We start from the raw sequence: 57,671 nt of genomic DNA on the forward strand, positions 1-57,671 counted from the left end.
GCGCAGGTCGCGGCCGCCCATCCGACGGCGTCGGTGGCCTGGGCACAACTGGCCGAGGACGCGCTCGGGCGCGCCGGAATCACCGGCGCCACCGAGGCGCCGGCCGAGGTGAGCCTCGATCTGGTCGCGGCGTACGCCTTCGCCCGCACCGGTTATCACCGCGGCCTGGACCTGCTGCGCCGCAACGGCTGGAAGGGTTTCGGGCCGGTGCCGTGGAGCCACGAACCCAATCAGGGTTTCCTGCGCAGCGTCGGCGCGCTCGCCCGGGCTGCCCAGGCGGTCGGTGAGAACGACGAATACGCCCGCTGCCTGGACCTGTTGGAGGATTGCGATCCCCGCGCGGCCGGCGAACTCGGTCTGGACTGAATCTGACCGGCTCGGAACGGCTCGCGACCGCAATCACCGTCGACGCGGTCCGCGACAGCGGTAAACAGCGGATGCGTACCGGCTGGCAGCGGTTGCGCCGGTCCGCACTCCCGATCGTGCAGTGCGCGGTGGGCGCCGCGCTGTCCTGGTTCATCGCGCATCGGCTGGTGGGTCATCCGCAGCCGTTCTTCGCGCCGATGGCCGCGGTCATCTCGATCGGCGTGTCGTTCGGTGCCCGGTTGCGCCGATCGGTGGAGCTGGTCGGCGGGGTCGCCGTCGGCATCGGAATCGGTGACTTCTTCATCAGCCGTGTCGGTACGGGACCGTGGCAGATCGCGCTGGTCGTGGGCGTGGCGATGGCGACCGCGGTCTTCCTCGACCGGGGCGCGGTCATCCCGATGCAGGCGGCCAGTTCCGCCGTACTGGTCGCGACGCTGATGCCGCCGAGTGCCGGCGGCGGCCTCAATCGCATGGTGGACGCGCTGGTGGGTGGCCTGGTCGGGGTCGTGGTGGTCGCAGCCATCCCACTGCATCCGGTGCGCCGGGCGCGCCAGCAGGCCGCCGATATCCTGACCGTGGTCGGCACGGCGCTGTCCGGATGCGCCGACGGCCTGCTCGAGCAGGATGCGGAAAAAGTGCGCGCCGCACTGGAATCCGTGCGCGGGACACAGCCGCAGATCGACGGGTTGCGCAATGCGGTGGAGGGCGGTCGCGAGGTCAGCCGGATCTCGCCGCTGTACTGGAATTCCCGCCCGCGGCTGGAGGCGCTGCGCGATGCGGTGGAGCCACTGGACAATTCCGTGCGCAATACCCGAGTTCTGTTGCGCCGGGCGCTGACCCTGGTCCGCGACGACGAGATCCTCGATCCGCGGATGATCGCGGAGGTGGAGGAACTGGGGCAGGCCGTGGATGTGGTGCGGCGCTACGTTCTCGCCGAACCCGGCCGTGAGCCCGACGCGGCCGATGCGACCCGCGTGCTGCGCCATGTCGCCAAGGGGGCGACCAAGGATCTGGTCGACGGCGCCGGTCTGTCGGCCCATGTCGTCTTCGCCCAGTTGCGTTCCATCGTGGTCGATTTGATGCAGGTCTGCGGCGTCCGGCGATTGTCCGCGATCGCCCTGCTCCCGCCCACGGTGCGCAACCCCTATGTGGCGCCACAGGATTGATCGCTGAGCCGGCGAAAATCCCTGCGGTGCAGTAGTGCTGCGGCTACTCGCGGGTGATTGGCCGCGCCCGCGTGCCGGGCCGGCGTTCGATCGGGTAGTCGACTACTCGTGTCCGGACACGGCATCGCTCGTAGCGTGGTTCCTGACCGCGTCGACGAGGGGTGGGCGCGGTCGGAGACTTCGTGACGGCAGCAGGTGCGGCCGGTCGACGGGCGGCCGCCCGCGCAGGGGGCGGGGAGCGCCGTCACGAAGAGGGCCGCCCGGTTTCTGTCCACCGGCGAATCGGACAGGAATCGGGCGGGCCCGCGCCCGGGCGGCAGACGCCTCAGGTCCAGAATCGGGTCAGGTAACTGCCGATGCTCACCCAGCTCGACGGCACGCCGGACAGTTCGAACACCCAGTAGACCGCGTTGAAGAAGATCCGGTTCAGCTCCGGTACCCACAGAATCGCGAGCAGCAGGAGCAAGCCGAAGGGCTTGATCTGCTCGAGCGACCGCCGGGTCTGATAGCTCAGCGAGGGTTCCAGGATCGAGTAACCGTCGGTGCCGGGGATCGGCAGCAGATTGAGGATGGTCGCCGTGATCTGCAGGAACGCCAGGAAACTCAGGCCGAACCAGAAGGCGGCGTGCGAATGCGCCGAGCCGGCGAACCGGACGATCACCAGCAGCACCACCGCGCACAGCGCGTTGATCGCCGGACCGGCCGCACTGATCATGCGACTGGTGCGCGGCGAGAAACTCTGCGTGTTCAGATAGACCGCGCCACCGGGCAGTGCGAAGCCGCCGAGCGCGATGAAGAAGATCGGCAGCGCGATCGACAGCAGTGGATGGCTGTATTTGACCGGATTCAGGGTCAGATATCCGCGGATCTGCACTTCCCGGTCACCGGCCCGCCACGCGGTGTAGGCGTGCCCGAATTCGTGCAGGCACACGCTCAGGATCCACCCCGCCACGACGAGGACGAAGACCCCGGCCTTGGCCCGGGTGGACAGTGGATCGGCATCCCAGGCCAGTGCTCCACCGAGCACGGTGATCACGACGATGAGCAGGAACACCGGACTGGGCCGGACAGCGTGCCGGCGATTCCAGGCGCCGATGCGATCAGTCATGACACACCCCCGTCAGCGGATCGGTACCGGGACACGCCCGGGATGAACAGCTCATCGCACCAGTAGCCAAGGCACGTGATGGCGGTAGAAACTCGACCGCGGCACCGTCCGACCGGCGGCGACACCGTCACGCGTCACCAACGCGGCTGGTGAGCCGAGCTGGACGGCCCGCCCGGTCACCCAGCGCCGCTTACCCCAGCCACGCTGCACCGTCGCGCGCACACCCGGATGTTCCAGGGTGGGCGAGACATGCAACGCGCCAACCTTTCCGGTGAACAACCGGACCTCGTCGACATAGGCCTCACCTTCGAGTTTGGCGCCGCCCGGCCCGGTGATCGTGGCGCGGCCCACCAGGACGGTGCCGGTGTCGTCTCGAATCAGCGGTGTCTCCTGCGGCCGGCCCTCGAGCGCGCGTTTGGCGGCATGTGAACCGGTGCCGGTCTGATATGCCCGGGAACCGTAGGTGCGGTCCACCGGCACGTAGCCGATCTCCACGCCCAGCCGCTCGGTTCGCAGCAGATGGGTGAGCACCGCGGCCAGCCCGGCATCCTCACCGAGCACGATCAGGCGGGGTTGATTGTCGGCGGCCAGCACGGGAAGTAATTCGTCGAGTTCGGATGTGTCGGGAATCGCCGTCGTCTGAGTGGTCGGCAGCGACGCGAGCGCGATGGGAACGGGGGCCCCGTTGCAGCGGAGAACGTGAGTACTCAACTGCCGAACACCCTCCTCGAACCTGTCACCGCGATCGCCCTCACTGCCCTACGGGCGTGCCTGTCCCGGCACACCTCCGCAGGCCACTGTAATCGGCTCCGCCGGTTGGCGCGCCTCGCGTGCCGGCGTTCCCAGGGCCGCCACGGGAGACCGGACGGCAGGTTTTCGAGGGCGAACGACCGGATCGGGACCGGGCGCCGCGATTCGAATCCAGGTGGCCTGATTCCGGCACCGTGACCGTCCACTAGACTGACCCCCCGGCCACCGCCTCGGAAACGGCAGGTAGCTGCAGTATCACCCATGCTGCGTGTCGAAACCGTAGGAGACTCCCATGCCGGCAATCGTGCTGATCGGCGCCCAGTGGGGCGACGAAGGTAAGGGTAAGGCCACCGATCTGCTCGGCGGCCGCGTGCAGTGGGTGGTCCGGTACCAAGGCGGTAACAACGCGGGGCACACCGTGGTGTTACCCAACGGCGACAACTTCGCGTTGCATCTGATCCCGTCCGGCATTCTCACCCCCGGCGTCACGAATGTGATCGGCAACGGTGTGGTCATCGATCCGGGTGTGCTGCTCGACGAACTCGCCGGACTCGAGCAGCGCTCGGTCGACACCTCCAAACTGCTGCTGTCCGCGGACGCGCATCTGATCATGCCGTACCACGTGGCCATCGATAAGGTCACCGAACGCTTTCTGGGCAACAAGAAGATCGGCACCACCGGGCGCGGAATCGGCCCCTGCTACCAGGACAAGGTGGCCCGGGTCGGGGTGCGCGTGGCCGATGTGCTGGACGAGAAGATCCTCACCCAGAAGGTCGAGGCCGCACTGGAATTCAAGAACCAGGTGCTGGTGAAGATCTACAACCGCCGCGCGCTGGAACCGCAGCAGGTGGTCGACGAGGTGCTGGCCCAGGCGGAAGGATTCAAGCACCGCATCAGCGATACCCGGTTGCTGCTCAACGAGGCGCTGGAGAGCGGTGAGACGGTGCTGCTGGAGGGTTCGCAGGGCACATTGCTCGATGTCGACCACGGCACCTATCCGTACGTGACCTCCTCCAACCCGACCTCCGGCGGTGCCGCGGTCGGTGCCGGCGTGGGGCCCAACAAGATCACGACCGTGCTCGGCATCCTCAAGGCCTACACCACCCGCGTCGGCTCGGGCCCGTTCCCGACCGAATTGTTCGACCAGTCCGGCGAATACCTAGCCAAGACCGGTGGCGAGGTCGGTGTGACCACCGGCCGCGCCCGCCGCACCGGCTGGTTCGACGCGGTGATCGGCCGCTACGCCACCCGGGTCAACGGCATCACCGACTACTTCCTCACCAAACTGGATGTGCTGTCGAGCCTGGACCGGGTGCCGATCTGTGTGGCCTACGAGATCGACGGCGAACGGGTCGAGCAGATGCCCACGACGCAGACCGAATTCCATCACGCCAAACCGATCTACGAGACGATGCCCGGTTGGTGGGAGGACATCTCCGGAGCCCGGACCTTCGAGGATCTACCGGCCAACGCGCGGGCGTATGTGGAACGGCTGGAAGAGCTTTCGGGTGCCCGGGTGTCCTGCATCGGCGTGGGGCCGGGACGAGACGAGACCATCGTCCGGCACGACATCCTGAGCTGATACCGCCTCCGCGGAACTTTTGGCCTGGTCCACGCGCGGGGCTCTTCGCGCCGGCGGCCGGCGGTTCGGTTGGCCGGTCCCGAGAGCCCGTACCCGGTGAATTACCCGTGTGCTCGCGTGACCTGTTGTCGCGCTGCGTAGTTCGCATCGGATGATCGGCTCTGCCACGGTGAGGCTCGCACGCCCGGGTGCTCGGGCAGCGACGTTGCCGCTGCCGGGAGGTGCGGGATCAGTAGCAGGTCAACGGAGCCAGCGGCTCTGTGGCATGCGGGGTCAGCGATGCGTAGGTCGCCGCGATCGACTTCACTGCCAGGCGCAGGTCGGATTCGTCGTGGGTGAACGGGATTCGGAGGAAGCGTTCGTAGGCGCCCTGGACGCCGAACCGGGGGCCGGCGGCCAGCAGGACGCCGTGGTTGGGGGCCGTGGCGGCGAGGGCCGTGGAGACGGGGCCCGGAAGTTGGACCCAGATCGACATACCGCCACGGCCGGGAGTGACCTGCCAGTCGGGTAGTTCCTCGGTGAGGGCGTTCAGCAATGCCGCACGGCGGCTGCGCAATTGCTCACGGCGCTGTTCCAGGATGATGTCGGCATGTTCCAGCAGGTAGCCGGTGGCCAGCTGATCCATGACGGGGGTGCCGAGGTCCACGGTGGAGCGGGTGCCGAGCAGTTTGGTGATCAGGGACTGATTGGCGCGAATCCAGCCGACACGCAGACCGCCCCAGAACGACTTGGATGCCGAGCCGATCGTCACGATCTCCGACCCACGCGCGAAAGCGGCTGCGGGTGGGTGGGTTTCGCCGTCCAGCTGCTGATCCACCATGGATTCGTCGACGATCACCGTCATCCGCGTCTCCCGGGCGATCGCGGCCAGTTCGGCCCTGGCCTCGGCGCTCATGAGCAAGCCGGTCGGATTGTTGAAGTCGGGTACCAGATACGCCGTGCTGGCTGCGGTTTGCCTTGCCGCACTGCGTATTCCGTCCAGATCCCAGGCGGCCTCCGGTGATTCCGGCCGCAGCGGCACCGGCACCGGCCGGGCGCCGACATCCCGGATGGCCTCGATGGCATTGGGATAGGTGGGGTGGTCGATCAACACGCGCTCGGCGGGTGCGGTCAGCACATTGAGCAGCAGCCGAAGTCCGTGCTGTGCACCGAGAGTCACCAGGATCTGATCCGGATCGGTGGGCAGCCCGCGTGCGGTGTAGCGGCGCGCGAGCATCTCACGCAGCGGGAGCACGCCCACCGGATCCATACCGTGGGTGCCGAGGTACAGCGGAAGTCCCTGTAGCGCTGCGGAATACGCATCGGTCATCTGTGGTGGCGCGGACATGGCGGCGTAGGTCAGGTCGACGGTGGGCTGCGCATTCGGCGACATCACCGCCAGGATGCTGCGGGCCGGTTTGGTCCCGTCGTGCACGACATCCGAGGGTAGTGCGACGGTACTGCGCGATCCCTGCCGGCTGATCAGATAGCCGTGTTCGCGCAGCAGGGCGTACGCCGAGGTGACGGTGGTGCGGCTGACGCTCAGCGCGGTGGCGAGATCGCGCTCGCTGGGCAGGGCGATACCCAGCGGCGCCCGGCCGTCGTGGATCAACAGGCGAATGCTCTCGGCCAGTGCCAGATATGCCGGGCGGGCGCCGCGGCGAGTACTGGCCGCGTCGTCGTGGCGCCATCGGCCCAGATCGCGGGTGAGGGTGGCCGCACTGATCACACGGATTGCCATAGAGGCCAGTATCGCGCCAGTGGCTATTTGATTCAAGTCCAGCTGCGCGCAGAGTGGATATCATGTTCGCAGGTATCGCCGCAGTTCTGATCGTCGTGGTCGTTCTCGCGGCCGCCTACCGCTATGCCGCCGGACCCGGTCGCCGCGTCGTGGATCGCTTCGACCGGTATCCGCCGCATGCGCCGATGTCGGATTGGCCGGTGCTGAACAGGCCGATGAACGGGCCGATGGACCGGGCGTCGCGGCCGCACACGATCTCGCGGCCGCGTGGTCCGTCACCCGCCTCTCGATAGGTCCAGTGTTGCGTAACTGGACCTTGGAGGGCGGACTTGTCGGTGCCAGGGGGCAGACTGGAGGCATGTCCAGCAAGATGTCCGTGGTCTCGGTGGCCGAATTCGATACCGCGATCGGCCGCTGCGCGATGGCCTGGACCGACGACAGTGTGGTGCGGTTCCAGCTGCCGGAGGTCGTGCGGGCGCAATCGGCCACCGCGGAGACATCGCGCACCGAGAATCTCGACGAACTCTCGCCGTTCACCGCGGGCATGTTGCGCCGGGGCGCCGATTCGATTCCGGCGCAGCGGGTACGGCAGGCCGAACCGGACGGCGCGATGGCCGTGGCCGTCGAAGCGATTCGCGCGCATCTGACCGGTGAACTGGACGATCTGCGCTGGATCCCACTGGATTATCGCGCTCAGCCGGAATTCCATCGCGCGGTCTACGACATCACCCGAGCCATCGACCCCGGGTCCACCCTCACCTACGGCGAAGTGGCCGCGCGGGCCGGTGCGCCCGGTGCGGCCCAGGCCGTCGGACAAGCCTTGGGCCGCAATCCGATTCCACTGATCGTGCCGTGTCATCGGGTGCTGGCGGCCGATCACGGACTGCACGGATTCTCGGCGCCGGGCGGTGTGGTGACCAAGGCCCGGTTACTCGAGATCGAACGGACCTCGGGGTTCGGAGAACCGACGTTGTTCTGAGAGTGCGGTTTTCGCTCAGATCGCGGTACCGGCGGTGAAGCCGACCATGCCGCCGACGACACCACCGACGACAGCACCGGCGGCGGCCGCCGGCAGACCTGTTGCGGCAGCACCGATCGCGGCGCCCGCGACGATTCCGGTCGGAATGGTCACACCGGCGGTCGGTACCGCGGTGACGATGCCGGTCGTACCGCCGATGACACCGCCGACGACACCACCGACCACGGCGACGGGGATACCGGCCGCGGCCGCACCGACGACGGCGCCGGTCGCCGCGCCTGCGATGGTCGCCCCGGCGATCTTGTCCGAACGGCTCGGGTTGATACCGACCGAGTTGAAGCCGGTGGCGATGGCCGCCTCGGTGTTGGCCGCGGTCGTGTTGAGGTTGCTGAGCACATCGTCGGGGACCTGCTCGGGTGCCGGGGCGTTGAAGTCACCCATGCGCAGGGTTCGCGGCGGCGGCGCGATGGGCGCCACCGGGGCGACCGGCTGCGGCGCGTGCAGGTGGTTGATCTGCACCGGCGGCGCGGGCTCGGTGTTCTTGGGGATGGCCCGGAAGTGCTCCGGCACAACATAATCCGACGCGGGCGGTGGCACGGCGGCCGGCGGCTTGGGCAGCGTCACGCCGGGCTGGGTCAGGCCGGGGCCGTGCGAGAAGAGGCGATCCGACGGATTCGACAGCACACCGGGCTGCACCGTCGACGACGTGGGCGGCGCCGGGCGCGGCGGCTTGCTCTCGGTGCTCGGCGCGGGGCCGGGCAGATGCGAGGTACTGGGCGGATTCGCCGGATTCGAGGTGGTGGGCGCCGAACTGGAGTCGGAACCCGAGGCGGTGGTGCTGTGATCCGATGAATTGGAGCACGCCGTGACGAACGCCAGCGGAATCGTTCCAATCACCAATGCGCGTCGTGCCGCACGGAACTGTTGCACACGGTGTCGACCGGCCACGTCTGACTACACCACCTTGGATAGCGCTGTAAAGCGATCCCCCGATGAACGGTGGAGATCCCCCGGCGGCCGGGCGGCCACCCTCAGGCGAAGCTTAACGGGTGCGCGCGGAATCGCAAATCGGGTTTATCCGATTCGGTATGCGCGGCGTTACATGGCATCTCGCCGACAGGCCCGATGCGATGAAGGAAATCGCATGTGGGCAGCGGAATTTCGCATCCGATCGATGCGGTGTGGGTGCGGCGTGGATTATTTGCGATCCTCGCCGGGCGTGATCGCGCCCCCGATGCCGTCGGTCGCCCGATTGACTCCGTCCACGACGGCATCGGGAACAGCTTCCGGAACCGGGGCGCTGAATTCGCCGATGCGGACCGAGCGCGGTGCCGGGGGCTGATCCTTCGGCGCCTCCGGCTTCGGGTTCGACCGCGGGGAACGTGGTGCGGGCGCCTGCTGCGGTGTGGCCGAACGCAATTCCGCGGGCTGGTCGGACGCGGGCTGGTCCGACTGGACGGGGATGTCGGGCTTCGTCACACCCGGCTGTAACGGCCCGGCCGCGGCCGAACCCGCGAATCCGAGTGCGAGTGCGAACGGCACCGCCGCGACCGCGACCCGAACCGCCGCCACCCTGTGTCGACTTCGACGCATCACGCCGAACACCATCCTCGTCAACCGCTGAACCGTCACCGCTACTGCGGTCACCACCAGCATCGTAGTCGACGCGATACCACCCGCGCAGGTCGAGATCCGGGGCCTGCCGTGGACGCATCACGCCGCATCGCCCGCTCGAGAATGACGGCGCCGCAGTGCGTTACGCACCGCGTCCCCGGCTGCTGCCCGAGTGGTCTCGCGTGGCGGGTCTTCGTCACGACAGTGAGCCGCATCGGACTGGAGCGAGCTCGTCGCGACGGGGGCTCGTCGCTGCCGCCGCACGGTATCCGGCGACGTCCGCGTCACAGCGCGGAACCCACTCCGCCACCGATCGCGGCGCCGGCCAGTTCCAGGCGGTGTTCGACATGTCCGGTCGTCGACAGGGATTCGGGGCGTCACGGCGTGCCGTGGTGTAACCATCGATGGCACATCGATAAGAGCTATCGCACGGTCAGTGTCAGCGCTGTTTGCCTTGGGGTGGCTCGCCTCGCATCAGATCGGCGAGTGCCTCGCGATCGGTCACATCGAGTTTCATGCAGGCGCGATACAGATGGCCCTCGACGGTACGGACCGACACCGTGAGCCGATCCGCGATCTGCCGGTTGCTCAGTCCAGCCGCGACCAGATTGGCGATCTCGCGTTCCCGTGCGGTCAGCGGAAGTGGCTGGGCCGACTGGCGCAGTGCGGGCGTGCCGGCCCCACCGCAGGCCGCGGCGAGCCGGTTCGCGGTGGCCGCCGACTCGAGCAGTCGTCGCCGATCTCCGCGTCGTTCGTGCACCGAGGCGGCCTGGGCGGCGGCATCGGCGGCCGACAGCAGCACGCCCATCCGCTCGAATTCGGCTGCGGCGGTATCCAATCCGGGCCCATCCTGGGAGGCGACGGCCACCGCGTGCCGGGACTGCACCTGGACCAGCGCACCGTCGATGCGGGCCGCGAGGTCGGCCAGGCGTCCCGCCACATTGCGATCGCCGAAGCGCGCCGCGGTGTGCAGCGCCAGTGCCTCGACCGCGTGCTGGTGGGAGCGGGCGGCGGCATCGGCGGCACCGATGGCCAGGCGTACCGCCGGCCCCACGGTGCCTTCGGCCGCGGCCTGCCAGGCCCGGGCGATCTCGAGTTGCGGCTCGTAGACCGCGCTGTGCCGGCCGCCGCGCTGCCGGGCCTCGGCGATGACCTCGGCCGCCTCCGCCGCGCGGCCCAGTGCCGAATAGGCCTCTGCCAGGCGAATTCTCGCCGGGAACATCCAGGCGGCCGCACCCTCGGCGGTGAGCGCCGCGAGCGCCTGCTCCAGATTCTCCACACCGTCGAGGAAGTGCCCCTGGGCCACATCGACGGTGCCCTGCAGAATCTTCGACAGCCCCCACGCCAGGTATTGACCGGGTGCGGAGAAGCCGAAATATCCGGAGGCGCAACGACGCGCGGCCTCCAGATCGCCGGTGAAGGTGAGGGCAAGGACCTCGGCGTGCGCGGACATGAATCTGGTCGGACCGTCCACCTGCTCCTCGACCTGATGGCCGCGCAGGGTGTACTCGCGGGCGGCCGCGCTGCGACCCATCAGGGCCAGTGCGAGTCCGCCGCCGAAGGAGGCCCACCACACCGCCCAGGCCGGTGCGTCGGGTGTGGACATCACCTGTTCGGCATCGATGAAGGCCTGTTCCAGGAGGTTTTCGTTCACCTCGCACGCGGAAGCCAAGCCCTGCAACGTCAATACGATCTTGGGATGGCGCACCCGGTCGCGCACCAGTGCCAGTACCTCGTCGGCCCGATCGGCGTCGCCCATGGCCCACAGCAGATTCGAGACCCGGGTGCTGCCCCAGCGGGCCAACTGCACCTCGTTCAGCTGGTCGGGGTCGAAACTGGCCAGCGTCCGCTCGGCCTCGATGCGATGGCCCTGCCACAGCAGTGCCCGCGCTAGCAGATCCGCGGACTCCACACCGCCGCGCCGCTCCACCGCGGCCCGTGCGAACCGCTCACCGAGCGGGATGTTCGCCAATCCGATGGCATCGGCCGCGGCTGCCTCGAACAATTCCAGATCGGCGGATTTATCACTGTCCAACGCCAATTCGGCCAGCCGGATGCGGTCGGACGCCGACTTGATGGGGCGCTCGCGCAACGAGGAGTACAGCCGGCCGCGTAAGCGTCGTGCCGAGGCGATCCCGAGCCGCCGCCGGATCACCTCGCCGAACAACGGGTGGTTGTAGCGCACCAGTAGCTGGTGACCGTTCTCGACAATCCGGATGACGCCACGGGTTTCGGCCTGTTCGACCGCGTCCTCGCCGGCCAGTTCGGCGAGGACGTCCAGGTCGATCGGTTCGCAGAAGGTGAGCAATTCCAGTACTCGCAACACCGATTCCGGTAGCTGCTCGACCCGATCTTCCAGTAGCGCAGCCAGTTCCGAGGTGACCGCGGCCCGTCCGCGCAACTGCCAGACCCCGTTGACCTGCCGCAACGTGCCCGCTTCCAGCGCGCCCTCCACCAGATGCCGCAGGAACAGGGCGTTACCGCCGGAGGACTCCCACATCAGATTGGCGGTGAAACCTTCGAGCTGCCCGCCGAGCATGGACTCCACGAGCTCGACGCTCTGTGTCTCGGTGAACGGGCTGAGATCGATCCGCAGCAGGTGACCGTCCTTCCACAGCGAGGTCACCGCGTCGGGCACCTGCACGCCGCTGCGGACCGTGCACACGATCCGCGCCGCTTTGTCGATGGCCAACTGCAACAACAGGGTTGCCGAGAGCTGATCGAGTAGATGCGCGTCGTCCACGCCGATGATGGTCTCGCCGTCGGCCAGCAGCGCCTCGCGGGCGGCGGCCATGAAGGTCACCGGATCGTGCGCGGTGTACACGCCGACCATATGAGCGAATACGCCGAGCGGAATACTGCGCGCGGACTCGGTACCCGCCACCCAGCGCACATTCCCGCCCACCGCCGCTGTCGCCTGCCGGGCCAAGGTCGTCTTGCCCACCCCCGCATCGCCGGTCAAGATCGCGCCGACGTAGTGGGGGCCCGTCAGAGCGGCACGAATCGACTCCAATTCGCCGCCGCGCTCGATCATCGGCCAGTTTCGAGCCATGAAAGTACTGTAATGCCTCCTATTTGCGCGTGGGCGGCGGTGAAGACCGAACGGAGGCAACCGGATCCAGCGGGTATGCCGGTTTGCTATGGGATCCCCGGATGAGAAGGGGCGTCGGATAGTGCCCGGACCTGCGGTGCGAGGCGAGTTGCGATACTCGCGAGTAGGTCGCGCCCGGGACGTGTGCGTCTCAGATTTTCAGCGTCGGCGGCTCCGGTGTGGAGGATGCGGATATCGAAACCGGCGCCGCGCGTGCCCGCCGGTTTCCGGCCTCGGGCCCGGCGAATGAGGCGGATGGCGCCGCGCCCGTCCGCGGTGTCCATCCAGGACCCGGTCGAGCTGCTTGCGGCACACCCGGATACGGATCGACCATCCGTCGAACCCCCAATGTGGAACTGCGGTCGGAACTTTCGACGCTTCGTGCCGACCTGCCACGGCACCGCGCGATCCCAGCACAGTACTACCCGGGCGCTCCCGGCGCAGGGCTACGCCGGGCCTTCATTCCGGGCGGGACGCGGATATCCGATGGTGGAACCGGGTTGTCACGGATCGGCCGGGTTCGCAGATGTCCGGACGGTGCCCCGGACCCCGCATCGGAGGAGACGCGGCGGGCGCGGACCCACCGGCCCGCGCCCGCCGGAGAACTCAGTTCGCCCAGACCTCGTCGATCGGCGTGGCGGCCGACGGCGGCGGGGTGGGGGTGCCGCCCTGGGTGCGGGAGAACCGCGGTGCCGGGGCGTGCTGGACGACGCCGTCGATCTCCACGAGGGATTCGCGGGCGACGATGTGCCCGTTCTCGGTGGCCTCGGTGAAGGTCAGCACCGGGGTGGTGCAGGCATCGGTGCCATCGAAGATCGCGGCCCACTCGTCGCGGGTCCTGGTCTTGAACTTCTCGGTGAACAGCTTGCGCAGCTGATCCTGGCCGTTGGGGTCGATCTGCGCAGGCAGGCCTTCGGGGTCGATCTCGAGGCCCTTCAGCAGTTCGGCGTAGAACTGCGGCTCGATGCAGCCCACCGCCATGTACTTGCCGTCGGAGGTCTCGTAGGTGTCGTAGAACGCCATGCCGGTGTCGAGCAGGTTGGTGCCGCGCTCGTCGGACCACAGGCCCATACCGCGCATACCCCAGATCATGTGCGACAGCGAGAGTGCGCCGTCGACCATCGCGGAATCGATGACCTGGCCCTTACCCGAGATCGAGCGCTCCACGAGCGCGGAGAGCACGCCCATCACCAGGAACATGGATCCGCCGCCGAAGTCGCCGACCATGTTCAGCGGCGGTACCGGGCGCTCACCCTTGCGGCCGATGGCATTGAGCACGCCGGTCAGCGAGATGTAGTTGATGTCGTGGCCGGCGCGATCGGCCAGCGGGCCGAACTGACCCCAGCCGGTCATCCGGCCGTAGATCAGTCGCGGGTTGCGCTCGAGCGCGGTGTCCGGGCCCAGGCCCATCCGTTCGGTGACGCCGGGCCGGAAACCCTCGAGCAGCACATCGGCCTTCTCGACCAGGCCGAGCACCTTCTCGATGTCGGCGGGGTCCTTGAGATTCGCCTCCACGATGGTGCGGCCTCGCCACTGCGGCCGTTCCATGAAGCCCGGCATCATGCCGGGCCGCTGCACGCGCACCACATCGGCGCCCAGATCCGCCAGCAGCAGTGCGGCATGCGGTCCCGGGCCGATGCCGGCGAGCTCAACAACCTTGATGCCCGCGAGCGGTCCCTGTCCGGTGTTGGTGGATGAAGTGCTCACGCCCTACCTCGGTTCGTCGTCGATACTGCGACCGGCGGCGTGCGCCGGTGTTGACACTACGACAATAAGGCTTCGATGTGACGCACGGCATCCGGGTCGTCGTTGCCGCGGGCGCGCGGGTCATTCGCCGCTGCGCAGTGGCCGGGTCCGGGGGTGTGGCAGCTCCGACCGGTGCAGGCGCAGGGTCGGCGATTCGATGCGCGGGATCGGCAGTGTGGGCGGCTGATCCTCGGCCGGGCGCGCCTTGACCGGCAGCCGGTAGCAGGCGCGCGCATTGTCCTCGAGCACCCGGTACATGTCGGGCCCGACCGCCCGGCCGATGGTCTCGACATCGGTGTCGCGGAACAGCCGGCCCGCGCGGTTACCCGGCAGATCCGATCCGAACATCAGCGCACCGGGATTGACCGCGTGCACCCGCCGCATCGCCGATTCCACATCCATCGAGATCCGGCCGAAGCCCGAGGCCTTCACCCGGGTGCCCCGATCGACCAGATTCAGCAGATACGGCAGGCATTCGTCGGACATGCCCATGTGGTCGATCGACAGCGCCGGCAGTTTGGAGATCACCGGTTCCAGCGATCCCAGCATCGAGCCGTCGATGTAGAGCTCGACATGCCAGCGTGCCAGTTCGTAGGCGCGCAGGGCCTGCATGGTCAGCGTGACGATGTCGACCGCGGCGCGCTTGAGGTTGAACCGGATGGCCCGCACCCCGGCACGATCCAGCGCGAGGATCTGCTCGTCGGTGACATCCGGGGGCAGATTGATCACCCCGACCCAGTTCGGACCGAGTTCGGCCAGTGCCGCGATCATGAAGGTGGAGTCGGCGCCCTGGAAGGACGCGCTCACCACCGCACCACCGTCGACATCGAAATTCGCCATGCGCTTGCGATAGTCGCCGATGGTGTACGGCTGCGGCAGGTAGCCCTGATTCTCGATCAGCGGATACCGCGGGTCGATGATGTGAACGTGTGAATCGAACACGTGATCAGCATGCCTCAGGTCGGTGACGAATGCGGATCGGGTGTGTGATGTTCACACCTTGTGCGGCTCGCTGGCGCGCAGCATGTCCTCGCGCTCGACGACCTTGACCCGCTCGCGGCCCTCCGGCTCGCCGAGGGCGCGCTCGTGCGCATCCAGGCGGTACCAGCCGGCCCAGGTGGTGAACGGGATGCCCTTCTCCTCCAGGAACTTCAGGATCGCCTCCGGATCGGGCTCGGCGGCGGGGGTGAAGGCGGCGGCATCGTCGAGCAGGCAGGCGATGGTCTCGTTCGCATCGCCCTTGGTGTGCCCGATCAGGCCGACCGGACCGCGCTTGATCCAGCCGGTGACATAGGTCTGCGGCAGGAAGCGCTGAGCGGGGTCCTCGGCGGAGTCGTCGGCGAGCACACGCCCGGCCTCGTTGGGGACGGTTCCGGCCTGATCGTCGAACGGCAGCGCCGGGATGTTCTGCGACAGGTAGCCCACGGCACGGTAGATCGCCTGGACGTCCCAGTCCCTGTGGGTGCCGGTGCCCTTGACGTTGCCGGTGCCGTCGAGGGTCGTGCGCTCGGTGCGCAGGCCCACCACCTTGCCGTCGGCGCCGAGCACCTCGGCGGGGGATTCGAAGAAGTGCAGGAACAGCTTGTGCGGACGGTCGCCGACATCGCGGATGGCCCACTGCTCGAGGGTGTTGCAGACCATGTCGACCTGCTTGGAGTGGCGGCGCGCGGCTTCCGACCCCTCGTCGTAGTCGATGTCCTCGGGCTCGACGATCACCTCGATGTTCGGCGAGTGATCGAGTTCGCGAAGCTCGAGCGGGGTGAACTTGGCCTGGGCGGGACCGCGGCGACCGAAGACGTGCACCTCGAGCGCCTTGTTGTTCTTCAGGCCCTCGTAGACGTTCGGCGGGATCTCGGTCGGCAGCAGCTCGTCACCGGTCTTGGCCAGCACACGGGCGACATCGAGCGCGACGTTGCCGACGCCGAGGACCGCGACCTTCTCCGCGTCCAGCGGCCAGCTGCGCGGCACATCCGGGTGACCGTCGTACCAGGACACGAAGTCCGCGGCGCCATAGCTGCCGTCGAGGTCGATACCGGGGACGCCGAGTGCGCGGTCGGCGTTCGCACCGGTGGAGAAGATCACCGCGTCATAGAAACGCCGCAGGTCCTCGAGGTCGATGTCGCTGCCGTAGTCGATGTTGCCGAGCAGGCGGACCTCAGGCTTGTCGAGCACCTTGTGCAGGGCGGTGATGATGCCCTTGATGCGGGGGTGGTCGGGGGCGACGCCGTAGCGGATCAGTCCGAAGGGCGCGGGCATCCGCTCGTAGAGATCGATGCTCGCCTCGACATCGGACTTCATCAGCGCGTCGGCGGCATAGATACCGGCCGGTCCGGCACCCACGATCGCGATGCGCAGGGGGCGGTCGATCGCGCCGCCATTCGTTCCAGCGTGTTCGGTCATTTCTACGCGCACCCTTTGGTCGAAAACACTCGTCTTTTTAATCTCAGCCGTCTTTCTTAGCTTAGGCTAAGTTGACGTGCGGGCCGGAATCTGCCCGGTTGGCTGTGGTGCCGGCGCTGCTTCGTTGCCGCGCCCGGAACCATCCGATCCGTGCACCGGATATGGCCGGAGTTCTGCCGATTCTATCGGTGGTGTACATCGCAGCTGTTCCCGGTGCCCGCCGAAAAACGCAGGCGTGATCTTCGACACTTCGGCCCGCCGGGGATGATCGACCCCATGAGCGACAGCGATCAGGAAACCCCGCGCGACGATCCGGCAATCCCGATCGATCAGCGTGAGGCCACGCGTTCGGCGATGCCGTTCCTGATCGCCGTGGTCATCGCCGGGATCGCGGTGATCGCTGTCGTCGTCCTCGCGCTCGCCCGCCCGGTCGAGAACAATGTCACAGATACCGATCGGGTCGCCGTGGCCGCGCGCAACTTCGCCACGGCCCGAAGCGATTCCGACGCCGACCGGCGCAAGACCACCGAATGCGCGAACTTCGACGAGAAGAAATCGCCGCTGGGTCCGGACTCGGTCGGCAAGAAGTACGAACTCGCCGGAGTCGATGCGGTGAAGATCGACGGCGACCACGCCACCGCCTCGGTGACCAGCCAGATCGATGGTCGCAAGAGCGTGGCGAACTGGAATTTCGTCCAGGAGAAGGGGGTCTGGCTGGTATGTGGCAATGCATGATTCCGACCGGTCGGCGTTTGACAATCTACCCTGTGACCAGGCATTCTCGGTTCAGGTCATGAGTGCCAGCGCCAAGCCCCGGCTCGCTGGCCGGCAACCCTCCTCCGCGGTGGGGTGCTCCGGGTGACGACCAGGCCGTGGTCCGACCGGACACGGCAAGTGCGGATTCCGTAGGAGGTTCGACAAGTGAGCTACGCCGGTGACATCACGCCCGGGCAGGCGTGGGAGTTGTTGCGCGACAATGCCGATGCGGTGCTGGTGGATGTGCGCACCGAGGCCGAGTGGCGATTCGTCGGTGTACCGGACACCGCCGCGATCGAACGGCCGACGGCGCTGATCGAGTGGGTCGATTTCGGTGGGTCGCCCAATCCGGATTTCGTGGCCCAGCTGCAACAGCTGCTGGCCGATCGAGGCATCGACAGCGATGCCCCGGTGATCTTCCTGTGCCGTTCGGGCCAGCGCTCGATCGGAGCGGCCACCGCCGCCACCGCGGCCGGATTCGCGCCCTCCTACAACGTGCTGGAGGGTTTCGAGGGACCGCTGGACGCCGACGGTCATCGCGGCGGTGCGGGCTGGCGCGCGCTCGGGCTGCCCTGGCGGCAGTCGTGAGCGGCGTTTCCTCAGCTGCCGGCACCGCAGGAGAAGGCCCTGTGTGGCAATTGATTTCACGTAGTCGGGCGCTGTTCCCGGCGAGCCCGGTCCGCCGGGTCGATGGGAGGCATTCATGATCACCGGCGGTGCATTCGATCGTCCGCTACCCGAGGGTGTGGGCCCCGCGACACTGGGTGTGCGCGGCGGGGTGCGGCGCTCCGGATTCGAGGAGACCTCCGAGGCGCTGTATCTGTCCTCCGGATTCGTCTATGAGAGCGCGGAGGCGGCGGAGGCGGCCTTCACCGGCGATATCGAGCATTTCGTCTATTCGCGCTACGGCAATCCGACCGTCGCCATGTTCGAGGAGCGGATGCGGCTGCTCGAAGGCGCCGAAGCCTGCTTCGCGACCGCGAGCGGTATGTCGGCGGTGTTCACCGCACTGGCCGCACTGCTCGGACAGGGCGATCGGCTGGTCGCCGCGCGCAGCCTGTTCGGCTCCTGTTTCGTGGTGTGCAACGAGATCCTGCCGCGCTGGGGTGTGGAAACCGTCTTCGTCGACGGTGAGGATCTCGAGCAGTGGGAACAGGCGCTGTCGCAGCCGACGGCCGCCGTCTTCTTCGAGACGCCCTCGAACCCGATGCAGACCCTCGTCGATGTGCGCCGGGTGAGCGAGCTGGCCCATGCCGCCGGCGCGAAAGTGGTGCTGGACAACGTCTTCGCGACGCCGCTGCTGCAGCGCAGCCTCGATCTGGGCGCCGATGTGGTGGTGTATTCGGGCACCAAGCACATCGACGGTCAGGGCCGGGTGCTCGGCGGCGCGATCCTGGGCGACAGCGAATACATCAACGGCCCCGTCAAGAACCTGATGCGGCACACCGGTCCGGCGCTGAGCCCGTTCAATGCCTGGACCCTGCTCAAGGGCCTGGAGACCATGCCGCTGCGAGTGCGGCAGTCGACGCGGTCCGCACTGGCCGTCGCGCAGTTCCTGGAGCAGCATCCGGCGGTCGCGTGGACCAAGTACCCGTTCCTCACCTCGCATCCGCAGCACGAGCTGGCCACCTCGCAGATGTCGGGCGGCGGCACCGTGGTGACCTTCGAACTGGCCGCCGGTCCCGACGAGGGCAAGAAGCGGGCCTTCGAGGTGCTGAACCGGCTGCGCATCGTGGACATCTCCAACAATCTCGGCGATGCCAAGTCGCTGATCACCCATCCGGCCACCACCACCCATCGGGCGATGGGCCCGGAAGGCCGTGCGGCCGTTGGCCTCACCGACGGCGTGTTGCGCATCTCGATCGGCCTCGAGGACGTGGAGGATCTGCTCGGCGATCTGGAGCAGGCACTGGGCTGAGGCCCGGTTTCCGCGGTGTCTCGGTTCGGCGGCCGGTCGATCAGGCTGTGAAGGGATTCTCCGTGCGGCCCACCAGATCGGCGACCGAATCGAGCACCAGGGTCGGGCGATAGGGGAACTGTTCCATCGAGGTCCGGGTGGAGATGCCCGAGGTGACCAATACGGTCCGCATCCCCGCCTCGAGTCCGGCGATGACATCGGTGTCCATCCGGTCGCCGATCATCACCGCCGACTGTGAATGCGCGCCGATCCGCCGCAGCGCCGAACGCATCATCAGCGGATTCGGTTTGCCGACGTAATAGGGGTCTCGTCCGGTCGCGCGGGTGATGAGGGCGGCCACCGAACCCGTCGCGGGCAGCAGTCCCTCGCGCGATGGCCCGGTGGCGTCCGGATTGGTGGCGATGAAACGGGCGCCGCGTTCGACGAGCCGGATCGCGGTGGTGATCGCCTCGAACGAATAGGTCCGGGTCTCGCCGAGCACGACGTAATCCGGATCGCTGTCGGTGAGCACATAGCCGATTTCGTGCAATGCCGTGGTGAGTCCGGATTCGCCCACGACATAAGCCGTCCCGCCCGGCCGCTGATCGTCGAGGAAGGTGGCGGTGGCGGTGGCCGAGGTCCAGATCGATTCGGCCGGGATATCGAGGCCGATCCGGCGTAGCCGTGCCTGCAGATCACGTGGCGTCCGGATGGAATTGTTGGTCAGCACCAGATAGGGGATGTCGCGATCGCTCAATTCCGCGAGAAATGCGTCGGCGCCAGGAATCAAATGGTCCTCGTGGACCAGCACTCCGTCCATATCGGTCAGGTAGGACAGAATCGGTTCGTCATCGGAGGTCACCAGCCAATTGTGAGCGTTCGGCCGCAACATGGGTAATGACGCGCTCGCGTGTCCGGCTGGACCGGGTGATTCGGTGAAAGTGCGATATATCACCGTCCGATAGATGTGACTGCCCACACGCTCGAAATAGGTCTGTGGCTATGGTCGAGGGGACCGCAGCATTGCCGCGCGGTGGAATGCGGACCCGTCCGTCCAGCGCTGCACTCGGTCGATGCGGTCGTCTCCGTCCGGGAGCCGGCCTCCAGGCACGCGACGGCGACAGGAGTGACGCAAGTGAGTGATCTCAAGCTCGGATACAAGGCGTCTGCGGAACAATTCGGACCACGTGAGCTCGTCGAGCTCGGCGTCCTGGTCGAAGAGCACGGGCTCGACAGCGCCACCGTCAGTGATCACTTCCAGCCGTGGCGGCATCAGGGCGGCCACGCACCCTTCTCCCTGGCCTGGATGACCGCCGTGGGTGAGCGGACCTCGCGGATCCAGCTGGGCACCTCGGTACTGACCCCCACCTTCCGATACAACCCCGCGGTGATCGCGCAGGCGTTCGCCACCATGGGCTGCCTGTATCCGGACCGGATCATGCTCGGCGTGGGCACCGGTGAGGCGCTCAACGAGATCGCCACCGGCTACCAGGGCGAATGGCCCGAGTTCAAGGAGCGTTTCGCGCGACTGCGGGAGTCGGTCGAGGTGATGCGCGCGCTGTGGACCGGTGACCGGGTCAGCTACGAGGGCCAGTACTACAACACCGTCGGCGCCTCCATCTACGACGTGCCGCCGGCCGGTATCCCCGTCTACATCGCCGCGGGCGGCCCGGTGGTGGCACGTTATGCCGGCCGCGCCGGTGACGGTTTCATCTGCACCTCGGGTAAGGGCATGGATCTCTACACCGAGAAGCTCATGCCGGCCGTCACCGAGGGCGCCGAGAAGGTGGGACGCAATCTGGGTGATATCGACCGGATGATCGAGATCAAGATCTCCTATGACACCGATCCCGAACAGGCGCTGGAGAATACGCGTTTCTGGGCGCCGCTGTCGCTGACCGCCGAGCAGAAGCACTCGATCACCGATCCGATCGAGATGGAGGCCGCCGCGGACGCCCTGCCGATCGAGCAGATCGCCAAGCGCTGGATCGTCGCCAGTGATCCCGACCAGGCCGTGGAACAGATCAAGCCGTATGTGGACGCGGGCCTCAACCACCTGGTCTTCCACGCTCCCGGCCACGATCAGCGCCGCTTCCTGGATCTGTTCGCCCGCGATCTGGCACCCCGCCTGCGCGCGCTCTGATCTCGCGGGCCGGATCGCCTCCGGTCATTTCCGAAATGCCCACATGGCTTCCGCCTGTGGGCATTTCGATTTCACCGGGGAACGGCGGCCGCCCCATAGGGTGGGGATGTGACACATCTCGACCCGGACCGCTTGCGGGAGCTGGTGGCCGCGTATGCGGCAGCGGAGCCCACACACAGTGAGTGGATGCTCCACGGTAAGACCAGAGTGCTGCTGAAGCACGTGCGAACAGCGGCTACCGATGCGGATCCGGAAATCCGGAGACAGACGTGGGATGCGCTGGATCTGCTCGTCGACGAAGCTGTCAGAGACGATCTGTACGAACTGCTGATCAACAGTCTCGACGAAACGCAATTCCGCACACTGCTCACCGACACCGACCCGGAGGTTCGAACCCGGGTGCGCTGGGCGTATACCGGGCTCTTCAATGACGGGCCGTTCGGTCCGATGGCACTGGAGCTGTTGGCGGACGATCATTTCGCCTACGCGTGGCCGGAATGCGTCGATGTATTGCGCCGTCCGGTGCAGTTCGGATTTCTCGTCGGCGCTGTGGCGGATGCGGAGAGCGAGGGGTTGCGCGAACGTCTGCTGGTCGCGCTCGGGCTGCCCGCCACGGCTCGCCTGCCCGAGGTCTCGCCGGACCGGCCCGCGGAGATCGATTGCTCGTACCGCGACCAGCATTGGCGCGGTGTGACGCGGAAGTGGTGCGACGCAGCGGTTTTCGCGGACCGGTGCCGGCACCTGCCGATCGTGGTCGCGCTCCTCGGTAGTTCGATCGAACCGGTTCGGCGAGAGGCTTTGCGCGTGCTGGCCGGTTTCGGACCGGGCACAGCCGGTCTCCTGCGGTCACTGCGGCGATCGGATCCGGCCCTGCGCCGACCTGCGCTGGTGACACTCGCCGAATTCGGCTGGAATCACATCGCCGCGGCCGATCTCGCGGTCCTGTGGCGGTTGATCCGGATGAAGCAGCGAGCGGAGGTACCCGAGCCGCTCTCCTATGACCTGCTGGACGGGGCGTGGTATGCCCTACCGACCACCGATCAGGCCGCGGTACTGGACGCGTTCGACCTCGTCGACCCCGTGCCCGCGACGATGCGGATGGGATTGGCGCGCTGGCAGGAGACATACGACGCGTATATCCCCACCGACAGATGGGCGAGCAGAGACGGCGAATTCTGGGCCGAGAACGTGCGGCTGTACCGGAGCGGCACCACTCGAGGGGTGTTCGTCACTCCGGCGCTGGACGGCTGGACCCTGGTCTTCTGCCGCGACGAGACCCTCGGTGGCCGGACATTCAGCTCGACCTCGGCGCCGGACAGATTGACGATGTATCGGCGGATGGCGCAGCTGAGTCGACGATTCGGAGCCGCGCACCGGTACGAACATTTCGGCGGTGACTTCCACGACGCCTATGTCGACGACTCCTGCGACGAGATTATGCAGACCGCGTCCAGTCAGTGGTGTATCGCCCGAGACGGCGAAATCCACATGCACTGTGTGTCCGCCGACGATGTCTATGTCTTCCGTTGCGAGCAAACGAATCCTGTGGACTCACTGGGCGACCTGGATGCCTGGATGGAAGCCGCCGACCGGAGGAGTGAGCCGCCCTCGGCGCAGGAGTGCCACGATCGAGCAGAGGCGCTCGAGGTCGTGCTGGATGAACGCAACGGAGACGATCAGTTGCCCCCGGAAGGACTGGAACCGGGGCAGTTCGAAGATCACGGCGTGCTCATGATCAACCCCGCGCAGGATGCGGTATTCGGTGCACGCGCGGCAGCGCAGCGGTTGTCGATGGATCTCGAGGGCCTGGGCCCCGACACCGAGGTCCAAGGCGCCGGTGTACTGGCCGTGCCGCGCTCGCTACGAGACCATCTGCGCCGGGGCGCACTACCGATCTGACGCACAGCGCGATCGGGAAGACTGTGTGAAACCCGTCAACCCCGGCCCGGTAGCCATCAAGGACTCGTTGCGTCCGTTCATATCCCGGTAGCGTCGACCTAGCTTCGGCTGGTGGGCGTTTTCGGGTTCACCTGGTCCGATGCCGGTGCTGTTGTGGGTGCCACCGTCGGTGGTGCGGTCCTGGGACCGCCGGGTGCGATGCTCGGTGGTGCGCTGGCCACTTATGCCGGTGCGACCCTCGGCGACGGCAAGGGGGCCGGGCAGGCGCTGGAGGAGGCGGCCGTCGCGGGTGTCGGCGGTGCGGGTGGTGCGTGGGCGGCCGATCTGGGCGGGAAGTTGTTGCGCGACGGCATCGTTCGTGTCGCGGGCAGCAGGCTGTCCGGCTCGGCCGCGGGACAGGTCGACCGGATCGCGGCCAAGGTCCTGCTGCCCTGGAACAAATACGACGCCAGTCCGATCGCCGCACTGGGCGGCGGTTTCGCGGCCTACGAGGCATCGCCGCAGTCACGGTCCTCGTCGGGATCGCCGGTGGCGGTTCGGGTGACCGATATCGGCAATGGCGGCTGTCCCATCGAGATGGCGAATCTGGTGATGCCGGAGGGGCTTTCCCCTGCCGTCGAGAAGTTGTACCGCGAACTGCCCGGATATCTGTGCGGTGTGTGGCGCGGCTTCGGCGCCGCCACCGGCGCCGGCAGCGGCCCGGTGGCACCGAAACCTCCGGCCGCCATCACCGGCGCCGGTCGCAGCGGCATCGGCACCTATCGCGGCAAGGTCGCCGAACTCGAGGCCGCGATCACCGAATTCGCCGCTCTGGACCGGGAACTCGCGCCACTGGCCGGCCGCAGCGGGGAGATCTCGGCGCGCGGGCGGCAGGCCGTGACGGCCGTGATCGCCCGGGTCGATCGAGGTGCTACCACCACATCCGCTCCGGGACCCGCCGCGGACGAGAACGCCCTGGCCCAGCTCGACGCGGCCTTCGACACCGGTCAGAGCATCCTCGACGAGGCGAGGCAGGGCAACGATCGCCTGGCGGACCGGATCGATGCGCTTGCTCGGCGCATCGACAAGCTGGTCGCACGGGTGGAATCCGGGGCGAAACGCATCGACGAGGTCGAACGTCGCACACCGAGTGCGGTGCGGCCACCGGATGTGAATATCTCGAATTACGGTGCACCGTCGGTGAATATGCAGAGTTATGCGGGTCCGCCGCGCGCACCGTTCGCGAAGCGGGATACCGAAAAGGATGTCCTGCCGCAGCGCCCCGGGACATCGTCCGCACGTGTTTCGCGGGCACCGCAGGTCGCCGCGCGAGTATCGGCCACACCGTGGACACCGAAGGCCCTGCCGGTCCCGGACACGGTATCGAGCGAGCCTTCGGAACTGCGAGTGCCCGGGCTCGCTTCCGTCGGCACGGCCCCGAACGCGATTCCGTGGTATCGACCGAACGGCACGGGCTCCGGTCTCGTCATGGCCGGACCCGCGCCCGCGGTCCCCATCCCGGGCCGTCCGGCGGCGGCTGATCGTCCGCAACCGGTAGCGCCCCGGACCGCAGCCGGCATACGCAGCACACCGTGGGGCACCACATCGCCATACCCGGCACCGGGGCCGTCATGGATACCCGGATTCGTGTGGCGCCCCGATGATCAGCCGAACGGCTGCCGGAAATCAGGGTCCGGCGTGCCGATTGCCGCACTGAACTCGCAGGCCGCAACGCCCGCGTGGCATACATGCCGGGGCAGTCGATCACCATGCGCGGAGTGCGGGACCAGATGACGGCGGACGTGATGCCCACGGGCCATCGGCCGTCTCGGGGCTGGCCGATTCCGCAGCCCGACGTCACACTTGTGGTCGAGGTCGTTTGGCGGATGTCGATGGCCGGGCCGTCGTGTGCGTCTGTGAACTCGACTCTGCGACAAAGAAATACACCCCGACCGGCATTCATCACGACCGTCCGCACGTCACCGTGCCGTTCGAGATCCATCTGGATCCGAAGCGGTCGACTCGTCCGTAGGACGCGGATGTTCGAGTTGTTCGCGGAGGATGTCCGCGTGGCCCGCGTGGCGGGCGAGTTCCTCGATTCCGAACAGGTAGATGAAACGTAGGCTCACTTCGCCGAGGCGGGGATGTATCCGGGTCTCGTCGAGTTCGTATTCGGCGGCGATCTCGCGGGCGCGGGCAGATGTGCGCTCGAATTCTGCGATCACGTCGGCCACTGTTTCATGTTCGGGAACAACGAAACTGGGCTCGCCGGGGACCGTGGGACCGTCGCATTCATTGGTCGGAATTTCCGCGAGGATGTGCTGATACCAGATCCGCTGGGAGGTCGCGGCATGCTTGATCAGGCCGATCGGCGTGGTCGCGGAGGCGACGAGGCGGCGGCGGGCTTGCTGATCGGACAGGCCGCGCACAGTGTTGATCAGTTCGCCGCGGTTGCGGTCGAGTGCGTTCTCGAGCAGTTCGCGCTCGGTGCCGGTGGTGGCTCGCGGTGTCGACCATGTCATCGGTGGCTCGATCCTTCTGTCGGGAGTTTTATCGGAGGATCCGATCTGGCCGCACGCCGGCGCGCCCGCCGATCGGGTTCATGCCGGGCCACGGCGACCACCGGCGGCTGATCGTTCCTACGCCTTGGTGAGGGCGAAAATGCGCAGGTCGCGGGTGGTGCGTTCCTGGTAGGCGGCATAGGCCTCGGTGGTGTCGACGAACCGGTCGAAGATCTGCCGTTTGTGCTCGGGATCGTCGACCACCCGCGCGTGCACCGGAATCTGCTGTCCGGCAATGGTTACCGTCGCCTCGGGCAATGCCAGCAGATTCGCGGTCCACGCCGGGTGCCGGGCCTGGCCGAAATTGGAGCCGACCACGTACAGGGTGTCGCCGTCGTGCACGTACAGCAGCGGTGAGGTGCGGGGTTGCCCGGATTTCCGTCCCAGCGTGGTCAGCAGAATGATCGGCGCACCGATCGGCCCCAGTACGGTGTAACGAGCACCGGTGCGCTGCAACAGTTTCCGATCCAGCGGGGTGAGGGTGCGAACCAGCCACGAACCGCCTTTCGTCGCGGCGAACGCACTCGCCGTACGTCCGAGCAGACCGGTTCGCGAGCCCCATTGCCGGTCGGGAAATTGTGCAGCCATGCAGGAATTCTAGCCGCGCGCAGAGCGTCGCCCTGTTACCGCCGCAACGCGTTCTTCGCCTTCGCCGCGAATTCGTATCCCGCACGCCAGTCGGCATCGCGGGGCGGGGCGATGAGGTGCTCGACCCCCGCGTCGGCGTAGGCCGAGACCACATCGTATGCCTGGGCGAGGTCATCGGGGAGGGGGGCGACGACGGAGACGGTAGGCGCCGGACGCCGGTGCTCGTCGGCAAAGTCGCTCAATTGTGCTGCCGCTGTGGCAGATTCGCCGGGCGACAGGCCGATGGCGAGCCAGCTGCCGGCGAATTCGGCGGCGCGGCGCATGGCGCGCGGTCCGTTGCCCGCCACCAGGATCGGGGGAACGGTGGCGGCGGGGGACAGTGCGAGCTCGGTGCCGTCCGGCAGGGTGGTGGGATGTCCGGCGATGAGGTCGGGCAGGATGCGCAATCCCTCGTCGGTGCGGCGGCCACGCTCGGTGAAGGAGGCGCCCGCGGCGCGCCAGCCGACATCACCGTGGGCCGGATTTCCGGTGCCGACGCCCAGGAGCAGGCGGTCGCCGGAGACGTACTGCAGGGCGCCGATCTGTTTGGCGGCCCAAGCGGTGGGGCGCAGTGCCAGCAGCAGCACGCCGTAGCCGATCCGGATGCGATCGGTGACGGCGGCGGCGGTGGCGAGGGTGACGGTGCTTTCCAGGATCGGGGCGCTGGCCACCAGGTGGTCGGTGGACCAGACGGAGTCGAGGCCGACTTCTTCGGCGAGGCGGGCCGCGGCGCGGACATCGCCGAGGATCGGGTGGGCCGGGTCGGGGGTCGAGGTGGGCAGGAATGTGCCTAGCAGCATGACGAGCCTTCTGTGATGTGTGTGGGCGGGGTCCCGGCGTGGATGCGCGGGACCGCCGCTCGGCGGACTGCGGTGACTCCGATGAACGTCCGGGCTCGATCGCGCCCGCTGACTGTATGAACAGGCTATTGCGGCCGATATGAGCTGAGCAATGCTCGATTTGCGCATCTGCATGTCTGAAACGCTCGCCACGCTGACGGGGTCCGGCGCTTTCGGTGCATCCGTTCGAATCGCCCCGGGAGTCCTCGGCGTGCACCGGAGCCGCTCTCCGGTAGCGCCTCACTAAGCTCACCTTCATGGCCGAGACCGCACCGTCCACCGTGTACATCGCCTCGTTGGAAGGTGACACCGGCAAATCCACCGTTGCGCTGGGAATGTTGCAGTTGCTGTCGGCGACCACGCCGCGGGTCGGGGTGTTCCGGCCGATCATGCGGACCGATCACGGGTCCGATTACATCCTGGAGTTGCTGGTCGAGCACTGCACGGCCGATATCGACTACGAGCAGGCCGTCGGGGTCACCTACGAACAGGTGCACGCCGACCCCGATGCCGCGATCAGCGATATCGTCCAGCGCTTCCACGATGTCGCGAAGGTGTGCGATGCGGTGGTGATCGTGGGCAGCGACTACACCGATGTCGCCGGGCCCAGCGAACTGCGCTACAACGCGCGGATCGCCGTGAATCTCGGCGCGCCCATTCTGCTCGTGTTGCGCGGAGCGGGGCGCACGCCGGAGGAGGTCGTGCAGGTCGCGCGGGTGTGCGAGGCCGAGCTCGAACACGAGCACGCCCGATCCACCGCGATCATCGTCAACCGCTGCGATCCGGAGCGGCTCGAGGAGGTGCGGGAGGCGCTGAGCGTGGCGGACTGCCCCTCCTGGACGATGCCGGAGGTGCCGCTGCTGACCGCGCCCACCATGCGCGAGCTGTGTGAGGCCATCGACGGGCAGGTGTATTCCGGTGATCCGGAACTGCTGCAGCGCGAGGCGCTGACGGTCATGGTCGGCGGGATGACGGCCGAGCACATTCTCGAACGTCTCACCGACGGTGTGGCGGTGATCGTGCCGGGTGATCGGTCCGACGTTCTACTCGGCCTGGTCAATGCCCATGAGGCGGAGGGTTTTCCGTCGCTGTCGGGCATCATCATGAACGGCGGGATGCTGCCCGATCCGGCGATCGCGCGGCTGATGGAGGGCTTGAAGCCGAAGCTGCCGATCCTCACCACCGAGCTGGGCACCTTCGATACCGCCAGTGCCGCCGCGCGGACCCGGGGCCGGGTGTCGCTCAGCAGTATTCGCAAGATCGACACCGCGCTGGCGCTGATGGAGCAGCGAGTGGACGGCCGGAAGTTATTGGAGCTGATCGAGGTTCCGGTGCCGTCGGTGGTAACACCGCAGATGTTCGAATATCAACTGGTGGAACGCGCGCGGGCCGATCCACGCCGGATCGTGCTGCCCGAGGGCGACGACGATCGCATCCTGCGGGCGGCCGGACGGGTCCTGCAGCGCAAGATCGCGGATCTGACCATCCTCGGTGACGAGACCACCGTGCGAGCACGCGCCGCCGAGCTCGGACTCGATATCGACGCCGCGCAGGTGCTCGATCCGCGCACCAGTGAACTGCGCGAGGGGTTCGCCGAGGAGTTCGCGCGACTGCGGGAGCACAAGGGGATGACGGTCGAGCGCGCCCGCGAATTCATGACCGACATCTCGTATTTCGGCACCATGATGGTCTACAAGGGGATCGCCGACGGGATGGTGTCCGGTGCCGCGCACACCACCGCGCACACGATCCGGCCCTCGTTCGAGATCATCAAGACCGAGGCAGGCGTGTCGACGGTATCGAGTGTGTTCCTGATGTGCCTGGCCGACCGGGTGCTCGCCTACGGTGACTGCGCGGTGGTTCCGGACCCGACCGCCGAGCAGCTCTCCGATATCGCCATCTCCTCCGCCCGTACCGCGGAGCAGTTCGGTATCGACCCGCGGGTTGCGATGCTGTCGTACTCGACCGGTGAATCCGGTTCCGGCGCCGATGTCGACAAGGTCCGTGCCGCAACCGAACTCGTGCATCGGCGAGCGCCGCGGTTGCCGGTGGAAGGGCCGATCCAATACGACGCCGCCATCGAACCCGCGGTGGCGAGCACCAAACTTCCGCATTCCGATGTCGCCGGTCGCGCAACGGTTTTCATCTTCCCGGACCTCAACACCGGTAACAACACCTACAAGGCGGTGCAGCGCAGCGCGGGCGCGGTGGCGATCGGACCGGTCCTGCAGGGCTTGCGCAAACCGGTCAACGATCTCTCCCGCGGCGCCCTGGTGGCCGACATCGTGAACACCGTGGCGATCACGGCGATCCAGGCACAGAGTGGGCTGGAGGAGGCACGGTGAGCGACAATCGCGCAGCGGCTCGCTGTGCCGACCGGGTGCGGGTGTCCCGCAAGATACAGGAGGCACGGTGAGCGACAATCGCGCAGCGGCTCGCTGTGCCGACCGGGTGCGGGTGTCCCGCGGGGTATCGGGCACGGTGAGTGACAATCGCGCAGCGGCTCGCTGTGCCGACCGGGTGCGGGTGTCCCGCAAAGGACAGGTGTGACGATGCAGGTTCTGGTGATCAACTCGGGGTCGTCGTCGATCAAATATCAATTGCTGGACCCGATTTCGGCACTGGTGATGGCGTCGGGGATGGTGTCGCGAATCGGTGAGGATGTACCACCGGGAGATATCACCGTCGAACATCACAGTGACGGCAGGAAATTCACGCATGACGGGCCGATCACCGATCACGCCGCCGGGCTGCGGGTGGTCTTCGACCTCTTCGCGCGCAGCGGCCACGATCTGACAGGTGCGGCGCTGTCGGCGGTCGGGCACCGGGTGGTGCACGGTGGGGAGGTCTTCTACGAGCCCACCGTGATCACCGATACCGTGGTGGCCGCGATCGACGAACTGTCGACCCTGGCGCCGCTGCACAATCCCGCCAATGTGACCGGTATCCGGTCGGCGCGCGACCTGCTGCCCGATGTCCCCCAGGTCGCGGTCTTCGATACGGCCTTCTTCCACGGGTTGCCCGCGGCCGCGAAAACCTATGCGATCGACGCGGATATCGCCGCGGCGCACGGGGTTCGGCGGTACGGATTCCACGGCACCTCGCACGAATACGTCTCCGGCCGGGTATCGGAACTGCTGGGGGGTGACCCCGCGACGCACAATCAGATCGTGCTGCACCTGGGCAACGGCGCGTCGGCTTCGGCGATCCGCGGTGGCCGGGCGGTGGACACCAGTATGGGACTCACACCGCTGGAGGGACTGGTGATGGGCACCAGGTCCGGCGATATCGATCCGGGCGTCCTGTTGCATCTGGCCCGCACCGCCGGACTGGGTATCGACGGTATCGACGAACTGCTCAATCGCCGCTCGGGGATCAAGGGCATATCCGGTGTCAACGATTTCCGTGAGCTGTTCGCGCTGATCGATTCGGGTGACGCCGCTGCCCGCCTGGCCTACGACGTCTATGTGCACCGGCTGCGCCGCTATATCGGTGCGTATCTGGTGGAGTTGGGGCGGGTGGACGCGATCACCTTCACCGCCGGGGTCGGCGAGAACAACGCACAGGTGCGTGCCGATGCGCTGGCCGGGTTGCAGCGGTTCGGGATCGTGGTCGATCCGTCCCTCAACAATGCGAAAGATCGTGCGGCACGCCATATTTCACCACCGGGTGCGGAGGTGACGGTGCTGGTGGTGCCGACCGACGAGGAATTGGCGATCGCGCGGGCCGCCGTCGCGCTGGTGGGCTGAGAACGGCTCTCGGATCAGAACCAGCTCTTGGCGCGTATGGCGTTGGCCAGATCGATCAGGGCGTAGCGGTGCGCCCGGCCGGGCGCACCGCGCGCGAGGCCGCGCAGTCCGGACTCGATCCCGCGCCGTAGTTCGCGTTCGCGCAACGATCTCCCGAACAGTGTCGCGCCGCGCTCGGGGGTGTGGCCGGCCTGCAGCCACGCCAGGGCGGTGCCGAGTATCAGCACCCGCATCTGGGCGACCCGGTGTTCGGCGGTGGGTAATGCCTGTAGCCGGTCCGCGGCGACGTACAGATCGGATTCGGTCAGCTCGTCGACCGATCGGGCGGTGAGCAGCAGCAGGATCGCGGTGAGTCGTGCCTCGGTGTAGTGGCGGGAGGCGGCCGGCACCTCGTCCAGGGCGGCGACCGCGTCGGGGACCCGGTCGTCGGCCGCCAGCTGCCGGGCGAGACCGAATGCGGCGCTCACCACCCCGCGATCGGTACGCCACACCGTCGTGTAGAACTTCTCCGCATACTCGCGCCACTGGGTGGGGTCGGGTGAATCCCAATGTTGCAGAACGAGTTCCGCAGTGGCGGCCAGTGCCAGCTTGGGTGCGATCTCGCCCGGTAGCGCGGCGAGTACCTCGTCGAAGCGTGCGTAGGCGCGTTCGTAATCCCGTTCCCGCAGGGCGATGAGGCCGAGGAACCAGTGCCGGCGCCAATCGTGATCACCCATGCGGTCCAGGAGATCTCGGGCCGCCACGGTTTCGTCCAGATCGAGATGGATGCGGATCTCGGCCAGCAGGCTCTCGGTGGCGAACCCGGGCGGTGCGCCGCCCGGTGCGGATTCGGCCCGGCGGCGCGCGTCGCGCACCGCGTCGAGAGCGTGCTCGGGTTCGGAGTGCACGGTGCCGGCCAGCAGGGCGGCCGACGGATCGCCGGGGTCGATCAGGGGGACCGGTAGTGCGGCGGCTATCGCGTGCGCCGACAGATTCCGCCCGCGCACGACGCCGTCGGCGTACACATCGGTCTGACCGATCAGTTCCTCGGTGCCGAAACTGGTACGCGGAGGGCTGAACACTGTGGACAGCTGTGGATGCTCGGTGCCGGACTCGGTGGCCAGGATCTCGCGCAGCACGCCCGCCAGTTGGGTGGTCATCACCCGCGCCGAGTGGAAGCGGCGGTCCGGATCGGGGTCGGTCGCGGTGAGCAGCAGTCGATGCAGGAATTCGTGGCGGGCGAGTATCGGTTCGGATTCCGGATCCGGGATGCCGTCCAGGTAGCGGCCGCCCGCCATCGGCATGTCCACCGTCAGCACGGCCAGGGTGCGGCCCACGGTGTAGAGGTCGGTGGCCGCGGTGGGTCCGGTCTGCGCGATCTCCGGAGCCTGGAAGCCCTTGGTGCCGTACAGATTTCCGTAGGAGTCGAATGGTGCCACGGCGCCGAGATCGATCAGTTTCACCTGATCCTCGGTGACCATGATGTTGTCGGGTTTGAGGTCGTTGTAGTCCAGCTCCAGCGAATGCAGATATTCGAGAGCGGGCAGGATCTCGAGCACGTAGGCCAGTGCCTCGGGTACCGGCAGCCGCTGCGGGCGACGGGAATCGAGCAGATCGCGCAGTGAGCGTCCGCCCACGTACTCCATCACGATGTAGCCGATCGGGGTCCCGTCCGGTCCCGGATGTTCGACGAAGTTGTGGATCTTGACGATGCTGGGATGGGCGAGCTCGGCCAGGTATTGGCGCTCGGCCACCGCCACCGCCTGTGCCTCGGCGTCACCGCCGTGCAGCAGGCCCTTCAACACCACCCAGCGGTCGCTGACATTGCGGTCGATGGCCAGATAGATCCAGCCCAGGCCGCCGTGTGCGATACAGCCCTGGATCTCGTACTGGTCGCGGACACTGTCACCGGGCCGCAGGTAGGGGCGGAAATCATAAGGTGCGCCGCAGTTCTCGCAGATCCCGACCGGACTCGCGGCCTGCGCGGGTGTGCTGCGGCCCACCGGCCGGCTGCAACGCCAGCAGTATCGACGGCCCTCGGCGACGACCGGATCGGCCAGGACCGCCTGCAGCGGATCCAGCTGCGGCACCGTGGTGATCGGCACCAGGCCGGCGCCCAGACGGCGGTTCGTGGGACGGGTGCGCACCGTGCGCCCGCTGCGACCGGACGGCCGGCTCGGTTCGCTGCCGGGGTGCTCGGGGCCGGGCGAGGCCGCGGTGCCCGGCCCGGTGGACTGCGGCGATGCCACGGTGCCCGGTCCGGTGAAAATCGTTGCCGCCGTGGGCGCGGGGCCGCGCTGGGTGCCCGGCGGTTCGGCGTCGCGGCGGGCCTGTGGCCGGGTCGATTCCTCGGCGGCGTCCGGAGCGGGGGTGAAAGCCGTCGGCGGATAGTCGAATTCGGGCGGATCCTGGGGTTCGGGCATGGATCAGTCCCGATAGGTCGGTTCCGGTGGTCCGGCGGCGGGGCCGAGGGCGGGAGCCAGCCAGTACCCGTACAGCCGGTTCCAGGTCCCGTCGGTCCGCAACCGCTGCAGGGTGGCATTCACGAAACGAACCATATCGTCATTGCCTTTCGGGATTCCGACACCGTAGGGCTCATCGCTGATGTTGGAGCCCACCACCTCGGCATAGGGGTCCTGTGCGGCCAGACCGGCCAGGATCGCGTCGTCGGTGCTGATCGCGTCGACCTGGCGCTGTTGCAGCACCACCAGGCAATCCGCCCAGGTGGGCACGGTCATGATCGATGCCGGCGGTCGGATCTGGCGCAGCCGGTCCAGGGATGTGGTGCCGCCGACGGCACACACGCGCTTGCCGGCCAGATCGGCCATTCCCGTGATACCGGAACCCCGCACGGCGAGCACCCGCTGGTGCGACATCAGATAGGTGGTCGAGAAGTCGACGCGCTGGCGCCGATCACAGGTGACGGTCATGGTTTTCACCACGATGTCGACGGTGTGGTCCTGCAGCGCCTTCTCACGATCCGCCGAGCCGAGGATGCGATATTCGATGCGCCGCGGATCGCCGAACAGGTCGCGCGCGATCTCGGTGGCGATCTCGACATCGAATCCGGCGAGGGTGCCGCTGAGCGGATCGCGGAAGCTGAACAGATTGCTGCCCGGGTCCAGGCCGACGAGCAGTCGGCCGCGTGCGCGGATGGCATCGAGGATGGGACCGTGGTCGGCACCGGTGGGGCGCAGACTGGCCGTCGGATCGCCGCACTGCGGTTCGGGATTCGCGGCGGGGGCCGAATCCGCCGTGGTGACCACGGCATTCGCGGGCAGCGGTGGTTCGGTGTAGTCGCTGGAATCGGATCCGTGTGGCGCCGATGGTGTCCCACCGCATCCGGCGATCATCAGCAGCGCCGTGGCGATCGCCGCCAGCCGGGCCGATCGCATCGTGAGTAGTCGTCTGCTCATCGGTACTCCCGAAACCGTGGCCACAGACCCGCCAGCACCAGCGCGGCCGCCAGGGCCGCCAGGGTGAGCGCGCCCGGCGCGAGGAAGTCCAGCGCCCGGGCGGCGTCGGAGATATTGCCGCGCAGGTTGTTACGGGTATCGGAGATCCCCGCGGCCAGCGCGTTGTCCAGCGTGTCCACGGCGGCGCTGGCCTGGGACGGATCCGAGCCGATCGCCACCGCCGACGCGGTCGGGAAGTCACCGCGGCCCAGTGCGTCGTTCATGCGCTGATGGGCGGTCCGCCAGCGTGCCAGCGAATCGTGCGCGCGCCGCACCTCACCGGAACCCGGTGCGCTGCCGGGATAGTCGGACAACAACTTGTCGAGACGACCGATGGCGGTATCGAAGGCCTGGTCATAATCGCCACTGGCGTCACGGCGCACCAGTTTCAGCGTCTCCGCGGCGCGGGCCTGCTGGGCGAGGATGCGGCTCTCGGTCAGCGCGGCGCCGGGTACGGCGCCATCGTCCCGGCCCGACATCGTCGAGACAGCCGATATCGAACCCGCGGTCACCGTCCACGCCAGCAGGAGCAACAACATCGCCGAGGCGGCCAGTAGACCCGGATTGAGCACCCGGCGCCAGCGGCGGGCCAGATAGAACTGCCCGGCGACCAAGGCGCCGAACGCCACGATCGGCAGGATGATCGCGGCCCAGGGCGGACGTACGTGGCGATGCTGGGTCGCCGCGATCGCCGCGGAGCGATGCTCCTGCAACTCCTGTGCCATCTTCAACATTCGCGTCTGCATCAGATTCGACGCCTCGCTGAGATAGGCGGCACCGACCGGATGGCCCTCGCGGTTGTTGGCCCGTGCGGTCTCGATCAGGCCCGTGTAGACCGGTAGTTCGGTCGCCATCCCCGTGCGCAGCCGGGTATCGGTGTCGAGGCCGGCGCCCCCGGGGGGACCCGCATTGCTCGACTGCGCCACCAGCTCCGCCGCGGCCTCGCCGATCGCCTGGTCATAGCGGTCGCGGACCGGTTTCGGTTCCAGCCCACCGGATATGAAAGCGGTGCCCGCGGCGGCATCGGCGACCGACAGCGAGGTGTAGAGGCGCTGGGCCGAATTGGCATCGGGCTCGGCCTCGTTCAGCAGTTGATCGAGTGCGTGCTGACGGTTGCCCACCTCGGCGGAGGTGATGGCCCCCGCCAGCAGGCACAGCCCCAGCAATGCCAGCCCCAGCGCGATCAATCGGGCCGGTGAGGAGCGGGCGAACCCCCGCATATCGGTCGCGTCGAGCCGACGCCGCACCGCCGTCGCGTCCAGCCGTCGCCGTACGGCGGTCCGGTCGAACCGGCTCAGCAGCTCGGTGCGAGCCATGCTCGCCTCCGTTCGTTCCCCGGGTTGCATTGTGTGGTCTGAGCTTATTGTGGTCGTACGGGTATCGCTGGACATGTGTCGGGCATGACGGCGCTACCACGAGGTCGGCGCGGATCGGGCTGCCGGCGCGGATCGGGACGAGGCGGAGTATGCGCGGTGACGGAGACGGGTTTCTGGTGAGCCCCGATGGGACGCGGCAGTGGGGCCTGTTCGGTGCGGCCGGACTGTTGTTGCGGGCGCCCAGGCCGGGTGGCGGGGCGGTGGTGTTGCTGCAGCATCGCGCGCCGTGGAGTCATCAGGGCGGAACATGGGCACTGCCCGGTGGTGCACGCGACAGTCATGAGACAAGCGTGCACGCCGCGGTGCGAGAAGCACAGGAGGAAACCGGAATTGCCCCCGATGTGGTTCGGGTGCGAGGCAGCCGGGTAACCAGTACCGCCGCCAGCGGCTGGACCTACACGACGGTGGTCGCCGACGTTCCGGAAACCCTGCGGACCGTCGCGAACAAGGAGAGCGCCGAATTGGCCTGGGTGCCCGAGGAGGAGGTCGACGACCATCCGCTGCATCCAGGCTTCGCGGCAGCCTGGCCCGAATTGCGCGCGGCGGCCGCCCGGCTGGAGCTCGACGGGATCGCCGAGGCGGAGGCCATCGCGGCATCGCTGCCCCGCACCGTGGACCTGGCCGAACGCGGATTCTTCTGGCTGGACGCGGTCGCCGCGCACGAGGCCGCCGCTCGACGAGAACCCCTCGCCGCCGCGGATGAGAGGGCTGTCGACGGAGACGGATCGGGCCACCGCGCCACCGATCGGCCAGTGGGAACGCCGACCGGAATCGACGAGCCCGCCGCTTCCGGCCCGACCCGGCCCACGGTACGAATCGTCCGGGATGTCAACGGAACCGATACTGCCGACCACCTGCTGGTACTGACCCTGGATCAACTGTTGAACTGAGCACCGGTCCGTTCAGGTGTCGCGGGCGGCGTTGTCCAGCAGCCGCTGCTTGAGCGCGCGGGCCGCCGTCTGTGGATCACGGGCCGCGGTGATCGCCCGCACCACCACGATTCGGCCGGCCCCCGCCGCCAGCACCTCGGGCAGCCGCTCGCTGTCGACGCCGCCGATGGCGAACCACGGCCGGCTCGGATGCGAATCCGCGGTGGATCGCACCAGATCGATACCCGCCGCGGTGCGGCCGGGCTTGGTCGGGGTGTTCCAGACCGGGCCGGTGCAGAAGTAATCGATGTTCTCGTCGACCACCGCGAGGCCCGCCTGATTGCGATTGTGGGTGGAGCGGCCGATCACCACATCCGGCCCCACGATCTGCCGGGCGTAGAAGGGCGGCAGATCACCCTGGCCCAGATGCAGGACGTCGGCCCCCGCCGCCAGCGCGATATCGGCGCGATCGTTGACCGCGACCAGGGCGCCGTGCCGGCGGGCCGCGGACTTCAACTCCGCGAGCGCGCCCAGTTCGGCCCCGGCTTCGAGCGGGCCGAACTTGGCCTCACCGGCCGAACCCTTGTCACGCAGCTGGATGATGTCGACACCGCCCGAGAGCGCGGCTTCGGCGAAGGCGGCCAGATCGCCGGTATCGCGCCGGGCGTCGGTGCACAGGTACAGCAGCGCCGAGTTCAGGCGCTCGCGCGGTGCGATCGGACGATGCGGTTGGGACGGTTGCACAGGTCCGACGGTAGCCGCGCTACCGTTGGTAGTCGAAACACGAGGGCATTCCCGCAGCGATGGCGGCCGCGCGGGAACGCCGATCTCCCGGTCGCGGCCGTGCCGATGCTGTGCGTCGGCGGTTTGCGTGCGAGTCGGGTTCGAGTGAGGTGGAGTGATGCGAAGTCTGGCCGTCGTCGGTGGGGGCGTGATCGGGCTGGCGGTGGCGTGGCGCGCCGCCGAACAGGGCTGGTCGGTGACGATCTACGACCCGGCCGCCGGTACCGGTGCCTCCTGGGTGGCGGGCGGCATGCTCGCCCCGCTGTCGGAGGGCTGGCCCGGGGAGGACGATCTGCTCGCATTCGGCGCCGCGTCATTGCGGCGCTGGCCGGAATTCGCCGCGCGGCTGCGCGCGGCGACCGGGGTGGACGTCTTCGTGGCAGATCAGACGCTGACCCTGGCGTTGGACGCCGCCGATGCCGCCGACCTGCGGACCATCGCCGATTTCTGCGGCGGCCACGGCCATGACATGCGGGTCCTCGACCGCGCGGGCGTCCGTGCCGCGGAGACGGGGCTGTCGCGCACGGTCCGGGCAGGTCTGCTGGCCACCGGCGAACCGGCCGTGGACAACCGACTCCTGGTCGACGCCCTGCGGCGCGGGTGTGAACAGGCCGGTGTGCACATCCGGGCGGAAGCGGTGCGCGCTGTGGAAGAACTCGGGCACGATCAGATCGTGCTGGCCGCGGGCTCGGGCAGTGCGCGGCTGTGGGACCTACCGGTGCGGCCGGTCAAGGGCGAGATCCTGCGTTTGCGCCGCCGTCCCGGGACTCCACCGCCGCCGCATCGGGTGATCCGGGCGCGGGTGCACGGTCGTCCGATCTATCTGGTGCCGCGGGCCGAGGGCCTGGTGGTCGGTGCCACCCAGTACGAGGCCGGTTTCGACACCACGGTCACCGTTGCCGGTGTCCGGGATCTGATCGCCGACGCCGAATCCGTGTGGCCCGCGCTGGGCGAGTACGAACTGTCGGAGGCGACCGCGGGCGGGCGGCCCAGCACGCCGGACAATCTGCCGCTGATCGGCCGGTTGTCGGATCGGGTGGTGGCCGCCACCGGTCACGGCCGCAACGGCATTCTCGGTGTCCCTGTCACGGTGGACGCCGTCGCGGCGCTGCTGGCCGGCGACACCCTGGCCGAGGCGAAAGCCGCCGATCCGCGGCGCTTCGCAGCACGCTTCCCGTCCGGCGGCGAAAGTGCCGGTGCCGCATCATCATCAGGAGGTATCCAGTGACCGCTGAACCGAAGGTCATCCCCGTCGCCGTCACCGTGAACGGCGTCGAACACGAATTCGCCGAGCCGCTGTCGGTGCGCGAATTGCTCGAGCGGCTCGAATTGCCGTGCCGCGGTGTGGCACTGGCGGTGGACGGCGCGCTGTTCCCGAAGGGCCGCTGGGACGAGCCGGTCGGGCGCGGCTGGCAGATCGAGGTGCTCACGGCGGTGCAGGGTGGCTGATCCGATGCTGACCGAACCACTGCGGATCGCCGATCGGGAGTTCGGCTCCCGGCTGATCATGGGCACCGGCGGTGCGGAGAATCTCGCGGTACTCGAGGAGGCCCTGGTCGCCTCCGGTACGGAATTGACCACGGTCGCCATGCGCCGCGTCGACGCCGCGGGCGGTACCGGCGTGCTGGACCTGCTCAAACGGCTGGACATCGCGCCGCTGCCCAATACCGCGGGCTGCCGCACGGCGGCCGAGGCGGTGCTCACCGCACAGCTGGGCCGCGAGGCGCTGGAGACCGACTGGGTGAAACTCGAGGTCATCGCCGACGAACGGACCCTGCTTCCCGACGCGATCGAATTGGTCTCCGCCGCAGAACAATTGGTGGATGACGGTTTCGTGGTGTTGCCCTACACGACCGATGATCCGGTGCTGGCGCGGCGGCTCGAGGATGCCGGCTGTGTGGCGGTGATGCCGCTGGGCGCGCCGATCGGCACCGGGCTGGGCATCGGGAATCCGCACAACATCGAGATGATCGTCGAGGCCGCGGGTGTTCCGGTGATCCTCGATGCCGGTATCGGGACCGCCAGCGATGCCGCGCTGGCGATGGAGCTGGGCTGTTCGGCGGTGCTGCTGGCCACCGCCGTCACCCGGGCCCGGCATCCCGCGCGGATGGCCTCGGCGATGGCGGCCGCGGTACAGGCCGGATATCTGGCCCGCCACGCCGGACGTATCCCCAAGCGGTTCTGGGCTCAGGCGTCCTCGCCGGCGGTGTGAGGGCCGGGCTCGGGGTACCCACCGGGGATCTCCAGGATGACAGTCATCCACAAGGATGACCTCGACTCGCGACCTGTGAGCGATAGTGTCCGGGCGATTTCTCGGCGAGACTGGTGCACATGATCGAATGCAGAGGTCTCACCAAGCGTTACGGTGCCACCGTCGCCGTCGATGACCTGTCGTTCACGGTCACCCCCGGCAAGGTGACCGGGTTTCTTGGCCCGAACGGCGCCGGTAAGTCGACGACGATGCGGATGATTCTGGGGCTGGACCGGCCCACCGCGGGTACCGCCCGCATCGAGGGACTGGCCTATCGGCAACTGAAGAATCCGTTGCGCTCGGTGGGCGCCCTGCTGGATGCGAAGTGGGTGCACCCGAACCGGTCGGCGCGCTCACATCTGCGCTGGCTGGCGGCATCGAACGACATTCCCGCCACACGGGTCGACGAGGTGCTGCACCTGGTCGGGCTGACCGAGGTCGCGAACAAGAAGGCCGGCGGGTTCTCCCTCGGTATGTCGCAGCGGCTCGGGCTGGCGGCGACCCTGCTCGGCGATCCGCCGGTGCTGCTGTTCGACGAGCCGGTGAACGGTCTCGATCCCGAGGGCATCCTGTGGATCCGGCGCTTCATGCAGAAGCTGGCCGCCGAGGGCCGCACGGTTCTGGTGTCGAGCCATCTGCTGTCGGAGATGGCGCAGACCGCCGACCATCTGGTGGTCATCGGCCGCGGCCGGCTCATCGCCGATACCGACACCAAGGATTTCATCGCGAAATCCTCGGAATCGACCGTGCGCGTGCGTAGTCCGCAACTCGATGAACTGCGCAGCCTGCTCACCTCGAACGGAATGACGGTGCGCGAGGACGGCAGCGCCGGTGATCCGGAGACGGCCGCCGCCACCGATGCGGCCGCTGCCCTGGTCGTCGTCGGCGAAACCAGCGATGCCATCGGCAAACTGGCCGGTGCCAACAGCATCACCCTGTTCGAGCTCGCGCCGCAGCACGCGTCGCTCGAGGAGGCGTTCATGCGGATGACCGGAGGTGCGGTGCAGTACCACGGTGAAGCCGCCGGTCAGGTCATGGGAGGTGCGCTGTAATGGGAATCGTCGCAGCGGAACGAATCAAACTCACCACCACCCGCTCGCCCTGGTGGTGCTCGGCCATCGTGGTCGTGCTCGGCATCGGGCTGGCCGCGTTGTTCGCCGCGGTGTCGAAGGCCAGCGTGGGCAAGGAGGGCGAGACCCTGATGACCACGGCCGGCGCGGTCGCCGGGGTCCGTGGTTTCGGCGTCATGGTCCTGATGATCATGGCCGCGTTGACCGTGACCAGCGAATACCGCTTCGGGATCATTCGCTCCACATTCCAGGCCACCCCGAACCGCGCGCTGGTACTGACCACGAAGGCGCTGCTGAGCGGGGTCTACGCCGCGGTGCTGACCTTCGTGCTGGCGCTGGTGGCCTATGCGATCGCCAAGCCGCTGTCCGGTGACGCCGGGCTGCAGATGAGCCTGAGTTCGGAAATCGATTGGCGCGCGCTCTACGGCACCGCGATCTACGCCTTCCTGGGTGTGGTGCTGGCGGTCGGCGTGGGCGCGCTGGTGCGGCAGTCGGCGGCGGCGATCTCACTGATCGTGTTGTGGCCCTTGCTGATCGAGACACTGCTCGGCAGTTTCGGATCCTTCGGCCGCAATGTGACGCCGTTCCTGCCCTTCGCCAACATGGACCACTTCATCGACGACAGTTCCGCGTCCTCGTCGAGCTGGCACTGGGGTCCGTGGGGCGGGTTGATCTACTTCCTCGTGTTCACCGCGGTGGTCTTCGGCGCCGCACTGGTCGTGACCGATCGCCGCGACGCCTGACAGATCAGGAAATCTCGAGACCTGCTCGTCCCGGAGACAAAGCTCACCCTCGCTACTCCGGGGCGGGAGGGCGGTCCTGTCGGGGGACTGCTGTCGCGTTCACCACTGCCCGGTGAACGCGCCGACCACCGGCCCGCTGCACGGCTGCTCGCCCAGCCGGCGCAGCGGGCCGGTGTTATGTATGCAAACCCTGTGTGAACAGGGCATCCGCATCTTTCGGACGGCACGGTGAATCGGTAGCATCGGCCACGCAACTTGCACGTTATCCATCGGCGGACCCACCGTTGTGCCCGCTCCGTCCGATCGGGAGGTGTCAGGTGGCGATCATTGGCTACGCTCGGGACGTGAGCGACAAATCCTCCGGCGACGGTGAAAAATCGTCCCGCACAGCCGGTCCCGGCGGTTCGGGGACGCGCCGCAAAGGATCCGGTGCGCGCCGCACCGGTCGAGGACTCGGTGCCGGCCGTGAGGCCGATCCGGACACCACGCCCGTACCTGCCGAAATGCCCGAAATCGTCGATGTCGGGCCGGTCGTGGATCCCGACTCGGAGATCCTCGTCGAGGACTTCGAGGCCCTGGCCGCGGCCGCGGATGGGCGTCGCCGGCCGTCCGGGCGGTTGCGGGCCGCACAACTGTCTTCGCTGATGTCGGCGGCCAATCAGCGGGCCGATGTCATCGGTGTCATTCGCCGGGCCCGGGAGAATCTGCCCGGCGATCCCGCCTTCGGTGATCCGCTGTCGTTGTCCGGTCCGGGGGGTGCCCGTGCGGTGGCGCGTGCCGCCGACAAGATCGTGGGAGATTCCCCCAGTGCTGCCAAGGAGCTCGGCCTGGGCGCGCTCCAGGTCTGGCAGGCCATGCTGGAGCGGGTGGGCCGCGGTAAGGGCAGCCAGGATGTGACGATCCTGTTCACCGATCTGGTGTCCTTTTCACGCTGGTCGTTGTCGGCCGGTGACGAGGCGACCCTCGAGCTACTGCGTCGCGTCGCCGTCGCGATCGAACCGCCGATCGTCGACCGTGGCGGTCAGGTCGTCAAGCGCATGGGTGATGGGGTGATGGCGGTCTTCGCCTCCCCGGACAGTGCGGTCCGTGCCATCCTCACCGCGAAACGCAATCTGGAGAAGGTGCAGGTCCAGGGCTATCATCCGCGCATGCGAGCCGGTTTGCACACCGGTAGCCCACGCGAAATCGGCGGCGACTGGCTCGGAGTGGACGTCACCGTCGCCGCGCGGGTGATGGAGGCCGGCGGCAACGGCAACACGATGATCTCGGAGACGGCACTGGAGGCGCTGGAACCGAGCACGCTGGCCGACCTCGAGGTGACCGCCAAGCCCTATCGGCGCAGTATGTTCGCCGCCCCGCTCAACGGGGTGCCGGAAGGGATGCGGATATTCCGGTTGGCGGGGGACTAGCCCCCGCCGGACCGGGGGCCGGTCAGTCAGCCGATGTTCATGTCGACCACGGTGTAGAACGCCATTCCGGTGTCCGCGACCTCGCAGACTCCCAGCAGCACGTGATAACCCAGGCGATCGGGCAGCGTGATGGTGTGGGAGAGATCGGCGGCCGTCATACCGCCGTCCGCGAAGGGTTTGAAGGAGTCGGGGTCCCAGTAGTTCGGCACCGTTGACGCGAATGTGGTGAACGGGCGGCATGCGTCGGCGGGGATGTATCCGAGGCGGTTGTCGGGAACGACCGGGTCGAGGGGCGCTTGATGGAAGTGCCTGCGTGACAGCGGCTCCTCCGGGTTCCACTGCGGATGCGTACAGAAGTAGTTGAAGCGCCGGACCTTGTGCGTCGCGCGGGTCGACCATCGGATGGTGATCGACGCTCCCGGCTCGATGAGGTTCGCGGTCCAGGTCGACGAGCCGGGTCTGTCCAGGTTGCGCGCATCGCCGCGACCGGCACTGGCGATGCGCCCATCGGGGATCTGCCGGCCGGGGATGCTGTCACTGGGCTGATCCTCGGGCCGGTATCGATCGGTCAGACCGCCCTGCGTGGCGGGGAAGAATTTCATCGCTTCCAGCTCGTAGGCGATCCACTCGTGCACACCGGCTACCGTCACACGCGGCCGCGGGGACGAGATGAGCATCGGCCAACACCGTCCGATCGGTCGGGAAGTGACTGTTGTCAGGCTGCCGACGTGACGTGGGACTACACGACTGCCGGGCGGCGGGCCGCGTTGTCGGCGATGGCCGCGATGATGAGATCGAGCAGCGGTCCGGGCAGGTCATGGCCCATCGTGTCGAACGGCAGATACGCCGATCCGGGGATCGCCGCGTGGGTCGCTTCGCCACCGGCGATCCTGATGAGCGAATCCTCGGAGCCGTGGATGACGAGTGCCGGCACCTCGAGCTGCCGGAGCCTGCTCGTCCGGTCCGGAGCGATCAGCGCCGCCGTCGTCTGGCGGATCGCGCCTTGTGGGTGACGAGCTCGGTCATAGGCCCGGGCGGCCAGTGCGTAACGCCGGTCCCGCTCGCGCTCGGCGTAGGTCTTCGAACCGATCAGGGTGTAGAGGGCGACCATCTGCGCGATCGCTTCCTCACGATTCGAGGGCAGGGGACTGGTCAGCTCTTCGAGTACCGCGCTGTGCGGCATCCCGATGCTGAAATGCGGAGTGCTCATGATCGAGCACAGTGAGCGCACCCGCGGTGCGTATTCGATCGCGACCAGCTGGGCGACCATTCCGCCCATCGAGGCGCCGACGACATGCGCCTCCGCGATTCCGAGGTGATCGAGCAGTTCCATCGCGTCGCGCGCGATGGCTCGCAGGAAGTACTGACTGGGCGTGACCTTCCATTCGGTCAGACCGCTGTCGCGATTGTCGGGGCGAATGACCCGGAATCCGCGGGCGCCGAGATCGTCGACGAGTTCCTGCGGCCAATGGATCAACTGCGAATTGAGGCCCGTGATCAGCAGCAGTGGTTCCCCCGACGGATCACCCTCGTCGCGGTAACACATCCTGACCTCGGACAGTTCGGCGAACTGATCGATCGCATCGTTCATGACAAACCTTCCCGAAGGTATGGATGACCATGACAGATATCGAGCAGGTGAGAACGAACTGCACTCGGGTGTTCACGAAGTTGCCGGCGTCGCCGCACGTCAATGATCCCTCATCGCCGACCTGCGGCGCAACGGTTTCGATCGCCGCGGGTGCCCGATCGGCTTCGGTACCAGCGCGGACCGAATTCTGTCGATGCCAGGTTGACACTCACCGTTAGGATGACAGTCATGTCGAGCCCCGAGGCATCCAGAGTGGGGGGCTTTCGGTCACACCGTCAGCCCCTGAATCACTGAGTTCTCCGCCTTCCCGCCTGTCGCTTCCGCGTGGGCGGTCCGCTGGCCACGCTCGGGGCTGACCGTGGTGACGAGACGGCTTCTGTTCGTTCTCTCTCCTCGGAGTCCTCGATGCCTTTTGCTCTCCATCTGCTTGCCTCGGCTGTCTTCGCCATGGGCACTTCGGAATTCATGCTCGCCGGGCTGGTACCGGATATCGCCACCGATCTCGATGTGCCGATCGGGACCGCCGGTTTGCTCACCTCGGCGTTCGCGGTCGGGATGGTCGTCGGCGCACCGGCGATGGCCGCGCTTGCTCGCCGGTGGGCGCCCAGGACCACGCTGATCGGCTGCGTAGTCGTGTTCGCGCTCTGTCATGTCGTCGGTGCCGTCACGCCGATGTTCGCGGCGCTCTTCGGAACTCGCATGGTGGCGGCCGTGGCCGCCGCCGGATTTCTGGCGGTCGCGCTGAGCACCGCGGCCGAACTCGCTCCCCCGGATCGGAAGGGCCGGGCGCTGGCCATCCTGCTGTCCGGTACGACGATCGCCACCGTCGCCGGTGTCCCGGCCGGAGCCCTGCTCGGTACCGCACTGGGCTGGCGGGCGACCTTCTGGGCGATCGCGCTGCTGTGTGTTCCCGCTGCGCTGGGCATCGCCCTCGGTGTTCCGGGCCGATCGGCCGACGCGGCGGCCGGGGATTTCTCGATCCGGTTCGAACTCGCTCAACTCCGGATGCCGCGGTTGTTGTTCGCGATGCTGCTCGGCGCGCTGGTCAACGGCGCCACGTTCGCCGTGTTCACCTTCCTGGCGCCGATCGTCACCGACATCGCCGGTCTCGGCGATTGGTGGATCTCCGCGGCGCTGGTGCTGTTCGGCATCGGATCCTTCGTCGGTGTCACGGCCGCGGGGCGGCTCTCCGATCGGTATCCCGGCCCGATCATCGCTGTCGGCGGTCCCGCGCTGATGCTGGGATGGGTCGCGCTCGCGCTGCTCGCCGCGCATCCGGCGGCGCTGCTCGGCCTCGTATTCGTCCAGGGCGCCTTGGCTTTTGCCGTGGGGAGCACACTGATCACCCGAGTGCTCTACGCGGCCGCCGGCGCCCCGGCGATGGGTGGCTCGTATGCGACTGCCGCACTCAATATCGGAGCCGCGGCCGGACCGGCGATCGCAGCGGCGACCATCGCGGCCGGTGAGCTGATGCCGGTGTGGCTGGCGGCAGCGTCGACGGGCCTCGCCGTGGTCGTCGCATTGCCGTTGTTGCGGGTGCTAGCGCCCAGGGACCTGGAAAATGCCCGCTGACCGGCGCCGCGCCGGGCTGTCCGGTCAGTGCGTGTGTGGCCGGGGAATGTGGATGCCCGCCGAGCGGAGTTTGGCTTCGACGAGCCTGGTCAGCCGAGCGGCGGCCGGTGCCTGCTCACCGCGTTGGTTGGCGATCATCCGGTATCGGGCAGCGCCCTCGGTGGGAGCCTGCAGGCCGGTCACGATCTTCAGTTGAGCGGGATTGGCGAGGTAGTGGTCGGCCATGGCAGTGGCCAGTTCATCGATGCGGGGATCGTCGGGGGCCCAGGTCGCGGCTTCGGCGGCGCGTGTGCTCAGGGCGACGAACCGGGGGTCTCGCATGGCCGGCTCGACATGGGTGAGGTAGTCGTCGAAACCCTCGGGGACAAGGGCTTTCGCCAGGACCAAGCCTTCCCGCGCGGCCGTCACCTCGTCCGGGCCGAAGCCGAGTCCGGGCATGCGTTCCAGCAGGGCCACGGCGCGGTCGGGCAGCAGTGCCCGATTGCCGTCGGCGAGCCGGCGGAGTGTCTCGCGGCGCGCGGTCAGCTCCACGATCTGCGCGGTGATCTGCCGCTCGACGAGGGTGAGCGTGTCGGCGAAGGACTCGGCATCGGCATCGAGCAGCGGTGCGATCTCGGCCAGCGGCACACCCGCCCCGGCCAGCGTCCGGACCTGGACCAGCCGCAGCAGCTCGGCCGATCCGTACCGCCGGTAACCGGAACTGTCACGCTCGGGCTCGGCGACCAGGCCGAGTTTGTGATAGTGCCGCACCGTCTTGACGGTGACGCCGACAAATGCGGCCGCTTGCCCGATCGTGACACCGGTGTTCATCCGCTCAGCCTGCCTCGTGCTCGAACGTGCCCGTCGATCAGGCCGCCGACTGGGCCGGATCGGTGCGCCCGCCACGGAACACCTCGGCGACGAGTCGCTGGGTCGCCTGCTGGAACGGCACGGCCATCGACATCGCGGCATCGTCGATGTAGTTCAGTGTGGCGGACAGGATTTTGCTGCCGTCGGGCGTGCTGAACATCAGCGCCGCGTGACCGGCCGCGCCGCCGTTGTGGGTGATCACGGTGTCACCGTCGCCGATGTGTTGCACGAACACGCCCAGGCCGTAGTCCATCCCCGGGATGCCGGTGGGGCGCGCGGCGTACATCTGAGCCAGCAGCTCGGCCGGGAGGAGTTTCCCGCTCACCAGCGCGGAGATGAATGTGGCCAGGTCCGCGCTGGTCGAGATCATGTCACCGCCGCTCGAGATCCAGGATGGGTTGTGGCTGGTGACGTCGACCGTCTTCTCCTGCCCCGCATCGTCGTACCGGTAGTACGCGTGCGCGTGCGGCTCGGCGATGTCGGTCTCGCTGCTCGGTGTGGCGGTCTCGGTCAGCCCGAGCGGCTCGATGATCAGCCGCTGTGCCTCCTCGGCGAACGAGCGGCCGGTGACCTTCTCGATCAACAGCCGGGCGATGACGTAATTGGTGTTGGAGTAACTCCAGTCGGTCCCCGGCTCGAACCGCGCCGGCTTGGACAGGGCCAGCTCCACCAGCTCCGCGGGCCGGTAGGTGTGGAACCGGTTGTCCACCCATTCCTTCCCGGCCGGGGTCGCGGGGATTCCTGTGACGACCGACCCGTCGGGGTAGTACTCACCGGTGAAGTTGAACACGCCGCTGGTGTGCTGCAACAACATTCGCACGGTGATCCGCTGGTCGAACCCGAACTCGGGCAGGTACTCCGCGACCGGGGTATCGAGTTCGATCCTGCCCTCGTCCACGAGCCGCAGCACCAGCGTCGCGACGAAGGTCTTGGTATTGCTGCCGATCCGGACGTGACCGTCGACGGGCGGCGTCGCCGTCGCGCCGAGCTCGGCGACTCCGGCGCTGCCGGTCCACTCGCCTCGCTCGTCACGCACACGCAGCGTGATACCGGTGATGCCGGATTCGACGATGCCCTCGAGGGCCCGCTGCAGTTCCGGGCGATTGGGTTCGGTCGGGTCGATGGACATGGCTTGTGCTCCTCGAGTCTGTGGTGCTCGGCGCTCGTCGTGCCGATGCGATGAGCGTGCACCCTGACCCAAGGTCAACCTCAACAGTGATCTGAGTCACTCGATTGGGCCGCGTCGGTGGCCCAGGCGGCCCGTCACCACCAGGCGATCGCGCCCACGACGGCGAGTACCGCGCACACGCCCAGAATCGCCGCCATCACGCGACTGTTCTTCCACATCGTGAAGGCGCCGCCGACCAGGAATCCGGCCAGTGCCAGCAGGAAGACGACAACAATGGAATTGGACACCCCGTCATCTTGCCCGGCGGCCGGGCGTCGCTGCGCACCGGCCTGCGTGGTGGTGCTCTCGGTGGTCGAGTCGAACGGTATTTCGGCAGCCGCGCCGTGGTTCACCTGCGGGTTCGCCAATTAACAAGCACGCAGGCTTGATTTTTTATGGCCCCGATGTGACCCTGGAACGCGACGCAGCGCAGGTGCTGCGGTAGCCACGTCGCAGGAGGAGGCGCCGCGCAGATGACCAGTCTGGGCTCCGATCCGGAAGTCCTCCGGATCGGTAACTGTTCCGGGTTCTACGGTGACCGGGCGAGCGCCATGCGCGAGATGCTCGAAGGCGGGCGGCTCGATGTGCTCACCGGGGACTATCTCGCCGAATTGACCATGCTGATCCTGGGGCGCGATCGGATGAAGGATCCGGCGCTGGGGTATGCCAAGACCTTCGTCCGGCAACTCGAGGACACGCTCGGTCTCGCGGTCGAGCGCGGTGTGCGGATCGTCGTGAATGCCGGAGGACTCAATCCGGCCGGGCTGGCGCAGCGCGTCGGTGAGCTCGCGGCGAAGCTCGGCTCGGCGGTGAGGATCGCCCACGTGCACGGTGACGATCTGCTGCCGCGCGCACAGGAACTGGGGCTCGGAACCCCGCTGACCGCCAACGCCTATCTGGGCGCATGGGGTATCGCCGAGGCGTTGAACGCCGGGGCCGATATCGTCGTCACCGGCCGGGTCACCGACGCCGCGCTGGTGGTCGGTCCCGCCGCCGCGCACTTCGGCTGGGCCCGAGACGATTTCGACGCACTCGCCGGTGCGGTCGTGGCGGGCCATGTGATCGAATGCGGAACCCAGGCCACCGGCGGCAATTTCGCGTTCTTCACCGAACTCGGGGACCTGGGTCGGCCGGGATTCCCCCTCGCCGAGGTGCGCCGCGACGGCAGCAGCGTCATCACCAAACACGACGGCACGGGTGGCGCGGTCACCGTCGACACGGTCGAAGCGCAGCTCATGTACGAGATCCAGAGTGCCCGCTATGCCGGACCCGATGTCACCGCGCGGCTGGACAGTATCCGGCTCGCCGCCGACGGACCGGACCGGGTACTGATCAGCGGGGTCACCGGTGAGGCGCCGCCGCCGCGATTGAAGGTGTCGCTGAATACCATCGGCGGCTTCCGCAACGAGATGACCTTCGTGCTGACCGGACTCGACATCGAGGCCAAAGCTCAACTGGCGCAACGACAGCTGGAGAGCTGGCTCCCGGTGCGCCCGGCCGAACTGGACTGGTCGTTGTCGCGGCTGGACCGGCCCGATGCCGACACCGAGGAACAGGCCAGCGCACTGCTGCGCTGTGTGGTCCGTGATCCCGATCCGAACAAGGTCGGACGCGTGTTCTCCAGTGTCGCGGTCGAATTGGCGCTGGCCAGTTATCCCGGCTTCACGCTGACCTCACCGCCTGGAAACGGGTCCCCCTATGGGGTGTTCACCGCGGGCTACGTCGACGCGGGCGAGGTCGCGCATGCCGTGGTCCTGCCGGACGGCTCCGAAGTCGCCGTGGCGCCTGCCGCGCCGACCGCCGAACTGGCCGAGGTGCCCGCCCCCGACCTTCCGGAACCGCTGCCGCACAGCGAAACCCGCCGTGTGCCGCTGGGCTCCATCGTCATGGCGCGCAGTGGTGACAAGGGCGGTAACGCCAATATCGGCGTCTGGGTGCGCACCGACGAACAGTGGCGCTGGCTCGTGCACACGCTCACCGTCGACGAGCTGAAGGCGCTGCTGCCGGAGACCGCGAAGCTGACCGTCACCCGGCACGTACTGCCGAATCTGCGGGCGGTGAACTTCATCATCGAGGACCTGCTCGGACTCGGCGTCGCCTACCAGGCCCGATTCGATCCACAAGCCAAGGGACTCGGCGAATGGCTGCGATCCCGACACATCGACATACCAGTGGAGTTGCTACCGTGAGCGTCTGGGATACGCCCGAGCGGCGTGAATTGCGTTCGACCGTCAGAGGTTTCGCCGAGCGTGAGGTGCTGCCGTATCTGGACGACTGGGAGCGGGCCGGGGAGATCCCGCGGGAACTGCACAAGAAGGCCGGTGCCCTGGGCCTGCTCGGCATCCAGTTCCCGGAGGCGGTCGGCGGCGCCGGCGGCGACGGTATCGATGCCGCGGTCGTGGCCGAGGAGATGCACTACGCGGGTTGCTCCGGCGGCCTGTTCGCCTCCCTGTTCACCTGCGGAATCGCGGTGCCGCACATGGCGGCCACCGGTGACTCGGAGCTGATCGAGAACTGGGTGAAGCCCACCCTGGCGGGCGAGAAGATCGGCTCGCTGGCGATCACCGAACCGGGCGGTGGCTCCGATGTCGGTCACCTCACCACCGGTGCCGTGCGCGACGGTGACGAATACGTGGTCAACGGGTCGAAGACGTTCATCACCTCCGGTGTGCGCGCCGACTACGTCGTGACCGCCGTGCGCACGGGTGGTCCCGGTGCGTCCGGAGTGTCGTTGCTGCTGGTCGAGAAGGACCGGCCCGGCTTCACCGTGAGCCGCAAGCTGGAGAAGATGGGCTGGCTGGCCTCCGACACCGCCGAACTGTCGTATGTGGATGTGCGAGTGCCGGTCTCGAATCTGGTGGGTGCGGAGAACTCCGGCTTCGCGCAGATCGCCCAGGCCTTCGTCAGCGAGCGGGTGGGGCTGGCGGTGCAGGCTTACGGCCACGCCCAGCGCTGTCTCGACCTCACGCTGGCCTGGTGCCGCGATCGCGAGACCTTCGGCCGGCCCCTGATCAGCCGCCAGGCCGTGCAGAACACGCTCTCGGAGATGGCCCGACGCATCGACGTCGCCCGGGTGTACACCCGGCATGTGGCCGAGCGGGCCGCCGACGGCGAGACCGATCTGATCGCCGAGGTCTGCTTCGCCAAGAACACCGCCGTCGAGACCGCCGAATGGGTTGCCCACCAAGCGGTTCAGCTGTTCGGCGGGCTGGGCTACATGCGGGAATCCGAGGTCGAGCGGCACTACCGCGATGTCCGCATCCTCGGCATCGGCGGTGGTACCAGCGAAATCCTGACCAGCCTCGCGGCCAAGCGATTGGGGTTCCGATCTTGAGCACATTGCGCACATCCATAGACCCGAATTCGGCCGGCTACCAGGCCGCGGCCGAGGCCATGACCGAGAAACTGGCCGAGGTCGAGGCGGAATACGCCAAGAACATCGCCGGTGGCGGTCCGGACAAGATGGCCCGGCATCGCAAGCGCGGCAAGATGACCGCGCGTGAGCGGATCGAACTGCTCATCGACGAGGATTCGCCGTTCCTGGAGTTGGCGCCGCTGGCGGCGTGGGGCAGCGAGTTCCACGTCGGCGGTAGTGTCATCGCCGGTATCGGCATCGTCGAGGGTGTCGAATGCATGATCGTGGCGCCGGATCCGACCGTGCGCGGCGGCACCTCGAATCCGTGGACGCTGCGCAAGAACCTGCGCATGAACGATATCGCGCTGGAGAACCGGCTCCCGGTGATCGGGCTCGTCGAGTCCGGCGGTGCCGATCTGCCCACGCAGAAGGAAGTCTTCGTGCCGGGCGGCCGGATGTTCCGCGACCTGACCCGCTTGTCTGCGGCCGGAATTCCCACCATCGCACTGGTTTTCGGAAACTCCACAGCGGGTGGGGCCTACATTCCCGGTATGTCCGACTACACGGTCATGATCAAGGAGCGCTCCAAGGTGTTCCTCGGCGGTCCCCCGCTGGTGAAGATGGCCACCGGTGAGGAATCCGACGACGAATCGCTCGGCGGCGCCGAAATGCACGCGCGCACCTCGGGTCTGGCGGACTTTCTGGCCGCCGACGAGCAGGACGCCATCCGGATCGGCCGGTCCATCGTGCGCCGGCTGAACTGGAGCAAGAAGGGCCCGGCGCCCCGCGCCGAGGTGATCGAGCCGCTGCACGATTCCGAGGAGCTACTGGGCATCGTCCCCACCGATCTGAAGATCCCGTTCGATCCGCGCGAAGTCATCGCCCGGGTGGTGGACGGCTCCGATTTCGACGAGTTCAAGCCGCTCTACGGTTCGAGTCTCGTCACGGGATGGGCCGAGCTGCACGGCTATCCGATCGGCATCCTCGCCAATGCCCGCGGTGTGCTGTTCTCCGAAGAGGCGCAGAAGGCCGCGCAGTTCATCCAGCTGGCCAACCAATCCGATACGCCGCTGCTGTTCCTGCACAACACCACCGGGTACATGGTCGGTAAGGAGTACGAGCAGAAGGGCATCATCAAGCACGGCGCGATGATGATCAACGCGGTGTCGAATTCGAAGGTGCCGCACATCTCGCTGCTGATGGGCGCTTCCTACGGGGCGGGCCACTACGGTATGTGCGGCCGGGCCTACGATCCGCGCTTCGTCTTCGCCTGGCCCAGTGCGAAATCCGCGGTCATGGGCGGCGCCCAGCTGGCCGGTGTGATCTCCATCGTCGGCCGCGCCGCCGCCGAGTCGAGGGGTATGCCGTTCGACGAGGAAGCCGACAAGGGAATGCGCGCGATGATCGAGGCGCAGATCGAGGCGGAATCGCTGCCGATGTTCATGTCGGGCCGGCTCTACGACGACGGCGTCATCGACCCCCGCGACACCCGCACGGTATTGGGAATGGCGTTGTCCGCCATCCACAATTCCCCGATCGAGGGCGCCGAGGGCTTCGGCGTCTTCCGGATGTGAGGACCGATATGACTGCATCGCCGAGCGGTTCCGGGACCGGTGACGATCGGGTGACGAGTCGAGCGATCACGAATGTCCTGGTCGCCAATCGCGGGGAGATCGCCCGGCGGGTGTTCGCGACCTGCCGGCGGATGGGTATCGCGACGACCGCGGTGTACTCCGACGCGGATGCGACAGCGCCGCATGTGGCCGAGGCCGACGCGGCGATCCGGCTGCCCGGCAATACGCCCGGCGAGACCTACCTGCGCGCCGAGCTGATCATCGAGGCGGCCCTCGCGGCCGGCGCCGACGCGGTCCACCCCGGCTACGGATTCCTGTCCGAGAACGCGGAATTCGCGAGGGCGGTGCAGGCGGCCGGGCTGGTCTGGATCGGCCCGCCGGTCGCGGCCATCGAGCAGATGGGCTCGAAGGTCGAGTCGAAGAAGATGATGGATGCCGCCGGTGTTCCGGTGCTGAAGCAGCTCGACCCGGCCGAGGTCACCGCGGATATGCTCCCGGTGCTGATCAAGGCATCCGCCGGTGGGGGCGGGCGCGGTATGCGGGTGGTGCGCGAACTCTCCCAGCTCGACGACCAGATCGACGCGGCCCGTCGCGAGGCGGAATCGGCCTTCGGCGATCCGACGGTGTTCTGCGAACGCTATCTGGAAACCGGCCGCCATATCGAGGTCCAGGTGATGGCTGACACCCACGGCCGGGTCTGGTCGGTGGGCGAGCGCGAATGCTCGATTCAGCGGCGGCATCAGAAGGTGGTCGAGGAGGCCCCCTCACCGCTGGTCGAGCGGATCTCATCCATGCGCGAGCGGCTGTTCGACGCGGCCCGTCTGGCCTCGGAGGCCATCGGATACGAGGGCGCCGGCACGGTCGAATTCCTCGCCGACGAGCAGGGCGACTTCTTCTTCCTGGAGATGAACACCCGGCTGCAGGTGGAACATCCGGTCACCGAATGCACCACCGGACTGGACCTGGTCCGGCTGCAGCTGCAGGTGGCGCAGGGCTACCGGCTGCCGCAGACCCCGCCGCCGATGCGCGGGCACTCGATCGAGGTGCGGCTCTACGCCGAGGACCCCGCACAGGACTGGCAGCCGCAGAGCGGACCGGTGCATCGCATCGAATTCGCCTCGGGTACCGCCGAATTCACGGTGCTGACCGAGCCGGGGCTGCGACTGGACTCCGGTGTGGTGGACGGTTCGGTGGTCGGGGTGTTCTACGACCCGATGCTGGCGAAGGTCATCTCCCACGCCGATACCCGTGCGGAAGCGGCGCATCTGCTGGCGACGGCGTTGCAGCGAGCTCGGATCCACGGTCTGGTCACCAACCGCGATCTGCTGGTCCGGGTGCTGCGGCATCCCGCCTTCCTGGCCGGTGACACCGATACCGCGTTCTTCACGACCCACGGCCTGGAGAACCTCTCCGCATCTCTGGTTTCCGAATCCGATGAGGCGCTGTCGATCGTGGCGGCGGCGGTGGCCGATGCGGCCGCGAACCGGACGCGGGCGCGGATCGGTGGCGGGCTGCCCAGTGGCTGGCGCAATCTGCCGTCGCAGGCGCAGAGCAAGTCCTACGAGAGCCGCCATTCGGGCGTCCACGAGGTGCGCTATCGGCTCACTCGTACGGGCCTGAGTGTCGAGGGACACGACGGTCTCGCATTGATCGAGGCCACACCGGATGTCGTGGTGCTGAGTGTTGCGGGTGCGCGCGGTGCGGTGCGGCGGCGGTTCGAGATCGGCCGCTACGGCGATCTGGTGACGGTGGATTCGCCGCTGGGGCCGGTATCGCTGCGCAAACTGCCACGCTTCTCCGATCCGGCCGATCAGGTCGCCGAGGGCTCGCTGCTGGCGCCGATGCCCGGATCGGTGATCCGGCTGGGCGCCGAGATCGGTAGCACCGTCGTGAAGGGCCAGCCGATCCTGTGGCTGGAGGCCATGAAGATGGAGCACACCATCGCGGCGCCTGCCGACGGCGTGCTCACCGAATTGAATGTGGCCGCCGGCCAGCAGGTGGAGGTCGGGGCCGTCCTGGCCGTCGTCCACGCACCCGACGCGCCCGAATGAACAGCAGCGCAACAGCTTCCGATCGCAGGAGTGGATCATGAGTTTCATCGAGACCGACGAACAGAAGGCGCTGCGCGCGGCGGTGGCCGCACTCGCCGCGAAATACAACTATCGCGACTACGTCGTGGGCAAGGCGCGCCGCAACGAGCCGCTGGACGAATTGTGGAACGAGGCAGGCGAACTCGGCTTCCTGGGGGTGAACCTGCCCGAGGAGTACGGCGGTGGCGGCGCCGGTATCTACGAGCTGGCGCTCGTCATGGAGGAGCTGTCCGCCCAGGGGGCGGGCCTGCTGCTGATGGTGGTCTCGCCCGCGATCTGCGGCACCATCATCACCAAGTACGGCACCGAGGAGCAGAAGCGGTACTGGCTGACCCGGCTCGCCGATGGTTCGTCGAAGATGGTCTTCGGCATCACCGAGCCCGATGCGGGTTCCAACTCGCACAACATCACCACCACCGCGCGCCGCGACGGCGGCGACTGGCTGCTCAACGGCCGCAAGATCTTCATCTCCGGCGTCGATCAGGCCGAGGCGGTGCTGATCGTTTCGCGCACCGAGGATTCCAAGACCGGCAGGCTCAAGCCCGCACTGTTCATCGTTCCCACCGATACTCCCGGCTTTCAGAAGACCCGCCAGGAGATGGACATCATCGAGCCGGACAACCAGTTCACCCTGTTCCTCGACGATGTCCGCCTGCCCGCGACCGCTCTGGTCGGTGAGGAGGACGCGGCGATCGCGCAGCTGTTCGCCGGGCTGAATCCCGAGCGGATTCTGGGCGCGGCCATGGCGACGGGCATGGGCCGCTACGCCATCGATCGCGCGGTGGAGTACGCCCGCGAGCGGCAGGTGTGGAAGACGCCGATCGGTGCGCACCAGGGTATTTCGCATCCGCTGGCGCAGGTGAAGATCGAGGTCGAACTCGCCAAGCTGATGATGCAGAAGGCCGCGGTGCTCTACGACTCCGGCGACGACTTCGGTGCCGCGGAAGCGGCGAACATGGCGAAGTACGCCGCGGCCGAGGCGAGTATCAAGGCGCTGGATCAGGCGATTCAGACCCACGGCGGATCCGGGCTGACCTCGGATGTGGGCCTGGCGGCCATGCTCGGCGCGGCACGTATCGGCCGCGTGGCGCCGGTGAGCCGCGAGATGGTCCTCAATTTCGTCTCCCAGCATTCGCTGGGCCTGCCGAAGTCGTACTGATCCCAGCTCGGCCCGGCCGCATACCGGCCCGGCGCATGGTTGCCCGGTGTAAGGAGGAACGCAGTGAGTGAAACCAACGGTGCCGAAACACCTTTCGTGCGCTACGAACTTCGCGACGGATTCGCGGTGCTCACCCTGGATTCGCCACACAACCGGAACGCGTTGTCCTCGAAGCTGGTTCGGGAACTGCTCGACGGGTTGCGCCGGGCCAGGGCCGATGAGCAGGCGCGCGGGGTGATTCTCACGCACACCGGCAACACCTTCTGTGCCGGTGCGGATCTGAAGGAAGCCCTCGACGCCGATCCCGCCGCGGCCGCCGATATCCGGACCCGCTGGATGATCGAGGTGTTGCGCGGCATCGTCGAATCGCCCAAGCCGGTGATCGCGCAGATCGACGGCAATGTGCGGGCCGGCGGTATGGGGATCGTCGGCGCCTGCGACATCGTCGTGGCCGGGCCCGGCAGTAGTTTCGCGCTCACCGAGGCACGGCTGGGTCTGGCGCCGTTCATGATCTCGCTGACCCTGCTGCCGCGGATGACCGCGCGCGCGGCGGCGCGCTATTTCCAGACCGGAGAGACCTTCGACACCGCCGAAGCCGAGCGGATCGGATTGATCACCGTCGCCGCCGCGGACGCGGACGTCGAGGTCGCCCGGTTGTGCGGTGAACTCCGCAAGGGCTCGCCGCAGGGGCTGGCCGAGAGCAAGCGGCTGGTGAACGGCGCACTGCTCGCCGAATTCGATCGCAGCGCCGATGAGCTGGCACGACGTTCCGCCGGCTGTTTCGGAACACCCGAGGTCGTCGAGGGTATGACGGCCTTCTTTCAGCGCCGTCCGCCCAGCTGGGCAGAATGAGCCCATCATGACCGCATCGCACGAACCGAAACAGGACCGCAGCCGGGCCACCCGGCAGCGGTTGCTCGAGGCCACCATCGACTGCCTGGCCGAAATGGGCTGGGCGGCGGCCACCGTCGCCGTGGTCGCCGAACGTGCCGGAGTCTCGCGCGGTGCGGCACAACATCATTTCCCGACCCGCGAGGACCTCATCACCGCGGCGCTCGAGTACATGTTCGACACCCGGATGGCGCAATCGAAGGCCGAGTCGGCGGCGCTGACAGCGAGGTCCGGCAACTCGGCCGTCCACGATCTCGCGCGCACCGAGGCCGTGGTGGCCCAGCTGGTCGAGTCGTATACGACCACTCTGTTCAAGGCCGCGTTGCAGGTGTGGACCCACGCTGCCGCCGATCCGGTCCTGCGCGAGCGCATCGTGCCCCTGGAGGCTCGCTTCGGCCGTGTCTCGCACCGCTTGGCGGTCGAGGCACTGGGAGTCGACGATTCCGATCCGGTCGCCCACCACCTGGTCCAGGCGACCCTCGACATGGCGCGCGGACTCGGCCTCGCCGATGTCC

The 57,671-nt window shown here is 67.8% G+C and carries 52 protein-coding genes and 1 riboswitch (2 of these 53 running past the window's edge); of the genes, 30 read left to right on the forward strand and 22 right to left on the reverse strand.

What is annotated here, in order from left to right:
- Positions 1–366, forward strand: the 3' portion of a protein-coding gene (locus tag AB0L57_RS08660; protein WP_364959031.1) for a DUF3151 domain-containing protein. It extends 93 nt beyond the left edge of the window; 366 of the gene's 459 nt are visible here — the last part of the coding sequence; its start codon lies off the left edge, out of view; it ends in the stop codon at positions 364–366.
- Positions 367–437: 71 nt separating this feature from the next.
- Positions 438–1,532, forward strand: a complete 1,095-nt coding sequence (locus tag AB0L57_RS08665) for an FUSC family protein (protein WP_364959033.1) — start codon at positions 438–440, stop codon at positions 1,530–1,532.
- Between the two features lie 325 nt (positions 1,533–1,857).
- On the opposite strand, the gene AB0L57_RS08670 is transcribed toward AB0L57_RS08665, so the two are convergent.
- Positions 1,858–2,640, reverse strand: a complete 783-nt coding sequence (locus AB0L57_RS08670; RefSeq protein WP_364959034.1) for a site-2 protease family protein — start codon at positions 2,638–2,640, stop codon at positions 1,858–1,860.
- A 51-nt stretch (positions 2,641–2,691) separates the two neighbouring features.
- Positions 2,692–3,351, reverse strand: a complete 660-nt coding sequence (locus AB0L57_RS08675; RefSeq protein WP_364959036.1) for a hypothetical protein — start codon at positions 3,349–3,351, stop codon at positions 2,692–2,694.
- Positions 3,352–3,682: 331 nt separating this feature from the next.
- Between AB0L57_RS08675 and AB0L57_RS08680 the strand changes: the two genes are divergently transcribed.
- On the forward strand, positions 3,683–4,972 hold the full coding sequence (locus tag AB0L57_RS08680; protein WP_364959038.1) for an adenylosuccinate synthase: 1,290 nt from the start codon (positions 3,683–3,685) through the stop codon (positions 4,970–4,972).
- 229 nt (positions 4,973–5,201) lie between these two features.
- Here the strand turns inward: AB0L57_RS08680 and AB0L57_RS08685 are convergent, their stop codons facing one another.
- Positions 5,202–6,692, reverse strand: coding sequence for a PLP-dependent aminotransferase family protein (locus AB0L57_RS08685; protein ID WP_364959040.1), 1,491 nt, complete (start codon positions 6,690–6,692; stop codon positions 5,202–5,204).
- A 62-nt stretch (positions 6,693–6,754) separates the two neighbouring features.
- On the opposite strand from AB0L57_RS08685, the gene AB0L57_RS08690 reads away from it, so the two are divergent.
- Together AB0L57_RS08690 and AB0L57_RS08695 are read left to right on the forward strand one after the other, a co-directional pair.
- Positions 6,755–6,985, forward strand: a complete 231-nt coding sequence (locus AB0L57_RS08690; RefSeq protein ID WP_364959042.1) for a hypothetical protein — start codon at positions 6,755–6,757, stop codon at positions 6,983–6,985.
- Between the two features lie 77 nt (positions 6,986–7,062).
- The gene (locus AB0L57_RS08695; RefSeq protein ID WP_364959345.1) at positions 7,063–7,671 is read left to right on the forward strand and encodes a methylated-DNA--[protein]-cysteine S-methyltransferase; all 609 of its coding nucleotides are present in this window, start codon (positions 7,063–7,065) and stop codon (positions 7,669–7,671) included.
- Positions 7,672–7,686: 15 nt separating this feature from the next.
- Here the strand turns inward: AB0L57_RS08695 and AB0L57_RS08700 are convergent, their stop codons facing one another.
- Positions 7,687–8,355: a hypothetical protein gene (locus tag AB0L57_RS08700; RefSeq protein WP_364959044.1), complete on the reverse strand. Its 669-nt coding sequence runs from the start codon at positions 8,353–8,355 to the stop codon at positions 7,687–7,689.
- A 22-nt stretch (positions 8,356–8,377) separates the two neighbouring features.
- On the opposite strand from AB0L57_RS08700, the gene AB0L57_RS08705 reads away from it, so the two are divergent.
- Entirely contained in the window at positions 8,378–8,515 is a 138-nt protein-coding gene (locus tag AB0L57_RS08705; RefSeq protein WP_364959046.1) for a hypothetical protein, read from the forward strand.
- A gap of 353 nt (positions 8,516–8,868) precedes the next feature.
- Here the strand turns inward: AB0L57_RS08705 and AB0L57_RS08710 are convergent, their stop codons facing one another.
- The 5 genes from AB0L57_RS08710 to AB0L57_RS08730 form a co-directional block, all read right to left on the reverse strand.
- A complete protein-coding gene (locus AB0L57_RS08710; RefSeq protein WP_364959048.1) occupies positions 8,869–9,318 on the reverse strand; it encodes a hypothetical protein in 450 nt (149 codons plus the stop codon).
- 406 nt (positions 9,319–9,724) lie between these two features.
- The gene (locus AB0L57_RS08715) at positions 9,725–12,337 is read right to left on the reverse strand and encodes a LuxR C-terminal-related transcriptional regulator (protein WP_364959050.1); all 2,613 of its coding nucleotides are present in this window, start codon (positions 12,335–12,337) and stop codon (positions 9,725–9,727) included.
- A 645-nt stretch (positions 12,338–12,982) separates the two neighbouring features.
- Positions 12,983–14,083, reverse strand: a complete 1,101-nt coding sequence (locus tag AB0L57_RS08720) for a CaiB/BaiF CoA-transferase family protein (RefSeq protein ID WP_364959052.1) — start codon at positions 14,081–14,083, stop codon at positions 12,983–12,985.
- 120 nt (positions 14,084–14,203) lie between these two features.
- Complete coding sequence (locus AB0L57_RS08725; RefSeq protein WP_364959054.1) at positions 14,204–15,064, reverse strand: amidohydrolase family protein; 861 nt, start codon at positions 15,062–15,064, stop codon at positions 14,204–14,206.
- A gap of 51 nt (positions 15,065–15,115) precedes the next feature.
- Complete coding sequence (locus AB0L57_RS08730; RefSeq protein WP_364959056.1) at positions 15,116–16,522, reverse strand: FAD-dependent oxidoreductase; 1,407 nt, start codon at positions 16,520–16,522, stop codon at positions 15,116–15,118.
- A 276-nt stretch (positions 16,523–16,798) separates the two neighbouring features.
- On the opposite strand from AB0L57_RS08730, the gene AB0L57_RS08735 reads away from it, so the two are divergent.
- The 3 genes from AB0L57_RS08735 (at position 16,799) to AB0L57_RS08745 (ending at position 19,196) form a co-directional block, all read left to right on the forward strand.
- Complete coding sequence (locus AB0L57_RS08735; RefSeq protein ID WP_364959058.1) at positions 16,799–17,257, forward strand: hypothetical protein; 459 nt, start codon at positions 16,799–16,801, stop codon at positions 17,255–17,257.
- Positions 17,258–17,311: 54 nt separating this feature from the next.
- A riboswitch (SAM riboswitch) is annotated at positions 17,312–17,425 on the forward strand.
- A gap of 18 nt (positions 17,426–17,443) precedes the next feature.
- Positions 17,444–17,866 (forward strand): rhodanese-like domain-containing protein, encoded by a 423-nt coding sequence (locus AB0L57_RS08740; RefSeq protein WP_364959060.1) that lies wholly within the window; start codon positions 17,444–17,446, stop codon positions 17,864–17,866.
- Between the two features lie 115 nt (positions 17,867–17,981).
- Positions 17,982–19,196, forward strand: coding sequence for an O-succinylhomoserine sulfhydrylase (locus AB0L57_RS08745; RefSeq protein ID WP_364959062.1), 1,215 nt, complete (start codon positions 17,982–17,984; stop codon positions 19,194–19,196).
- A gap of 40 nt (positions 19,197–19,236) precedes the next feature.
- Here the strand turns inward: AB0L57_RS08745 and AB0L57_RS08750 are convergent, their stop codons facing one another.
- Entirely contained in the window at positions 19,237–20,067 is an 831-nt protein-coding gene (locus tag AB0L57_RS08750) for an HAD-IIA family hydrolase (RefSeq protein ID WP_364959064.1), read from the reverse strand.
- 243 nt (positions 20,068–20,310) lie between these two features.
- Between AB0L57_RS08750 and fgd the strand changes: the two genes are divergently transcribed.
- The 3 genes from fgd to AB0L57_RS08765 all read left to right on the forward strand — a co-directional run bounded on the left by fgd (position 20,311) and on the right by AB0L57_RS08765 (position 24,990).
- Complete coding sequence (gene fgd, locus AB0L57_RS08755) at positions 20,311–21,318, forward strand: glucose-6-phosphate dehydrogenase (coenzyme-F420) (RefSeq protein WP_364959066.1); 1,008 nt, start codon at positions 20,311–20,313, stop codon at positions 21,316–21,318.
- Positions 21,319–21,426: 108 nt separating this feature from the next.
- Positions 21,427–23,217, forward strand: coding sequence for a HEAT repeat domain-containing protein (locus AB0L57_RS08760; protein ID WP_364959068.1), 1,791 nt, complete (start codon positions 21,427–21,429; stop codon positions 23,215–23,217).
- 111 nt (positions 23,218–23,328) lie between these two features.
- Entirely contained in the window at positions 23,329–24,990 is a 1,662-nt protein-coding gene (locus AB0L57_RS08765; protein ID WP_364959069.1) for a hypothetical protein, read from the forward strand.
- Positions 24,991–25,175: 185 nt separating this feature from the next.
- Here AB0L57_RS08765 and AB0L57_RS08770 read toward each other — a convergent pair whose 3' ends face one another.
- From AB0L57_RS08770 to AB0L57_RS08780, 3 genes are all read right to left on the reverse strand, one after another.
- Positions 25,176–25,718, reverse strand: a complete 543-nt coding sequence (locus AB0L57_RS08770) for a DinB family protein (RefSeq protein ID WP_364959071.1) — start codon at positions 25,716–25,718, stop codon at positions 25,176–25,178.
- A 117-nt stretch (positions 25,719–25,835) separates the two neighbouring features.
- Positions 25,836–26,345, reverse strand: a complete 510-nt coding sequence (locus AB0L57_RS08775) for a nitroreductase family deazaflavin-dependent oxidoreductase (RefSeq protein WP_364959073.1) — start codon at positions 26,343–26,345, stop codon at positions 25,836–25,838.
- A gap of 35 nt (positions 26,346–26,380) precedes the next feature.
- Entirely contained in the window at positions 26,381–27,184 is an 804-nt protein-coding gene (locus AB0L57_RS08780; protein ID WP_364959075.1) for an LLM class flavin-dependent oxidoreductase, read from the reverse strand.
- 296 nt (positions 27,185–27,480) lie between these two features.
- Here AB0L57_RS08780 and pta point away from each other — a divergent pair, with 296 nt between their 5' ends.
- The 3 genes from pta (at position 27,481) to AB0L57_RS08795 (ending at position 30,972) form a co-directional block, all read left to right on the forward strand.
- The gene (gene pta / locus AB0L57_RS08785; protein WP_364959077.1) at positions 27,481–29,568 is read left to right on the forward strand and encodes a phosphate acetyltransferase; all 2,088 of its coding nucleotides are present in this window, start codon (positions 27,481–27,483) and stop codon (positions 29,566–29,568) included.
- A gap of 67 nt (positions 29,569–29,635) precedes the next feature.
- Positions 29,636–29,773, forward strand: a complete 138-nt coding sequence (locus AB0L57_RS08790; RefSeq protein WP_364959079.1) for a hypothetical protein — start codon at positions 29,636–29,638, stop codon at positions 29,771–29,773.
- A gap of 2 nt (positions 29,774–29,775) precedes the next feature.
- Positions 29,776–30,972 carry an acetate kinase gene (locus tag AB0L57_RS08795; protein WP_364959347.1) on the forward strand — a complete coding sequence of 399 codons (1,197 nt, stop codon included), beginning with the start codon at positions 29,776–29,778 and terminating at the stop codon, positions 30,970–30,972.
- 14 nt (positions 30,973–30,986) lie between these two features.
- On the opposite strand, the gene AB0L57_RS08800 is transcribed toward AB0L57_RS08795, so the two are convergent.
- From AB0L57_RS08800 to AB0L57_RS08810, 3 genes are read right to left on the reverse strand one after another with little or no spacing between them, the layout of a single operon-like run.
- On the reverse strand, positions 30,987–33,374 hold the full coding sequence (locus AB0L57_RS08800) for a tetratricopeptide repeat protein (RefSeq protein ID WP_364959081.1): 2,388 nt from the start codon (positions 33,372–33,374) through the stop codon (positions 30,987–30,989).
- Between the two features lie 3 nt (positions 33,375–33,377).
- Positions 33,378–34,346: a glutamate ABC transporter substrate-binding protein gene (locus AB0L57_RS08805; protein ID WP_364959349.1), complete on the reverse strand. Its 969-nt coding sequence runs from the start codon at positions 34,344–34,346 to the stop codon at positions 33,378–33,380.
- A 17-nt stretch (positions 34,347–34,363) separates the two neighbouring features.
- A complete protein-coding gene (locus tag AB0L57_RS08810; RefSeq protein WP_364959083.1) occupies positions 34,364–35,722 on the reverse strand; it encodes a hypothetical protein in 1,359 nt (452 codons plus the stop codon).
- Between the two features lie 149 nt (positions 35,723–35,871).
- On the opposite strand from AB0L57_RS08810, the gene AB0L57_RS08815 reads away from it, so the two are divergent.
- Positions 35,872–36,672 (forward strand): NUDIX hydrolase, encoded by an 801-nt coding sequence (locus AB0L57_RS08815; RefSeq protein ID WP_364959085.1) that lies wholly within the window; start codon positions 35,872–35,874, stop codon positions 36,670–36,672.
- Between the two features lie 12 nt (positions 36,673–36,684).
- Here AB0L57_RS08815 and thiE read toward each other — a convergent pair whose 3' ends face one another.
- A complete protein-coding gene (gene thiE / locus AB0L57_RS08820) occupies positions 36,685–37,395 on the reverse strand; it encodes a thiamine phosphate synthase (RefSeq protein ID WP_364959087.1) in 711 nt (236 codons plus the stop codon).
- 157 nt (positions 37,396–37,552) lie between these two features.
- On the opposite strand from thiE, the gene thiO reads away from it, so the two are divergent.
- The 6 genes from thiO to AB0L57_RS08850 all read left to right on the forward strand — a co-directional run bounded on the left by thiO (position 37,553) and on the right by AB0L57_RS08850 (position 42,907).
- Positions 37,553–38,662 (forward strand): glycine oxidase ThiO, encoded by a 1,110-nt coding sequence (thiO, locus tag AB0L57_RS08825; RefSeq protein ID WP_364959089.1) that lies wholly within the window; start codon positions 37,553–37,555, stop codon positions 38,660–38,662.
- Positions 38,659–38,883 (forward strand): sulfur carrier protein ThiS, encoded by a 225-nt coding sequence (gene thiS, locus AB0L57_RS08830; RefSeq protein WP_364959091.1) that lies wholly within the window; start codon positions 38,659–38,661, stop codon positions 38,881–38,883. The genes thiO and thiS overlap by 4 nt, the downstream gene beginning before the upstream one ends.
- Before the next feature lie 4 nt (positions 38,884–38,887).
- Positions 38,888–39,646 carry a thiazole synthase gene (locus AB0L57_RS08835; protein WP_364959351.1) on the forward strand — a complete coding sequence of 253 codons (759 nt, stop codon included), beginning with the start codon at positions 38,888–38,890 and terminating at the stop codon, positions 39,644–39,646.
- A gap of 119 nt (positions 39,647–39,765) precedes the next feature.
- Positions 39,766–40,737, forward strand: coding sequence for an ABC transporter ATP-binding protein (locus AB0L57_RS08840; RefSeq protein WP_364959093.1), 972 nt, complete (start codon positions 39,766–39,768; stop codon positions 40,735–40,737).
- Positions 40,737–41,498, forward strand: coding sequence for an ABC transporter permease (locus tag AB0L57_RS08845; RefSeq protein ID WP_364959095.1), 762 nt, complete (start codon positions 40,737–40,739; stop codon positions 41,496–41,498). Before AB0L57_RS08840 ends, AB0L57_RS08845 begins: the two co-directional genes overlap by 1 nt.
- Positions 41,499–42,142: 644 nt before the next feature.
- A complete protein-coding gene (locus AB0L57_RS08850; protein ID WP_364959353.1) occupies positions 42,143–42,907 on the forward strand; it encodes an adenylate/guanylate cyclase domain-containing protein in 765 nt (254 codons plus the stop codon).
- 26 nt (positions 42,908–42,933) lie between these two features.
- On the opposite strand, the gene AB0L57_RS08855 is transcribed toward AB0L57_RS08850, so the two are convergent.
- Together AB0L57_RS08855 and AB0L57_RS08860 are read right to left on the reverse strand one after the other, a co-directional pair.
- Positions 42,934–43,542: a lytic polysaccharide monooxygenase auxiliary activity family 9 protein gene (locus AB0L57_RS08855; RefSeq protein ID WP_364959096.1), complete on the reverse strand. Its 609-nt coding sequence runs from the start codon at positions 43,540–43,542 to the stop codon at positions 42,934–42,936.
- Positions 43,543–43,646: 104 nt separating this feature from the next.
- Entirely contained in the window at positions 43,647–44,498 is an 852-nt protein-coding gene (locus AB0L57_RS08860; protein ID WP_364959098.1) for an alpha/beta hydrolase, read from the reverse strand.
- Positions 44,499–44,903: 405 nt separating this feature from the next.
- Between AB0L57_RS08860 and AB0L57_RS08865 the strand changes: the two genes are divergently transcribed.
- Positions 44,904–46,070: a Cmx/CmrA family chloramphenicol efflux MFS transporter gene (locus AB0L57_RS08865; protein ID WP_364959100.1), complete on the forward strand. Its 1,167-nt coding sequence runs from the start codon at positions 44,904–44,906 to the stop codon at positions 46,068–46,070.
- A gap of 24 nt (positions 46,071–46,094) precedes the next feature.
- Here the strand turns inward: AB0L57_RS08865 and AB0L57_RS08870 are convergent, their stop codons facing one another.
- The 3 genes from AB0L57_RS08870 to AB0L57_RS08880 form a co-directional block, all read right to left on the reverse strand.
- Positions 46,095–46,880, reverse strand: a complete 786-nt coding sequence (locus tag AB0L57_RS08870) for a MerR family transcriptional regulator (protein ID WP_364959102.1) — start codon at positions 46,878–46,880, stop codon at positions 46,095–46,097.
- Between the two features lie 37 nt (positions 46,881–46,917).
- Positions 46,918–48,048, reverse strand: a complete 1,131-nt coding sequence (locus AB0L57_RS08875) for a serine hydrolase domain-containing protein (RefSeq protein ID WP_364959104.1) — start codon at positions 48,046–48,048, stop codon at positions 46,918–46,920.
- Between the two features lie 134 nt (positions 48,049–48,182).
- Positions 48,183–48,335 carry a hypothetical protein gene (locus AB0L57_RS08880; RefSeq protein WP_364959105.1) on the reverse strand — a complete coding sequence of 51 codons (153 nt, stop codon included), beginning with the start codon at positions 48,333–48,335 and terminating at the stop codon, positions 48,183–48,185.
- 225 nt (positions 48,336–48,560) lie between these two features.
- Between AB0L57_RS08880 and AB0L57_RS08885 the strand changes: the two genes are divergently transcribed.
- The 7 genes from AB0L57_RS08885 to AB0L57_RS08915 all read left to right on the forward strand — a co-directional run.
- Complete coding sequence (locus AB0L57_RS08885; RefSeq protein ID WP_364959107.1) at positions 48,561–50,276, forward strand: acyclic terpene utilization AtuA family protein; 1,716 nt, start codon at positions 48,561–48,563, stop codon at positions 50,274–50,276.
- Positions 50,273–51,421, forward strand: a complete 1,149-nt coding sequence (locus tag AB0L57_RS08890) for an acyl-CoA dehydrogenase family protein (protein ID WP_364959109.1) — start codon at positions 50,273–50,275, stop codon at positions 51,419–51,421. The genes AB0L57_RS08885 and AB0L57_RS08890 overlap by 4 nt, the downstream gene beginning before the upstream one ends.
- Entirely contained in the window at positions 51,418–53,016 is a 1,599-nt protein-coding gene (locus tag AB0L57_RS08895) for a carboxyl transferase domain-containing protein (RefSeq protein ID WP_364959111.1), read from the forward strand. The genes AB0L57_RS08890 and AB0L57_RS08895 overlap by 4 nt, the downstream gene beginning before the upstream one ends.
- Positions 53,017–53,024: 8 nt before the next feature.
- Positions 53,025–55,067 (forward strand): biotin carboxylase N-terminal domain-containing protein, encoded by a 2,043-nt coding sequence (locus AB0L57_RS08900; RefSeq protein WP_364959113.1) that lies wholly within the window; start codon positions 53,025–53,027, stop codon positions 55,065–55,067.
- A 37-nt stretch (positions 55,068–55,104) separates the two neighbouring features.
- On the forward strand, positions 55,105–56,265 hold the full coding sequence (locus AB0L57_RS08905; RefSeq protein WP_364959115.1) for an acyl-CoA dehydrogenase family protein: 1,161 nt from the start codon (positions 55,105–55,107) through the stop codon (positions 56,263–56,265).
- A 63-nt stretch (positions 56,266–56,328) separates the two neighbouring features.
- Positions 56,329–57,117: an enoyl-CoA hydratase family protein gene (locus AB0L57_RS08910; protein WP_364959117.1), complete on the forward strand. Its 789-nt coding sequence runs from the start codon at positions 56,329–56,331 to the stop codon at positions 57,115–57,117.
- Positions 57,118–57,124: 7 nt separating this feature from the next.
- Positions 57,125–57,671 carry the 5' portion of a TetR/AcrR family transcriptional regulator gene (locus AB0L57_RS08915; RefSeq protein WP_364959119.1) on the forward strand. It continues 83 nt past the right edge of the window, so only the first 547 of its 630 coding nucleotides appear in the window; it begins with the start codon at positions 57,125–57,127; its stop codon lies beyond the right edge, outside the window.

This window comes from Nocardia sp. NPDC052254, assembly GCF_040679495.1.
Lineage (GTDB): Bacteria > Actinomycetota > Actinomycetes > Mycobacteriales > Mycobacteriaceae > Nocardia.

What these genes read in the sequence shown, in the direction of transcription:
- AB0L57_RS08665 (WP_364959033.1), top strand. Translation starts at nt 438, where the DNA reads ATGCGTACCGGCTGGCAGCGGTTGCGCCGGTCCGCACTCCCGATCGTG.
- AB0L57_RS08670 (WP_364959034.1), bottom strand. Translation starts at nt 2,640, where the DNA reads ATGACTGATCGCATCGGCGCCTGGAATCGCCGGCACGCTGTCCGGCCC.
- AB0L57_RS08680 (WP_364959038.1), top strand. Translation starts at nt 3,683, where the DNA reads ATGCCGGCAATCGTGCTGATCGGCGCCCAGTGGGGCGACGAAGGTAAG.
- AB0L57_RS08685 (WP_364959040.1), bottom strand. Translation starts at nt 6,692, where the DNA reads ATGGCAATCCGTGTGATCAGTGCGGCCACCCTCACCCGCGATCTGGGC.
- AB0L57_RS08690 (WP_364959042.1), top strand. Translation starts at nt 6,755, where the DNA reads ATGTTCGCAGGTATCGCCGCAGTTCTGATCGTCGTGGTCGTTCTCGCG.
- AB0L57_RS08695 (WP_364959345.1), top strand. Translation starts at nt 7,063, where the DNA reads ATGTCCGTGGTCTCGGTGGCCGAATTCGATACCGCGATCGGCCGCTGC.
- AB0L57_RS08715 (WP_364959050.1), bottom strand. Translation starts at nt 12,337, where the DNA reads ATGGCTCGAAACTGGCCGATGATCGAGCGCGGCGGCGAATTGGAGTCG.
- AB0L57_RS08730 (WP_364959056.1), bottom strand. Translation starts at nt 16,522, where the DNA reads ATGACCGAACACGCTGGAACGAATGGCGGCGCGATCGACCGCCCCCTG.
- AB0L57_RS08735 (WP_364959058.1), top strand. Translation starts at nt 16,799, where the DNA reads ATGAGCGACAGCGATCAGGAAACCCCGCGCGACGATCCGGCAATCCCG.
- AB0L57_RS08745 (WP_364959062.1), top strand. Translation starts at nt 17,982, where the DNA reads ATGATCACCGGCGGTGCATTCGATCGTCCGCTACCCGAGGGTGTGGGC.
- AB0L57_RS08750 (WP_364959064.1), bottom strand. Translation starts at nt 20,067, where the DNA reads ATGTTGCGGCCGAACGCTCACAATTGGCTGGTGACCTCCGATGACGAA.
- AB0L57_RS08770 (WP_364959071.1), bottom strand. Translation starts at nt 25,718, where the DNA reads ATGACATGGTCGACACCGCGAGCCACCACCGGCACCGAGCGCGAACTG.
- AB0L57_RS08775 (WP_364959073.1), bottom strand. Translation starts at nt 26,345, where the DNA reads ATGGCTGCACAATTTCCCGACCGGCAATGGGGCTCGCGAACCGGTCTG.
- AB0L57_RS08780 (WP_364959075.1), bottom strand. Translation starts at nt 27,184, where the DNA reads ATGCTGCTAGGCACATTCCTGCCCACCTCGACCCCCGACCCGGCCCAC.
- pta (WP_364959077.1), top strand. Translation starts at nt 27,481, where the DNA reads ATGGCCGAGACCGCACCGTCCACCGTGTACATCGCCTCGTTGGAAGGT.
- AB0L57_RS08795 (WP_364959347.1), top strand. Translation starts at nt 29,776, where the DNA reads ATGCAGGTTCTGGTGATCAACTCGGGGTCGTCGTCGATCAAATATCAA.
- AB0L57_RS08800 (WP_364959081.1), bottom strand. Translation starts at nt 33,374, where the DNA reads ATGCCCGAACCCCAGGATCCGCCCGAATTCGACTATCCGCCGACGGCT.
- AB0L57_RS08805 (WP_364959349.1), bottom strand. Translation starts at nt 34,346, where the DNA reads ATGCGATCGGCCCGGCTGGCGGCGATCGCCACGGCGCTGCTGATGATC.
- AB0L57_RS08810 (WP_364959083.1), bottom strand. Translation starts at nt 35,722, where the DNA reads ATGGCTCGCACCGAGCTGCTGAGCCGGTTCGACCGGACCGCCGTACGG.
- AB0L57_RS08815 (WP_364959085.1), top strand. Translation starts at nt 35,872, where the DNA reads ATGCGCGGTGACGGAGACGGGTTTCTGGTGAGCCCCGATGGGACGCGG.
- thiO (WP_364959089.1), top strand. Translation starts at nt 37,553, where the DNA reads ATGCGAAGTCTGGCCGTCGTCGGTGGGGGCGTGATCGGGCTGGCGGTG.
- AB0L57_RS08835 (WP_364959351.1), top strand. Translation starts at nt 38,888, where the DNA reads ATGCTGACCGAACCACTGCGGATCGCCGATCGGGAGTTCGGCTCCCGG.
- AB0L57_RS08840 (WP_364959093.1), top strand. Translation starts at nt 39,766, where the DNA reads ATGATCGAATGCAGAGGTCTCACCAAGCGTTACGGTGCCACCGTCGCC.
- AB0L57_RS08845 (WP_364959095.1), top strand. Translation starts at nt 40,737, where the DNA reads ATGGGAATCGTCGCAGCGGAACGAATCAAACTCACCACCACCCGCTCG.
- AB0L57_RS08850 (WP_364959353.1), top strand. Translation starts at nt 42,143, where the DNA reads ATGTCGGCGGCCAATCAGCGGGCCGATGTCATCGGTGTCATTCGCCGG.
- AB0L57_RS08860 (WP_364959098.1), bottom strand. Translation starts at nt 44,498, where the DNA reads ATGAACGATGCGATCGATCAGTTCGCCGAACTGTCCGAGGTCAGGATG.
- AB0L57_RS08865 (WP_364959100.1), top strand. Translation starts at nt 44,904, where the DNA reads ATGCCTTTTGCTCTCCATCTGCTTGCCTCGGCTGTCTTCGCCATGGGC.
- AB0L57_RS08870 (WP_364959102.1), bottom strand. Translation starts at nt 46,880, where the DNA reads ATGAACACCGGTGTCACGATCGGGCAAGCGGCCGCATTTGTCGGCGTC.
- AB0L57_RS08875 (WP_364959104.1), bottom strand. Translation starts at nt 48,048, where the DNA reads ATGTCCATCGACCCGACCGAACCCAATCGCCCGGAACTGCAGCGGGCC.
- AB0L57_RS08885 (WP_364959107.1), top strand. Translation starts at nt 48,561, where the DNA reads ATGACCAGTCTGGGCTCCGATCCGGAAGTCCTCCGGATCGGTAACTGT.
- AB0L57_RS08900 (WP_364959113.1), top strand. Translation starts at nt 53,025, where the DNA reads ATGACTGCATCGCCGAGCGGTTCCGGGACCGGTGACGATCGGGTGACG.
- AB0L57_RS08905 (WP_364959115.1), top strand. Translation starts at nt 55,105, where the DNA reads ATGAGTTTCATCGAGACCGACGAACAGAAGGCGCTGCGCGCGGCGGTG.